The sequence below is a fragment of the Streptomyces chryseus genome (assembly GCF_014650755.1).
GTDB classification, from domain to species: Bacteria; Actinomycetota; Actinomycetes; order Streptomycetales; family Streptomycetaceae; genus Streptomyces; species Streptomyces chryseus.
This window is the reverse complement of the sequence record NZ_BMVO01000001.1, coordinates 850,968-908,638: the sequence shown is the minus strand read 5'-3', so window position 1 is coordinate 908,638 and position 57,671 is coordinate 850,968. Positions and strand designations below refer to the sequence as shown.

Annotated in this window: 45 protein-coding genes and 4 tRNA genes (2 of these 49 cut by a window edge); 41 read left to right on the top strand and 8 right to left on the bottom strand. The window is 70.5% G+C overall.

What is annotated here, in order from left to right:
* Positions 1–605, bottom strand: the start of a protein-coding gene (locus IE185_RS04205; RefSeq protein WP_189714606.1) for an acyltransferase family protein. The gene continues 631 nt to the left of window position 1, outside the view; only the first 605 of its 1,236 coding nucleotides appear in the window; its start codon is at positions 603–605; its stop codon lies beyond the left edge, outside the window.
* A gap of 516 nt (positions 606–1,121) precedes the next feature.
* Between IE185_RS04205 and IE185_RS04200 the strand changes: the two genes are divergently transcribed.
* Entirely contained in the window at positions 1,122–1,316 is a 195-nt protein-coding gene (locus IE185_RS04200) for a hypothetical protein (RefSeq protein WP_037649254.1), read from the top strand.
* Between the two features lie 85 nt (positions 1,317–1,401).
* On the opposite strand, the gene IE185_RS04195 is transcribed toward IE185_RS04200, so the two are convergent.
* Positions 1,402–1,475 (bottom strand) — tRNA-Gly (locus IE185_RS04195).
* Between the two features lie 137 nt (positions 1,476–1,612).
* Here IE185_RS04195 and IE185_RS04190 point away from each other — a divergent pair.
* From IE185_RS04190 to clpX, 5 genes are all read left to right on the top strand, one after another.
* A tRNA-Pro gene (locus tag IE185_RS04190) sits at positions 1,613–1,689 on the top strand.
* A 178-nt stretch (positions 1,690–1,867) separates the two neighbouring features.
* Positions 1,868–3,247 carry a trigger factor gene (gene tig / locus IE185_RS04185; RefSeq protein WP_138894506.1) on the top strand — a complete coding sequence of 460 codons (1,380 nt, stop codon included), beginning with the start codon at positions 1,868–1,870 and terminating at the stop codon, positions 3,245–3,247.
* Between the two features lie 249 nt (positions 3,248–3,496).
* Positions 3,497–4,102, top strand: coding sequence for an ATP-dependent Clp protease proteolytic subunit (locus IE185_RS04180; protein ID WP_138894507.1), 606 nt, complete (start codon positions 3,497–3,499; stop codon positions 4,100–4,102).
* Between the two features lie 42 nt (positions 4,103–4,144).
* Positions 4,145–4,816 (top strand): ATP-dependent Clp protease proteolytic subunit, encoded by a 672-nt coding sequence (locus IE185_RS04175; RefSeq protein ID WP_138894505.1) that lies wholly within the window; start codon positions 4,145–4,147, stop codon positions 4,814–4,816.
* A 148-nt stretch (positions 4,817–4,964) separates the two neighbouring features.
* The gene (gene clpX / locus IE185_RS04170; RefSeq protein ID WP_138894504.1) at positions 4,965–6,260 is read left to right on the top strand and encodes an ATP-dependent Clp protease ATP-binding subunit ClpX; all 1,296 of its coding nucleotides are present in this window, start codon (positions 4,965–4,967) and stop codon (positions 6,258–6,260) included.
* A gap of 85 nt (positions 6,261–6,345) precedes the next feature.
* Here the strand turns inward: clpX and IE185_RS04165 are convergent, their stop codons facing one another.
* A complete protein-coding gene (locus IE185_RS04165; protein ID WP_138894503.1) occupies positions 6,346–7,329 on the bottom strand; it encodes a hypothetical protein in 984 nt (327 codons plus the stop codon).
* Positions 7,330–7,465: 136 nt separating this feature from the next.
* Between IE185_RS04165 and IE185_RS04160 the strand changes: the two genes are divergently transcribed.
* A complete protein-coding gene (locus IE185_RS04160; protein ID WP_138894502.1) occupies positions 7,466–10,090 on the top strand; it encodes a valine--tRNA ligase in 2,625 nt (874 codons plus the stop codon).
* 69 nt (positions 10,091–10,159) lie between these two features.
* On the opposite strand, the gene IE185_RS04155 is transcribed toward IE185_RS04160, so the two are convergent.
* Positions 10,160–11,185: a rod shape-determining protein gene (locus IE185_RS04155; RefSeq protein WP_138894501.1), complete on the bottom strand. Its 1,026-nt coding sequence runs from the start codon at positions 11,183–11,185 to the stop codon at positions 10,160–10,162.
* A gap of 206 nt (positions 11,186–11,391) precedes the next feature.
* Between IE185_RS04155 and folC the strand changes: the two genes are divergently transcribed.
* The 24 genes from folC (at position 11,392) to IE185_RS04035 (ending at position 43,594) form a co-directional block, all read left to right on the top strand.
* The gene (folC, locus tag IE185_RS04150; protein WP_138894500.1) at positions 11,392–12,906 is read left to right on the top strand and encodes a bifunctional tetrahydrofolate synthase/dihydrofolate synthase; all 1,515 of its coding nucleotides are present in this window, start codon (positions 11,392–11,394) and stop codon (positions 12,904–12,906) included.
* 5 nt (positions 12,907–12,911) lie between these two features.
* Positions 12,912–13,274, top strand: coding sequence for a DUF4233 domain-containing protein (locus IE185_RS04145; RefSeq protein ID WP_138894499.1), 363 nt, complete (start codon positions 12,912–12,914; stop codon positions 13,272–13,274).
* A gap of 94 nt (positions 13,275–13,368) precedes the next feature.
* Positions 13,369–13,782, top strand: a complete 414-nt coding sequence (gene ndk, locus IE185_RS04140) for a nucleoside-diphosphate kinase (RefSeq protein ID WP_138894498.1) — start codon at positions 13,369–13,371, stop codon at positions 13,780–13,782.
* Between the two features lie 289 nt (positions 13,783–14,071).
* Positions 14,072–15,091 carry a rod shape-determining protein gene (locus IE185_RS04135; protein WP_028813452.1) on the top strand — a complete coding sequence of 340 codons (1,020 nt, stop codon included), beginning with the start codon at positions 14,072–14,074 and terminating at the stop codon, positions 15,089–15,091.
* Between the two features lie 101 nt (positions 15,092–15,192).
* The gene (gene mreC / locus IE185_RS04130; protein WP_138894497.1) at positions 15,193–16,146 is read left to right on the top strand and encodes a rod shape-determining protein MreC; all 954 of its coding nucleotides are present in this window, start codon (positions 15,193–15,195) and stop codon (positions 16,144–16,146) included.
* Between the two features lie 12 nt (positions 16,147–16,158).
* Positions 16,159–16,830: a rod shape-determining protein MreD gene (gene mreD, locus IE185_RS04125; protein WP_138894496.1), complete on the top strand. Its 672-nt coding sequence runs from the start codon at positions 16,159–16,161 to the stop codon at positions 16,828–16,830.
* A gap of 37 nt (positions 16,831–16,867) precedes the next feature.
* Positions 16,868–19,036, top strand: coding sequence for a penicillin-binding protein 2 (gene mrdA, locus IE185_RS04120; RefSeq protein WP_138894495.1), 2,169 nt, complete (start codon positions 16,868–16,870; stop codon positions 19,034–19,036).
* On the top strand, positions 19,036–20,235 hold the full coding sequence (gene rodA / locus IE185_RS04115) for a rod shape-determining protein RodA (RefSeq protein ID WP_138894494.1): 1,200 nt from the start codon (positions 19,036–19,038) through the stop codon (positions 20,233–20,235). The genes mrdA and rodA overlap by 1 nt, the downstream gene beginning before the upstream one ends.
* A 134-nt stretch (positions 20,236–20,369) precedes the next feature.
* Positions 20,370–21,905, top strand: coding sequence for a CYTH and CHAD domain-containing protein (locus tag IE185_RS04110; RefSeq protein ID WP_138894493.1), 1,536 nt, complete (start codon positions 20,370–20,372; stop codon positions 21,903–21,905).
* Positions 21,906–21,956: 51 nt separating this feature from the next.
* Positions 21,957–23,882 carry a TIGR03960 family B12-binding radical SAM protein gene (locus IE185_RS04105; protein WP_138894492.1) on the top strand — a complete coding sequence of 642 codons (1,926 nt, stop codon included), beginning with the start codon at positions 21,957–21,959 and terminating at the stop codon, positions 23,880–23,882.
* 132 nt (positions 23,883–24,014) lie between these two features.
* A complete protein-coding gene (locus tag IE185_RS04100) occupies positions 24,015–25,208 on the top strand; it encodes a hypothetical protein (RefSeq protein ID WP_229843336.1) in 1,194 nt (397 codons plus the stop codon).
* A gap of 129 nt (positions 25,209–25,337) precedes the next feature.
* The gene (locus IE185_RS04095; protein WP_138894836.1) at positions 25,338–26,120 is read left to right on the top strand and encodes a TIGR03936 family radical SAM-associated protein; all 783 of its coding nucleotides are present in this window, start codon (positions 25,338–25,340) and stop codon (positions 26,118–26,120) included.
* Positions 26,121–26,350: 230 nt separating this feature from the next.
* Positions 26,351–30,427 carry an Rne/Rng family ribonuclease gene (locus IE185_RS04090; protein ID WP_138894837.1) on the top strand — a complete coding sequence of 1,359 codons (4,077 nt, stop codon included), beginning with the start codon at positions 26,351–26,353 and terminating at the stop codon, positions 30,425–30,427.
* A gap of 305 nt (positions 30,428–30,732) precedes the next feature.
* The gene (gene rplU, locus IE185_RS04085; RefSeq protein WP_028813461.1) at positions 30,733–31,053 is read left to right on the top strand and encodes a 50S ribosomal protein L21; all 321 of its coding nucleotides are present in this window, start codon (positions 30,733–30,735) and stop codon (positions 31,051–31,053) included.
* 11 nt (positions 31,054–31,064) lie between these two features.
* On the top strand, positions 31,065–31,322 hold the full coding sequence (gene rpmA, locus IE185_RS04080) for a 50S ribosomal protein L27 (RefSeq protein WP_093800874.1): 258 nt from the start codon (positions 31,065–31,067) through the stop codon (positions 31,320–31,322).
* Between the two features lie 133 nt (positions 31,323–31,455).
* The gene (obgE, locus tag IE185_RS04075; protein ID WP_138894838.1) at positions 31,456–32,889 is read left to right on the top strand and encodes a GTPase ObgE; all 1,434 of its coding nucleotides are present in this window, start codon (positions 31,456–31,458) and stop codon (positions 32,887–32,889) included.
* A gap of 230 nt (positions 32,890–33,119) precedes the next feature.
* Positions 33,120–34,619 (top strand): bifunctional cytidylyltransferase/SDR family oxidoreductase, encoded by a 1,500-nt coding sequence (locus IE185_RS04070; RefSeq protein WP_138894839.1) that lies wholly within the window; start codon positions 33,120–33,122, stop codon positions 34,617–34,619.
* A gap of 135 nt (positions 34,620–34,754) precedes the next feature.
* Positions 34,755–36,878 carry a hypothetical protein gene (locus tag IE185_RS04065; protein ID WP_229843335.1) on the top strand — a complete coding sequence of 708 codons (2,124 nt, stop codon included), beginning with the start codon at positions 34,755–34,757 and terminating at the stop codon, positions 36,876–36,878.
* Positions 36,879–37,061: 183 nt separating this feature from the next.
* Positions 37,062–38,291: a glycosyltransferase family 2 protein gene (locus IE185_RS04060; protein ID WP_138894840.1), complete on the top strand. Its 1,230-nt coding sequence runs from the start codon at positions 37,062–37,064 to the stop codon at positions 38,289–38,291.
* A 185-nt stretch (positions 38,292–38,476) separates the two neighbouring features.
* The gene (proB, locus tag IE185_RS04055) at positions 38,477–39,604 is read left to right on the top strand and encodes a glutamate 5-kinase (RefSeq protein WP_138894841.1); all 1,128 of its coding nucleotides are present in this window, start codon (positions 38,477–38,479) and stop codon (positions 39,602–39,604) included.
* A 133-nt stretch (positions 39,605–39,737) separates the two neighbouring features.
* A complete protein-coding gene (locus IE185_RS04050; protein WP_138894842.1) occupies positions 39,738–40,223 on the top strand; it encodes a DUF8830 family protein in 486 nt (161 codons plus the stop codon).
* Positions 40,224–40,344: 121 nt separating this feature from the next.
* A complete protein-coding gene (locus IE185_RS04045; RefSeq protein ID WP_138894843.1) occupies positions 40,345–41,649 on the top strand; it encodes a glutamate-5-semialdehyde dehydrogenase in 1,305 nt (434 codons plus the stop codon).
* A 75-nt stretch (positions 41,650–41,724) separates the two neighbouring features.
* A complete protein-coding gene (locus IE185_RS04040; RefSeq protein WP_138894844.1) occupies positions 41,725–42,342 on the top strand; it encodes an SCO2584 family spore wall biosynthesis protein in 618 nt (205 codons plus the stop codon).
* A 124-nt stretch (positions 42,343–42,466) separates the two neighbouring features.
* Entirely contained in the window at positions 42,467–43,594 is a 1,128-nt protein-coding gene (locus tag IE185_RS04035) for an SCO2583 family membrane protein (RefSeq protein ID WP_138894845.1), read from the top strand.
* On the opposite strand, the gene IE185_RS04030 is transcribed toward IE185_RS04035, so the two are convergent.
* Complete coding sequence (locus IE185_RS04030) at positions 43,591–44,640, bottom strand: M48 family metallopeptidase (protein WP_138894846.1); 1,050 nt, start codon at positions 44,638–44,640, stop codon at positions 43,591–43,593. The genes IE185_RS04035 and IE185_RS04030 overlap by 4 nt on opposite strands.
* A gap of 192 nt (positions 44,641–44,832) precedes the next feature.
* Here IE185_RS04030 and IE185_RS04025 point away from each other — a divergent pair, with 192 nt between their 5' ends.
* The 7 genes from IE185_RS04025 to IE185_RS03995 all read left to right on the top strand — a co-directional run bounded on the left by IE185_RS04025 (position 44,833) and on the right by IE185_RS03995 (position 49,603).
* The gene (locus IE185_RS04025) at positions 44,833–45,000 is read left to right on the top strand and encodes a hypothetical protein (RefSeq protein ID WP_167518260.1); all 168 of its coding nucleotides are present in this window, start codon (positions 44,833–44,835) and stop codon (positions 44,998–45,000) included.
* Between the two features lie 38 nt (positions 45,001–45,038).
* A complete protein-coding gene (gene nadD / locus IE185_RS04020) occupies positions 45,039–45,653 on the top strand; it encodes a nicotinate-nucleotide adenylyltransferase (RefSeq protein WP_138894847.1) in 615 nt (204 codons plus the stop codon).
* Between the two features lie 52 nt (positions 45,654–45,705).
* The gene (locus IE185_RS04015) at positions 45,706–47,355 is read left to right on the top strand and encodes an LCP family protein (protein WP_189714602.1); all 1,650 of its coding nucleotides are present in this window, start codon (positions 45,706–45,708) and stop codon (positions 47,353–47,355) included.
* 68 nt (positions 47,356–47,423) lie between these two features.
* Positions 47,424–47,861, top strand: a complete 438-nt coding sequence (gene rsfS, locus IE185_RS04010; protein ID WP_138897753.1) for a ribosome silencing factor — start codon at positions 47,424–47,426, stop codon at positions 47,859–47,861.
* Entirely contained in the window at positions 47,858–48,526 is a 669-nt protein-coding gene (locus tag IE185_RS04005) for a histidine phosphatase family protein (RefSeq protein ID WP_138897754.1), read from the top strand. Before rsfS ends, IE185_RS04005 begins: the two co-directional genes overlap by 4 nt.
* Positions 48,527–48,596: 70 nt before the next feature.
* Positions 48,597–48,669 (top strand) — tRNA-Ala (locus tag IE185_RS04000).
* Between the two features lie 700 nt (positions 48,670–49,369).
* Positions 49,370–49,603, top strand: coding sequence for a hypothetical protein (locus IE185_RS03995; RefSeq protein WP_138897755.1), 234 nt, complete (start codon positions 49,370–49,372; stop codon positions 49,601–49,603).
* On the opposite strand, the gene IE185_RS03990 is transcribed toward IE185_RS03995, so the two are convergent.
* Positions 49,572–50,792: a glycosyltransferase 87 family protein gene (locus IE185_RS03990; protein WP_229843334.1), complete on the bottom strand. Its 1,221-nt coding sequence runs from the start codon at positions 50,790–50,792 to the stop codon at positions 49,572–49,574. The genes IE185_RS03995 and IE185_RS03990 overlap by 32 nt on opposite strands.
* A gap of 127 nt (positions 50,793–50,919) precedes the next feature.
* Between IE185_RS03990 and IE185_RS03985 the strand changes: the two genes are divergently transcribed.
* Positions 50,920–50,992, top strand: a tRNA-Ala gene (locus IE185_RS03985).
* A 57-nt stretch (positions 50,993–51,049) separates the two neighbouring features.
* Here the strand turns inward: IE185_RS03985 and IE185_RS03980 are convergent.
* On the bottom strand, positions 51,050–52,627 hold the full coding sequence (locus tag IE185_RS03980) for an NADH-quinone oxidoreductase subunit NuoF family protein (RefSeq protein WP_138897756.1): 1,578 nt from the start codon (positions 52,625–52,627) through the stop codon (positions 51,050–51,052).
* Positions 52,624–54,090: a hypothetical protein gene (locus IE185_RS03975; RefSeq protein WP_308432716.1), complete on the bottom strand. Its 1,467-nt coding sequence runs from the start codon at positions 54,088–54,090 to the stop codon at positions 52,624–52,626. The genes IE185_RS03980 and IE185_RS03975 overlap by 4 nt, the downstream gene beginning before the upstream one ends.
* A gap of 510 nt (positions 54,091–54,600) precedes the next feature.
* Here IE185_RS03975 and leuS point away from each other — a divergent pair.
* Both leuS and IE185_RS03965 read left to right on the top strand, forming a co-directional pair.
* Positions 54,601–57,465: a leucine--tRNA ligase gene (gene leuS, locus IE185_RS03970; RefSeq protein WP_138897685.1), complete on the top strand. Its 2,865-nt coding sequence runs from the start codon at positions 54,601–54,603 to the stop codon at positions 57,463–57,465.
* Positions 57,466–57,626: 161 nt separating this feature from the next.
* Positions 57,627–57,671 carry the start of a hypothetical protein gene (locus IE185_RS03965; RefSeq protein WP_138897684.1) on the top strand. It continues 726 nt past the right edge of the window, so the window shows 45 of its 771 coding nt (coding positions 1–45); the start codon lies at positions 57,627–57,629; the stop codon falls past the right edge of the window.

The window sequence follows — 57,671 nt, the reverse complement described above, 5'->3', positions numbered from 1 at the left end:
AGTACGGCGATGGCGAGCGCGACCGGCAGCGGGTGGCGGAGCGACTGCCACAGCGGAGTGGTCAGCCGCCAGACGAACAGGGCGATCAGGAACCAGGTCAGGTACCAGGGGTCGAGCAGGCTGATGGACTGGTCGGGATCGTCCGCCCACCGCTTGAACAGCGTGTAGGCGGTCTCGAAGATCACGTACGGGACGGCGACACCGGTGACCAGGCGCTGGATCTTCTTGCGGCTCATGTCGAAGCCGCGCGAGAAGTAGCCGGAGATGATGATGAACGCCGGCATGTGGAAGCTGTAGACGACGATGTACAGCGCGCGCGTGGCGCGACTGCCGTCCATCACCGGTTCCCACATGTGGGCCATCGCGACGAAGACGATCGCCAGGTACTTCGCGTTGTCGAAGAACGCGTCGCGGTGCTTCGGGGCGGGAGTGGCGCCCGGGGTGGGGACGGGGGTGGCGGCACGGGCCGGGGTGGCGGGCGTGGGGACTGCGCCGGCCCCGGACCGGGGGGTGGCGGTGGCGGTCCGTGCAAGGGGTGTTTCGGGCTCCTGCTCCCGGGCCGGGGGGAGCGGGGCCCTCTGATATCCGTGCGGAGCGTGAAACATCTGAGGCACCCTAGCGTCGCGCGATGGATTTCGTAAAACCTCGTTCGCAGCTCACTCCTATTCGCCGTCTACCCCGTGCGCGGAGAAGTCGACATGAAGATCGCCTTTTATGGCGAGGCTCACATCATCACGCCCGCATGGGGTAACTCATCCTGATTAAATGGTGCATACCGCCAGCGGGTGACTCTGGCGATATGTCCTGTTCATTGCGCCTTTGTCGACCGTTGTTGTGTGGGCGTTCACCCAATTCGAATTTCCTGCGAACATGATGTGTGGATGGCGAAACGATCACGTCTATTAACTCCCGCAGGGGGCAGAACAATTCAGCGTCGCGCATATGCGGCGCCCGCGCCCCGGGGTGTGCGCCGGACCTCCCGGCAGCGTGAGCCGGCCGTCGACGTTGCGTCACCCGGCAGCCGCCAGTGGTGAGTTGGTGGCACGATGGTGCCTGCGGGAGTGCGCTGGGCCGTGCGCTCCCGGGCCGGCAAGGCGGACCGACCGAGGGTGTGATCAGTTGTGGCCATTTCACTGTCTGTGGTGCTTCTGTTGGCGATCGTCCTGGTGGTGTTGATCCGCGGGGGGTCGATCAAGGCGGGACCGGCGGTGGTGGCCGTGCTCTTCGGCTTCTTCCTCGCGTCCACCGGGATGGCGCCGTCGATCAACCGCTTCCTGAACTCGATAGCGGAGACCATCAACCAGATCAGCTTCTGAAGGAGTCGCGGCGGGCGGGCGGCGCGGCTCCGGAAACGCCACCGGCCCGGCTCGGTGACGTATCACCGAGCCGGGCCGGAAGCAGTGGAGCGGGCGACGGGAATCGAACCCGCGTAGCTAGTTTGGAAGACTAGGGCTCTACCATTGAGCTACGCCCGCACAGTGCGCCGCAGGTCACGTGACCGCGGCACGAAGAGCATCGTAGCGGGTCCCCGGGCTTTGATGCACACCCGATACGACGCCCGTAAAGCGGCCGCCGTTCTGTCCCCGGGCATGTACCCTACGTGTCGCACCGACGGGGTGTGGCGCAGCTTGGTAGCGCGTCCGCTTTGGGAGCGGAAGGTCGTCGGTTCGAATCCGGCCACCCCGACCATCACCCGACATGATCCCGCGCGATCACCGGAACAAGATCGCGTTGTGGGAGTCTTCCTGCTTGCCGTTACTATGCAAACTCGTGCCCGTGTGTCTGATGTGCCGGGCTCGAAACGGCGAAGCCGCCTCCCGCGCGGCCCAGCAGAACCCCAGAAGTCAGCCCCCAAGGAGACCGAACCGTGAAGAGCGCCGTGGAGACCCTGAACCCGACCCGGGTTCGGCTCAGCATCGAGGTGCCCTTCGAGGAGCTCAAGGACAGCCTCGACGCGGCGTACAAGAAGATCAACCAGCAGGTCACGGTGAAGGGCTTCCGCAAGGGCAAGATCCCGAACCGAGTCATCGACCAGCGGTTCGGCCGTGGTGCTGTGCTGGAGGAGGCCGTCAACGACGCCCTTCCGAAGTTCTACACCGAGGCTGTCAACGAGGGTGAGCTGAACGTTCTCGGCCAGCCCGAGGTCGACATCACCGAGCTGAAGGACGGCGAGCTGCTCTCCTTCACCGCCGAGGTCGACATCCGCCCGACGATCGAGATCCCGGACTACTCCGGCATCGAGGTCGAGGTCGACGCGGTCGAGGTCAACGACGAGGACGTCGACAAGGCCGTGGAGGACCTGCGCACGCGCTTCGCCTCCACCAACGCGGTCGAGCGCCCCGCCGCCGACGGTGACGTCGTCACGATCGACCTGCAGGCCAAGGTCGAGGGCGAGGTCCTGGAGGACGGCGTCGCCGAGGGTGTCTCGTACACCATCGGTTCCGGCGAGCTCCTCGACGGCATCGACGAGGCCGTGACCGGCCTGGAGGCCGGTGGCGAGGCCACCTTCACCTCCTCGCTCAAGGGCGGCAGCGCCGAGGGCAAGGAGGCCGAGGTCACCGTCAAGGTCACCGCGGTCGCCGCCCGTGAGCTGCCCGAGCTGGACGACGACTTCGCGCAGATGGCGAGCGAGTTCGACACCCTCGACGAGCTCAAGGCCGACAGCCGCAAGCGCCTCGAGAACATGAAGCAGTACGACCAGGCCACGCAGGCCCAGGAGCGCGTCCTGGAGAAGCTGCTGGAGCTGGTCGAGGTCCCGATCCCCGAGAAGCTCCTCGAGGACGAGGTCAAGACCCGCAAGCACAACCTGGAGCACCACCAGCTCGGCCAGATGGGCCTGGACATCGAGAAGTACCTCGAGATCCAGGGCAAGACGGCCGAGGAGTTCGACGCCGAGCTGCGCGAGCAGGCGGTCAAGGGCATCAAGACGCAGTTCGTCCTCGACGAGCTCGTCAACAAGGAGAAGCTGAACGTCAACCAGGAGGAGCTCGCCGAGCACCTCATGCGGCGCGCGCAGTCCTCCGGCATGAGCCCCGACCAGTTCGCCCAGGCCGTCGTCGAGGGTGGCCAGGTGCCGATGCTCGTCGGCGAGGTCGCCCGCGGCAAGGCGCTCGCCGTCGTCGTCGAGGCCGCCAAGGTCACCGACACCAACGGTGAGGCCGTCGAGCTGGAGGACGAGGAAGAGGAGGCCGCCGAGGCCGCCGACGCCGCCGAGGCTCCCTCCGAGGAGAAGACGACCGAGGCCTGAGCCTCGATCCGATCTGCTTGATCTGCGACGACGGGCCCGGACGCATCACGCGTCCGGGCCCGTCGCCGTACGCGGGCGCCGGCCCGGAGCTTGCGCTCCCAGCGAACAGTTCGGGAAGCGGGATGGCGTTGTCCTACCTGCGCGTTAGGGTCCATGAAGAGGAGAGTGGGGAGTCCCCGCTCTCCGGTACGAAGACGCTGAGACGGCCGAAGCCGTCAGAGACGAGCAGGTGTATACGTGACGAATCTGATGCCGTACGCCGCGGGTGAGCCGTCCATCGGTGGAGGCCTCGGCGACCAGGTCTACAACCGGCTGCTCGGCGAGCGGATCATCTTCCTCGGCCAGCAGGTCGACGATGACATCGCCAACAAGATCACAGCGCAGTTGCTCCTCCTTGCCGCCGATCCGGACAAGGACATCTACCTCTACATCAACAGCCCCGGCGGCTCGGTGACGGCCGGCATGGCGGTCTACGACACCATGCAGTACATCCCGAACGACGTGGTGACCATCGGCATGGGCCTCGCGGCCTCGATGGGCCAGTTCCTGCTGACCGGTGGCACCGCGGGCAAGCGTTTCGCGCTTCCCAACACCGACATCCTGATGCACCAGGGCTCGGCCGGCCTCGGCGGCACCGCCTCGGACATCAAGATCCAGGCCGAGCAGCTGCTGCGTACGAAGAAGCGCATGGCGGAGATCACCGCCCGGCACTCCGGCCAGACCGTCGAGACGATCATCCGTGACGGTGACCGCGACCGCTGGTACTCGGCGGAAGAGGCCGTGGAGTACGGCCTCATCGACGAGATCATCAGCTCCGCCTCGGGCGTTCCGGGCGGCGGCGGCACCGGGGCCTGATCCCCGCAGCCGAGCCACCCCAGCCCACCGAACGCCACCAGGATGGTGAATACCCACATGAACGAATTCTCCGCGAGCGGCCTCTACACCGGCCCGCAGGTGGACAACCGCTACATCGTGCCGCGCTTCGTCGAGCGCACCTCGCAGGGCGTGCGTGAGTACGACCCGTACGCGAAGCTCTTCGAGGAGCGCGTGATCTTCCTCGGTGTGCAGATCGACGACGCCTCCGCCAACGACGTCATGGCGCAGCTGCTGTGCCTGGAGTCGATGGACCCGGACCGCGACATCTCGATCTACATCAACAGCCCCGGCGGCTCGTTCACGGCCCTCACGGCCATCTACGACACGATGCAGTTCGTGAAGCCGGACATCCAGACGGTCTGCATGGGCCAGGCGGCCTCCGCCGCCGCCGTCCTGCTCGCCGCCGGTACGCCGGGCAAGCGCATGGCCCTGCCGAACGCGCGGGTGCTGATCCACCAGCCGTCCTCGCAGACGGGCCGTGAGCAGCTCTCCGACCTGGAGATCGCGGCGCAGGAGATCCTGCGGATGCGCTCGCAGCTGGAGGAGATGCTCGCGAAGCACTCCACCACGCCGATCGAGAAGATCCGCGACGACATCGAGCGCGACAAGATCCTGACCGCTGAGGACTCTCTTGCGTACGGTCTGATCGACCAGATCGTGTCCACCCGCAAGAACGCGCCAGTGGGCGCCTGACGCGTGGCAGCCGACCCCTTGGCACCGGGCACGTCGATGTGAACCGTGCCAAGGGGGGCCCGAACGGGGGGCCAGGCAAGGTACCGTCGGATATGAGGCACCAGGAGACGCTGAACGTGGCGTCTCCCAGGCGAAGGGGAAGCACCTCGTGGCACGCATCGGTGATGGCGGCGACCTGCTCAAGTGCTCGTTCTGCGGCAAGAGCCAGAAGCAGGTGAAGAAGCTCATCGCAGGACCCGGTGTGTACATCTGCGACGAGTGCATCGACCTCTGCAACGAGATCATCGAGGAGGAGCTCGCAGAGACCTCCGAGGTGCGGTGGGAGGAACTCCCCAAGCCGCGGGAGATCTACGAGTTCCTCGAGGGGTACGTAGTCGGTCAGGAGCCCGCCAAGAAGGCGCTCTCGGTGGCGGTCTACAACCACTACAAGCGCGTACAGGCGGGTGAGAACGCGGGCGCCGGCTCGGGCCGTGACGACGCGATCGAACTGGCCAAGTCCAACATCCTCCTGCTGGGCCCCACGGGCTCCGGCAAGACACTGCTGGCGCAGACCCTCGCGCGCATGCTCAACGTCCCGTTCGCCATCGCCGACGCGACGGCGCTGACGGAGGCCGGGTATGTCGGCGAGGACGTCGAGAACATCCTGCTGAAGCTGATCCAGGCGGCCGACTACGACGTCAAGAAGGCCGAGACCGGGATCATCTACATCGACGAGATCGACAAGGTCGCCCGGAAGAGCGAGAACCCGTCGATCACGCGCGACGTATCGGGTGAAGGTGTCCAGCAGGCCCTCCTCAAGATCCTTGAGGGCACGACGGCCTCGGTCCCGCCGCAGGGCGGCCGCAAGCACCCGCACCAGGAGTTCATCCAGATCGACACGACGAACGTGCTCTTCATCGTGGGCGGCGCGTTCGCCGGCCTCGAGAAGATCATCGAGTCGCGGGCGGGCGCCAAGGGCATCGGCTTCGGCGCGACGATCCGCTCGAAGCGGGAGATCGAGGCGAGCGACCAGTTCCAGGAGGTCATGCCGGAGGACCTGGTGAAGTTCGGGATGATCCCCGAGTTCATCGGCCGCCTCCCCGTCCTGACCTCGGTCCACAACCTGGACCGCGAGGCGCTCCTCCAGATCCTGGTCGAGCCGCGCAACGCGCTGGTGAAGCAGTACGAGCGGCTCTTCGAACTCGACGGCGTGGAGCTGGAGTTCGAGCGCGAGGCGCTGGAGGCGATCGCGGACCAGGCGATCCTCCGCCAGACGGGCGCGCGGGGCTTGCGCGCCATCATGGAGGAGGTCCTGATGTCGGTGATGTACGAGGTCCCGTCCCGCAAGGACGTGGCCCGGGTCGTCATCACGGCGGACGTGGTCCACAACAACGTGAACCCGACGCTGGTCCCGCGCGAGCCGCGCATCATCAAGAACGACGGCCGCCACGAGAAGTCCGCGTAGCGGTCCGGGCCCGTACGCGAAGGGGCGCCCCGCCAGTCGAACTGGCCGGGCGCCCCTTCGCGTTCGTACCCGTGGTGCGGGACGACTACTTGATCTCGACGCGCACTTCGTCGCGGACCTTGGCCGCCGTGGCGGCCGCCTCGTCGATCGTCTGGCCCTTACCGCTGAGGAAGGACGCCGGGTCGGCCTGGCTCGCGGTGCCCAGGGTGCTGTGGTCGGCCCAGATGCACGACGGAATGGTGATGGCGGAGGGGGCGCCCGAGGACGAAGCGCCGCTCATGCCGGACATCTTCATCATCCGGCACTTCATCACGCCGTTCTCGAACCCGTCGGGAGTGACCGCCTCCGGTTCGCCGACGAGCTCGATCTTCATACCCGGGCCCGTGCTCTTGTCGAGGCTCTCCTTCTGCTTCGCGAACATCGCGTCCAGCACGGCTTCGGGGTCCTTGATCTCGCCCCAGACGCCGCTGAAGTTCAGCTGCTTGGCGGTCGGTCCCTCTCCGACCTTGTAGGCGGCGCCCTCCTGCTGGGGATTGGCGATGCCCACGGCTTCCAGCTCCGCCGCGTCCTTGGCGGGCAGGCCGCCGCTCGTGCCACTGGCATTGGCGGTGTTCTTCTTGTACTCGCCCAGCATCGTCTCCGGCGCCGTCAGCTTGTACTGCTTGCCGTCGTCGGCGACGTCACCGCTGCCCCCGCCCGACGTCAGGAAGTACGCGCCGCCCGCGATCACCGCGAGCACCACGACGACCACGCCCACGATCAGGCCCGTCTTCTTCTTCGGCGCGCCCGGCGGGGGCGGGACCATGCCGCCGGGGTACGGGGGCTGCTGGCCGTAGGGACCCGGCTGCTGGGGCTGGCCGTACGGAGGCTGCTGACCGTACGGGGGCTGCTGCTGGCCCTGCTGGGGGTATCCGTAACCCTGCGGAGGCGGGGCCTGCTGGGGGTATCCGTAGCCGGGCTGGCCCTGCGGGGGCTGCTGTCCGTACGGGTTCGGCTGGCCTTGCGGCGGCTGCTGGCCGTAAGGACCGGGCTGCTGCCCGCCGTACGGGCCCGGCTGGTTGTAGCTCATGGACTGGGTTCCCCTCCAGATGCTTGTGCGTTGCGAACATCCTGGCGGAACCGCCGCCGTCCCGGGGCGGCGGGGCCCTCACCGTTACCAAGAATCCGGTTTCGGTACGGGGCTGTGACGCCCGTAAACTGAGCCCGTGACCGAGAACTCATCGCAGCAGCCAGCAGCCCCCGCCCCCGAACTGCCGACCCAGTACGCGCCGGCCGAGGTAGAGGGGAAGCTGTACGAGCGCTGGGTGGAACGCGGTTACTTCGAGGCGGACGAGAAGAGCGACAAAGAGCCGTACACCGTCGTCATCCCGCCGCCGAACGTCACGGGATCGCTCCACCTCGGGCACGCCTTCGAGCACACGCTGATCGACGCCCTCACCCGCCGCAAGCGCATGCAGGGTTACGAGACCCTGTGGCAGCCCGGCATGGACCACGCCGGCATCGCGACCCAGAACGTCGTCGAGCGCGAGCTCGCCAAGGAGGGCAAGTCCCGTCACGACCTGGGCCGCGAGGCGTTCGTCGAGCGCGTCTGGCAGTGGAAGGACGAGTCCGGTGGCCAGATCTCCGGGCAGATGAAGCGCCTCGGCGACGGCGTCGCGTGGTCGCGCGAGCGCTTCACCATGGACGAGGGCCTGTCCAAGGCCGTCCAGACGATCTTCAAGAAGCTGTACGACGACGAGCTGATCTACCGGGCCGAGCGCATCATCAACTGGTGCCCCCGCTGTCTGACGGCCATCTCCGACATCGAGGTCGAGTACCAGGAGGACGACGGCGAGCTCGTCTCCATCCGGTACGGCTCCTCAGACGCCGAGATCGTCGTCGCCACGACCCGCGCCGAGACGATGCTCGGTGACACCGCCGTCGCCGTCCACCCCGACGACGAGCGGTACGCGCACCTCGTCGGCACCGAGATCGAGCTGCCGCTCACCGGCCGCCGCATCCCGGTCGTCGCCGACGAGCACGTCGACCCGGAGTTCGGCACCGGCGCCGTCAAGGTGACGCCCGCCCACGACCCGAACGACTTCGAGATCGGCCAGCGCCACGGCCTGCCCAACCTGGCCGTCATGGACGAGCGCGCGGTCATCACCGCGCACGGTCCCTTCCAGGGCCTCGACCGCCTGGAGGCCCGCAGCGCCATCGTCGCCGCGCTGCGCGCCGAGGGCCGGATCGTCGCCGAGAAGCGCCCGTACGTCCACTCCGTCGGGCACTGCTCGCGCTGCAAGACGACCATCGAGCCGCGCCTGTCCCTCCAGTGGTGGGTCAAGGTCGGCCCGCTGGCCAAGGAGGCCGGCGACGCGGTCCGCGACGGCCGGGTCGAGATTCACCCGAAGGAGATGGAGCCCCGCTACTTCGGCTGGGTCGACAACCTCCACGACTGGTGCATCTCGCGCCAGCTGTGGTGGGGCCACCGGATCCCCGTCTGGTACGGCCCGAACGGCGAGGTCGTCTGCGTCGGCCCCGACGACGAGGCGCCCACCGGCGAGGGCTGGCACCAGGACACGGACGTCCTGGACACCTGGTTCTCCTCCGGCCTGTGGCCGTTCTCCACGCTCGGCTGGCCCGAACAGACCCCGAGCGTCGAGAAGTTCTACCCGAACTCGGTCCTGGTCACCGGCTACGACATCCTCTTCTTCTGGGTCGCCCGGATGATGATGTTCGGCATCTACGCGATGGACGGCACCCCGCCGTTCCACACCATCGCCCTGCACGGCATGGTCCGCGACCAGTTCGGCAAGAAGATGTCGAAGTCCTTCGGCAACGCGGTCAACCCGCTGGACTGGATGGACGAGTACGGCTCCGACGCCGTCCGCTTCACCCTCGCGCGCGGCGCCAACCCGGGCGTCGACGTCCCGATCGGCGAGGACTGGGTCCAGGGCTCCCGCAACTTCGCCAACAAGATCTGGAACGCCACCCGCTTCGCGCTGATGAACGGCGCGACGGTCGAGGGCGAACTGCCGCCCGCCGAGCAGATGTCGGCGACCGACCGGTGGATCCTGTCCCGGCTGAACGCCACGGTGGCCGAGGTCGACGCGTACTACGAGGACTACCAGTTCGCGAAGCTCTCGGACGCGCTCTTCCACTTCGCGTGGGACGAGGTCTTCGACTGGTACGTCGAGCTGTCCAAGACCACCTTCTTCGCGGGCGGCGAGCCGGCCAAGGTCTCGGCCCGCGTCCTCGGTGAAGTCCTCGACGTGATGCTGCGCCTGCTCCACCCGGTCGTCCCCTTCGTCACCGAGACGCTGTGGACCACGCTCACCGGCAGGGAGTCGCTCGTCATCGCCGACTGGCCCAGCGACTCGGGCTTCCGCGACGCCGGGGCCGAGCAGGAGATCGGACTCGTCCAGCAGGTCGTCACCGAGGTCCGCCGCTTCCGTTCCGACCAGGGCCTGCAGTCCGGCCAGAAGGTCCCGGCCCGGCTGACCCTGGACGGTACGGCGCTCGCCCCGCACGAGGCGGCCATCCGCCAGGTGCTGCGCCTCCAGCCGGCCGAGGAGGGCTTCCACGCCACGGCGTCCCTGCCGGTCGCGGGCGCCCGCGTCGAGCTCGACCTCTCGGGCACGATCGACGTCGAGGCGGAGCGCAAGCGCCTGGCGAAGGACCTCGCGGCGGCCGAGAAGGAGAAGGCCCAGGCGCACGGCAAGCTCGGGAACGAGGCCTTCCTGGCCAAGGCCCCGGACAACGTGGTCGACAAGATCCGCGGGCGGCTCTCCAAGGCCGAGGCGGACATCGAGCGCATCACCGCCCAGCTCGCGGCGCTGCCGCAGAAGTAGAGGCGCGTACGACGTGTGACGAGGGCCCCCGCGCCGACGCGCGGGGGCCCTCGGGCATGTTCCGGGGAGCTACCAGTCGGCCAGGAAGTCCTCCAGCGCGTCGAAGTTCTCGACGCACTTGCCCGTTCCCAGCGCCACACAGTCCATCGGGTCGTCCGCCACGAACACCGGGATCCCGGCGCCCGCCGCGATACGCAGGTCCAGCCCCGGCAGCAGCGCCCCGCCGCCCGTGAGCACGATGCCGTGCTCCATGACGTCGTCGGCCAGCTCCGGCGGGCACTCCTCCAGCGTCGACTTCACCGCCGTCACGACCGCTTCGCACGATTCGTCGAGCGCCGCCCGCACCTCGGCCGCGCTCAGCTCCAGCGTGTGCGGCAGACCGCCGGGGATCTTCTCCCGCCCGCCCACGGCGAAGGTGCGGTGCTCCAGGTCGGGGTCCTCCGGCACCGGGCACGCCGATCCGATCGCCAGCTTCACGGCCTCCGCCGTCCGCTCGCCGATGAGCAGCCCGTGCTCCTTGCGCACATGGTCGGCGATCGCCTCGTCCAGCCGGTCGCCGCCGACCCGCAGCGACCACGCCGCGACGATGCCGCCGAGCGATATCACGGCCACCTCGGTGGTGCCGCCGCCGATGTCGACCACCATCGAACCGTGCGCCTTGGACACCGGCAGTCCGGCTCCCATCGCCGCCGCCAGCGGTTCGTCGACCAGATGTACGGTACGGGCGCCGACGCGCTCGGCCGCCTGGACGATCGCGCGCTGCTCGACCGGAGTAATACCGCTCGGTACGCACAGGACCATGCGGGTGCGGGGGTTGCGGCCGGGCACAGCCTTGCGCACGAAGTGCCGGATCATCTCCTCGGCGGCCCGGTAGTCGCTGATCGCCCCGCCCTTGAGCGGGCGGATCGCCGTGATCGAACCCGGCGTCCGGCCGATGGTGTCCCTGGCCTCCCGGCCGACCGCCAGGGCGGTGCCGGAGCCGGCCTGCACCGCCACTACGGAAGGCTCGTTGAGGACGATGCCCTTGCCCCGGGCATAGACGACGGTGTTCGCCGTCCCCAGGTCTATACCGATGTCCTTGGCCGTGTCACCCATCTGGAGAAACCTCCGATCGTGGTGTCCCCAGGCTGGCACGACATCGCCGGATCCGCCGCCGCAGAGCGGCCGAAGGCGGCGCGGAGGCGGTCCGCAGCCGTTCCGCAGACGGTGCGCAGGCGGTCCCGGGGCGCTCCCGGCGGGGTCCGGAGGCGGCGCGCAGGTCCTGGCGGGGCGCTGTCACCGGTGCTCCGTAGACTGGTCCCGTGAGCCAGCTCCCCCCGCACGATGACAGCGACACTCCCGACGCCTTCGAAGAGATCGTCGAGGCCGAGACCGGCCGCGACCCCGACCTGGCGGTGATCGAGGCAGGCAGCCGCACGCTGCGCACCCAGGGCGCCCCGCGCCAGGGTGACGACGCCGCCGGACGCCCGCAGGACCCGGAGGTGGACAAGGCGCTGCGTGCCGTCGAGCAGGAGCTCCTGGGCCGCTGGCCGGAGACCAAGCTGGACCCGTCGCTGGTCCGGATGGCGGCGCTGATGGACGTCCTGGGCGAGCCCCAGCGCGCGTACCCCTCGGTCCACATCACCGGCACCAACGGCAAGACCAGCACCGCCCGCATGATCGAGGCACTGTTCGGCGCCTTCGAGCTGCGTACCGGGCGGTACACCAGCCCCCACGTGCAGTCGATCACCGAGCGCATCAGCCTGGACGGCTCCCCGATCGAACCCGAGCGCTTCATCGAGACGTACCGGGACATCGAGCCGTACGTCGAGATGACCGACGGCATGCAGGAGCACCGCCTGTCGTTCTTCGAGACGCTGACGGGCATGGCGTACGCCGCGTTCGCCGACGCGCCGGTGGACGTGGCGGTCGTCGAGGTCGGCATGGGCGGCAGCTGGGACGCCACGAACGTGATCGACGCGTCCGTCGCCGTCATCACGCCCATCGACCTGGACCACACCGACCGCCTCGGCGCCACGCCCGGCGAGATCGCGGTCGAGAAGTCCGGGATCATCAAGCAGGGCGCCACGGTCGTCCTGGCCCAGCAGCCGGTCGACGCGGCCCAGGTGATGCTGAAGAAGGCCGTCGAGGTCGACGCCACGGTGGCCCGCGAGGGCATGGAGTTCGGCGTCGTCTCCCGCGAGATCGCGGTCGGCGGCCAGCTGGTCACCCTGCGCGGACTCGGCGGCGAGTACGAAGAGGTCTTCCTGCCGCTGCACGGCGCGCACCAGGCGCACAACGCGGCGGTGGCCCTGGCGGCCGTCGAGGCGTTCTTCGGCATCGGCGCCGAGCACGCGCGCACGCTGGACATCGACACGGTCCGCAAGGCCTTCGCCTCGGTCACCTCGCCGGGCCGCCTGGAGGTCGTACGCCGCAGCCCGACCGTCGTGCTGGACGCGGCGCACAACCCGGCGGGCGCGCGGGCGGCGGCCGAGGCCGTCACGGAGGCGTTCAGCTTCAGCCGCCTGATCGGCGTCGTCGGCACGAGCGGCGACAAGGACGTGCGCGGTGTGCTCGAAGCCTTCGAGCCGGTCTTCGCCGAGGTCGTCGTCACCCGTAACTCCACGCCGCGCGCGATGGACGTCGACGAGCTGGCCGCGATCGCCGTCGAGGTCTTCGGCGACGACCGCGTCCAGGTCGAGCCGCGCCTCGACGACGCGCTGGAGGCCGCCATCACGCTCGCCGAGGAAGAGGGCGAGTTCGCCGGCGGCGGCGTTCTGGTGACCGGTTCCGTGATCACGGTCGGCGAAGCCCGACTGCTCCTGGGGAGGGGCTGAATCCTGTGCGTATGCTCTGCGCGTCCACGCTGATCAGCGAGTTCTTCGTGGTGGCCTTCGCCGGCCTCGTCGCGATGAAGTCCGACGACCTGTCGGTGACGGCGGTCTGGACGGTCTGCGGCGTCGCGATGCTGCTGTCCGTCGTGCTGTGCGGCATGCTCGGCCGGCCGGGCGGGGTGCAGCTCGGCTGGGCGCTCCAGATCGGCCTGATCGTGAGCGGCTTCGTCGTCCCGGCGATGTTCTTCCTCGGCGTGGTCTTCGCGGGCCTGTGGTGGGCGTCGATCCACTACGGCCGCAAGATCGACGAGGCCAAGGCGCGGTGGGCCGCGCAGGCGGAGGCCGACGAGGCCGGGGCCCCGGCCTCGTAGGGGCCGCCGCCACCAGTGCCGGGTGCGGCCCCCGCCGCGTGCCCTTGTAGCCTCAGGGCATCGCATCCGCTATGCCCTGCAAGGAGCCCCGTACATGTCTCAGCGCACTCTCGTCCTTCTCAAGCCGGACGCGGTCCGACGTGGGCTGATCGGCGAGGTCGTCGGCCGCATCGAGCGCAAGGCCGGCTGGAAGATCACCGCGCTGGAGATGCGCGCGCTCGACCACGAGACGCTGGAGCAGCACTACGGCGAGCACAAGGGCCGCCCCTTCTACGAGCCGCTGGTCGAGTTCATGTCGTCCGGCCCCGTCGTCGCGCTGGTCGTCGAGGGCGAGCGCGTCATCGAGGGTGTACGCCAGTTGGCGGGTCCCACTGACCCGATCGCGGCGGCTCCTGGCTCCATCCGTGGGGATTTCGGCACCATCGTCCGGGAGAACCTCATCCACGCCTCGGACTCCGAAGGGTCCGCGGAGCGGGAACTGAAGCTTTTCTTCCCCGGTCTTTCCTGACGCGGCATCAGCCAAACAGAGGTCATGGCCTGGGGCGACCGAAGTAATTCGGCCGCCCCCCGGCATATGCGGGAAGATGTGGGGAACGGATCCCCCCGACACGACGTCACCATGACTGGGACGGGTACGTGTTCCGCTCACAATGGCGAAGGACCCTCGCGCCGCTTCCGTGCAGGCGGCACTACGATGGAAACCTCCACGCCCGCACCACCCACTTCGTCGTCCTAAAAAGCCAACCGCTCCACTTGGGAAGGCCCGACGCATCCTCATGGGGAACAAGGGGAACTCAATGTCGTTCATCGGCCGTGACATGGCTGTCGACCTCGGGACCGCCAACACGCTGGTGTACGTCAGGGGCAAAGGGATCGTGCTCAACGAGCCCTCCGTCGTCGCCATCAACACCAACACCGGCGGGATCCTCGCCGTTGGTGCCGAGGCCAAGAAGATGATCGGCCGGACGCCGGGCAACATCGTTGCCGTCCGGCCGCTGAAGGACGGCGTCATCGCCGACTTCGAGATCACGGAGCGGATGCTCCGTTACTTCATCCTGAAGATCCACAAGCGGCGCTACCTGGCCCGCCCCCGTGTCGTCGTCTGCGTACCCTCCGGTATCACCGGGGTCGAGCGCCGCGCCGTCATCGAGGCGTCCACCCAGGCCGGCGCCCGCCAGGTGCACATCATCGAGGAGCCCATGGCCGCGGCCATCGGCTCGGGCCTGCCCGTCCACGAGGCCACCGGCAACATGGTGGTGGACATCGGTGGCGGCACCACCGAGGTCGCCGTCATCTCCCTCGGAGGAATCGTCACGGCACAGTCGATCCGGGTCGCCGGCGACGAGCTGGACAGCTCGATCATCCAGCACATCAAGAAGGAGTACTCCCTCCTGCTCGGCGAGCGCACCGCCGAACAGATCAAGATCACGATCGGCTCGGCGTTCGACCTGGAGAAGGACGAGCACACCGAGATCCGCGGCCGTGACCTCGTCTCCGGTCTGCCCAAGACCGTCGTCATCTCGGCGGCCGAGGTCCGCAAGGCCATCGAGGAGCCGGTCAACGCCATCGTCGACGCCGTGAAGACGACGCTCGACAAGTGCCCGCCCGAGCTCTCCGGCGACGTCATGGACCGCGGCATCGTCCTCACCGGCGGCGGCGCCCTGCTGCGCGGTCTCGACGAGCGCCTGCGCCGCGAGACCGGCATGCCGATCCACATCGCCGAGGACCCGCTCGACTCCGTCGCGCTCGGAGCGGGAAAGTGCGTCGAGGAGTTCGAAGCGCTCCAGCAGGTACTGGACGCCCAGCCCCGACGATGAGCCGCCCTGACGAATCCGCCGTACGAGGCCTTCCCTCTCGTGCGGCGGATCGTTGATATACAGACACCAGAATTCCGACGAGGAAGGCACGGCCGCCGCACGTGAGGGACACACGAGAGAGTCGGCTGCTCCTGGTGCTGCTGATCGCCATCGCATTCGCGTTGATCACGGTGGACATCCGTGGCGGCGAGGATTCGCCGGTCGACGGTGCCAGGCGGGCCGCCGCCACCGTCTTCGGACCGGTGGAGAACGGGGTCGCCGCAGCCGTCGACCCGATCGGCAACGCCGTGGGAGCCGTTCGGGACTCCGGTGAGCGGCACGACCGCCTCACCGTCCTCGAACGCGAGAACGCCGCACTCAAGCAGAAGCTCGGCAGCGACGACCGCAACCGCAGCGGCGTACGCCAGCTCGACAAGATGCTCAAGCGGGCCGGAGCCGGCCAGTACGGCATCAAGGGCGCCGAAGTCATCGCGATAGGAGCGGCCCAGGGCTTCTCCTGGACCGTCACCATCGACGCCGGCGGCAACGACGGCATCAAGCGCGACATGACGGTGCTCAACGGCGACGGACTCGTCGGCCGCGTCACCACCGTCGGCCCGGACACCGCGACCGTCCTGCTCGCCAACGACCCCGACTTCACCGTCGGCACCCGCCTGGAGAAGACCGACGAGCTCGGCTTCGCCACCGGCCAGGGCGACCGCCCGCTGCGCGTCCAGATGCTCAACGGCAAGGCCAAGGTCAAGGCGGGCGACCGGCTCGTCACCTTCGGATCACAGGCCGCGAAGCCGTTCGTCCCGGGCGTCCCGGTCGGACGGGTCGTCCGCGTCGATCCGGCGGGCGGCGACCTCACCCGTACCGTCTACGTCCGCCCGTACGTCGGCTTCACCAAGCTCGACATCGTCGGCGTGGTCGTCCAGGCGCCGCGCAAGGACCCGCGCGACACCGTCCTGCCGCCGAAGCCCGCGGGCCCCAGGCCCATCCCCACGGTCACCGTCACGGTCACGCCCTCGGGGCCGCCCGCCGACGGCACCGATCCCGCCGCCGGCACCGAGTAGGAGCTGAACCCCATGCGCTTCAACCGGATGCTGCTCTCCACCACCCTGGTGGTCGTCGCCCTCGTCGTCCAGGTCACCGTGCTCGCCAGGCTGCAACTGCCCGGGGCCGTACCCGACCTCATGCTCCTGACCGTCCTCGGCCTCGCCTTCGTGTACGGACCCATGAGCGGCGCCCTCATCGGGTTCGGCGCGGGCCTCCTCGCCGACTTCGCGCCGCCCGCCGACCACGCGGCCGGCCGCTACGCGCTGGTCCTGTGCGTCATCGGCTACCTCGCCGGACTCGCGAAGCCGGAGAACGGCCAGATCAGGTCCGCGACCGCCCCGATGGTCGCGGTCGTCGTCGCCGCCATCGGCTCCACCCTCCTGTACGCCGGAGTGGGCGCGCTGGTCGGTGACACGGCCGCCCGTCACGTGGGCATCGTGAACCTGCTGCTCACCTCCGCGCTGTACGACCTGCTGCTCGCCCCGTTCGTCGTGCCGGCCGTCATGGCCCTGGCCAGACGCGCTGAGAACGACCCGCTCGCCGACAGCCAGAGCGGCACCAACGGCGCCGACGTGGCCAGCGGCTGGCTCGCCTCCGGCACCGGACTGCGCATCGGCAGCCGGCGCGCGGGACTGAGGGTCAAGGCCGCCCGCTCCCGGGCGGCACGGGCAGGACGCATCAAGGGAGTCAAGCGGCTGTGACCACCGCCCGCACCACGGACTTCGAGGAGGGGACGGCGTGAGCAACATTCCCGAGACCGGGCGGACCCCCAGGGTCCAGATCCGGCTCATCATCATCCAGGTCCTCGTCTTCTCGCTGCTGCTCACGCTCGGCGGCCGCCTCTGGTACCTCCAGATCCGCAACGGCGACGAGTACACCGCCGAAGCGGCCGGCAACGGCGTGCAGCAGGTCGTCCAGCCCGCCGTCCGCGGCTCGATCCTCGACGCCCGCGGCGTGCCGCTCGCCGACAACGAGACCCGCCTCGTCGTCTCCGCCAGCCGCACCGAGCTGATGAAGATGAAGGACGACGGCAAGGGCGTACTGGCCCGCCTCGCCGGCGTACTCGGCCTGAAGCCGAAGGAAGTCGCCGACAAGGTCAGGCTCTGCGACTCCGAGACCCCGCAGCCCTGCTGGAACGGCTCGCCGTACCAGCCGATCCCCGTCACCGACGAGGCCACCACCAAGCAGGCCCTCCAGATCCGCGAGCGCGCCGAGGACTTCCCCGGCATCACCGCCGAACCGACGGCCGTGCGCCGCTACACCGCGCCGGGCAAGGCCAGGACCTCCCAGGTCCTCGGCTACCTCTCGCCCGTCACCGACGAGGAGATCGAGAAGGCCAAGGACGGCCCGTCGCCGTACCTGCGCTCCGACATGGTCGGACGCTCCGGTCTCGAGCGCACCTACGACAAGGAGCTGCGCGGCAAGGCCGGCGTCACCCGCTACGAGGTCGACAACCTCGGCCGCGTCATGGGCGAGGCGGAGAACGACCCGACGGTGCCCGGCTCCAACGTCGTCACGTCCCTCGACGCGCGCGTGCAGGCCGTCGCCGAGTACGAGCTCCACCAGGCGATGAAGACCGTGCGCAAGGAGACCGACAAGATCACCGGCCGCCCGTACGAGGCCGACTCGGGCGCCGTCGTCGTCATGGAGTCCAAGACCGGCCGCGTCATCTCGATGGCCTCCCAGCCCGACTACGACCCCAACGCCTGGGTCGGCGGCATCTCCGGCAAGGAGTACGCCAGGCTCACCGGCAAGAACTCCAACTACCCGCTGCTCAACCGCGCCATCCAGGGCCAGGCACCCGCCGGCTCCGTCTTCAAGGTGGTGTCGGCCAGCGCGGCCGTGCGCGGCGGCCACCCCTTCGACGGCCGCTACAACTGCAGCAGCTCCTACAGCATGGGCGGCCGCAGCTTCGCGAACTTCGAGTCCAAGGGGCACGGCCCCATCACCCTCGGCGACGCGCTCAAGTTCTCCTGCAACACCGTCTTCTACCGTCTCGGCCATGAGGAGTGGCAGCGTGACGGCGGAATAAAGCCCAAGAAGGGCGCTCACGACTGGTTCTACCGGACCGCCCGTGACTTCGGGTTCGGCGGCGAGACCGGAATCGACCTGCCGAACGAGGTCAAGGGCCGCATCCCCGACCGCCGGTGGAAGCAGGACTTCTGGAAGGCCAACAAGGACGCGTGGTGCAAGCAGGGCAAGAAGGGCGGCACCTACGTCGAGCAGATCGCCTACGAGAGCTGCCTCGAAGGCAACCAGCTGAAGGCCTTCGACAGCATCAACTTCGCCATCGGCCAGGGTGACGTCCTCATCACCCCCGTCCAACTGGCCACCGCCTACGCCGCCATCAGCAACGGCGGCACCCTCTTCAAGCCCACCGTCGGCAAGGCCGTGATCAGCCCCGACGGCAAGAGGATCGAGGAGATCGAGCCCCGGGCCGACGGCAAGCTGCCGGTCGACGCCGAGACCATCAGCGATCTCGACAAGGGCCTGCGCTCCGTCGTCGAGCCCGGCGGCACCGCCGCCTGGCGGTTCGGCGGCTGGCCGCAGGACAAGATCCCGATGCGCGCCAAGACCGGCACCGCCCAGGTCTACGGCAAGCAGACCACCTCGTGGTTCGCGACCTACACCGACGACTACACGATCGTCATGACGATCTCCCAGGGTGGTACGGGCTCCGGCGCCTCCGGCCCCGCCGTACGCAACATCTACGACGCCCTCTACGGCGTCAGTGACGACGGCGACATCAACCCGAAGAAGGCCCTGCTCCCCAAGCCGCAGAAAGACCTCCCGAAGATCAGCCGGGACGGCTCCATCGAAGCCCCGGAGATCAGGCCGTACGTACCCGAGAAGCCCAAGGACCCGGCTGCCGACCAGCAGATCGCAATCGGCAGGAGTGGCGACTGATGTCCGGCCCGCACGGTTTCTCCGTCCAGCGCTACGCCCCCGAGCGCGGCACCCTGGCCAAGCTCACCGCCCGCGACTCGGTGCTGCGCCGGCTCGACTGGCCGCTGCTCTGGTCGTCGCTCGCGCTGTCCGTCATCGGCGCGCTTCTCGTCTGGTCCGCGACCCGTACGCGCGACCAGCTCAACCAGGGCGACCCGGAGTACTTCCTCTGGCGCCACATCCTCAACACCGGCATCGGGCTGGCCCTGATGATCGGCACGATCTGGCTCGGCCACCGGACCCTGCGCGGCGCGGTGCCGGTGCTGTACGGGCTGTCGGTCGTGCTGGTCCTGCTCGTCCTCACGCCGCTCGGCGCGACCATCAACGGCGCCCACGCGTGGATCGTGATCGGCGGCGGGTTCTCCCTCCAGCCCTCCGAGTTCACCAAGATCACCATCATCCTGATCATGGCGGTGCTGCTCGCCGCCCGCGTCGACGCGGGCGACCAGGAACATCCCGACCACAGCACCGTCGTCAAGGCCCTGTGCCTCGCCGTCGTACCGATCGTCGTCATCATGCTGATGCCCGACCTCGGCTCCGTCATGGTCATAGCGGTGATCATCCTCGGGGTGCTGCTCACCTCCGGGGCCTCCAACCGCTGGGTCCTCGGCCTCATCGGCACCGGGGCCGTCGGCGCCGTCGTCGTCTGGCAGCTCGGCGTGCTCGACGAGTACCAGATCAACCGCTTCGCCGCGTTCGCCAACCCCGAACTCGACCCGGCGGGCGTCGGCTACAACACCAACCAGGCACGCATCGCCATCGGCTCCGGCGGCCTCACCGGCACCGGCCTGTTCAAGGGCAGCCAGACCACCGGACAGTTCGTACCCGAGCAGCAGACCGACTTCGTCTTCACCGTCGCCGGTGAGGAGCTCGGCTTCCTCGGCGCCGGCCTGATCCTGCTGCTGCTCGGCGTGGTGCTGTGGCGTGCCTGCCGCATCGCCCGCGAGACGACCGAGCTGTACGGCACGATCGTCGCCGGCGGCATCATCGCCTGGTTCGCCTTCCAGTCGTTCGAGAACATCGGGATGACCCTCGGCATCATGCCGGTGGCGGGACTGCCGCTGCCGTTCGTCTCGTACGGCGGATCGTCGATGTTCGCGGTGTGGGTCGCGATCGGACTGCTCCAGTCGATCAGGGTGCAGCGACCCATGTCGGCGTAAGGCGCTCACCCGGGGCCCACGTCCGGTCACTTCGGGTGATCGGACGTGGAAATCACGTGGGAGGGGAGTGAGCGCGGGGTGTGTTTGCGCTACGAGGGCTGACCTTCCGGCCTCCGAAGCACTAAATTTGGTGCATGGCGGACACCAAGCGCGAGATCGAGCGGAAGTACGAAGCCACCGACGAGACCCGGCTGCCCGACCTGACCAAGGTGCCCGGGGTGTCGTCCGTACGGGACGAGGGCGTCGCGGAACTCGACGCCGTCTACTACGACACTGCCGACCTGCGGCTCGCCGCGGACTCCCTCACCCTGCGCCGCCGCACCGGCGGCGCCGACGCCGGCTGGCACCTCAAACTCCCGGTCTCCCCGGGCGTACGCGACGAGATCGGGGCGCCACTCACCGACGGCCCGCCGCCCGGCCTGATCGCCCTGACCCGTTCGCGGACCCGCGCGGAGCCAATTCTTCCGGTCGTCCGGCTGCACAGCGTGCGCGACGTACGCCACCTCCTGGACGCCGGCGGCGAACCGCTCGCCGAAGTCAGCGTCGACACCGTCACCGCCCAACGGGTCGGCGTCACCGCCGACGGCGCCACCACCCGCTGGACCGAGGTCGAGGTCGAACTGTCCGACGGCGGCGACCCCGCCTTCCTCGACGCCGTCGACAAGCGGCTGCGCAAAGCCGGCCTGCGCGCCGCCACGTCCGAGTCCAAACTGGCCAGGGCGCTGGAGGACACCGCCCCGTCGTGGAAGAAGCCCCGGCGGGCCGAGCCGGGAGCGAGCACGGCCGGGACCGCGGGCGACCACGTCCTCGCGTACCTGCGCGAGCAGTACGCGGCACTGGTCGCGTACGACCCGGCCGTACGGCGCGACCTGCCCGACTCCGTCCACCAGATGCGCGTCGCCACCCGCCGCCTGCGCAGCACCCTGCGGACCTACCGCAAGGTCCTCGACCGGGCGGCCACCGACCCGGTCGCCGAGGAACTGAAGTGGCTCGCCCGGGAACTGGGCGCCGACCGCGACCAGGAGGTGCTGGACGACCGGCTCCACACCCGCGTCGACGACGTCCCCGAGACGCTGCTGCTCGGCCCGGTACGCGGACGACTGCGCATCTGGTCCGTGACCGGCCGCCAGAACGTACGCGCACAGACCCTCGCGGCACTCGACAGCCCGCGCTACCTGGACCTCCTCACCACCCTCGACGCCCTCCTCACCGACCCGCCACTGCGCGGGGCCGCGTCGAAACCGGCCGCCGAGGTCCTGCCCAAGGCGCTCCTCAAGGACTACGGCCGGCTCGCCCACCGCATGGAAACGGCGCTCACCCTGCCGCACGGACAGGAGCGGGACCGCGCGCTGCACAACGCGCGCAAGGCCGCCAAGCGCACCCGGTACGCCGCCGACGCCGCCCGGCCCGCCCTCGGGAAGCCCGCCAAGCGGTTCTCCAAGCGCATGAAGGCCGTGCAGTCCGTCCTGGGCACGCACCAGGACGGCGTCGTGATGCGCGAGACGCTGCGGACCCTGGCCGCCCGGGCCCACGCGGCGGGCGAGACGGCGTTCACCTGGGGCCTGCTGCACGGGCGGGAGGAAGCCGCCGCCGACGCCGGTGAGCAGGAGATCGCGCACCTCTGGAAGCGGGCCACGGCCGGGAAACTCCGGACGGATCTGGGCGGCTGATGCCCGGGGTACGCTTGATGGTCACCCCTGCCAGCTCATGAGAGACACACGATGCCTGTCGAGTCGGTCTTCCCACGCCTGGAAGCGCTTCTCCCGCACGTCCAGAAGCCGATCCAGTACGTCGGCGGCGAACTCAACTCCACCGTCAAGGACTGGGACGCCACGGACGTCAGGTGGGCGCTCATGTACCCCGACGCGTACGAGGTCGGGCTGCCCAACCAGGGCGTCATGATCCTTTACGAGGTGCTGAACGAGCGCGAGGGGGTCCTGGCCGAGCGCACGTACAGCGTGTGGCCCGACCTCGAAGCCCTCATGCGCGAGCACGACGTCCCGCAGTTCACGGTGGACGCGCACCGGCCCGTCAAGGCGTTCGACGTCTTCGGCCTGAGCTTCTCCACCGAGCTGGGCTACACCAACATGCTCACCGCCCTCGACCTCGCGGGCATCCCGCTGGAGTCCAGGGACCGCACGCTCGACGACCCGATCGTCCTCGCGGGCGGCCACGCCGCCTTCAACCCCGAGCCGATCGCGGACTTCATCGACTGCGCGGTCATCGGTGACGGCGAGCAGGCGGTGCTGGAGATCACCGAAATCGTCCGCGCCTGGAAGGCCGAAGGCCGGCCCGGCGGACGCGACGAGGTGCTCTTCCGGCTGAGCAAGACCGGTGGGGTGTACGTTCCGCGCTTCTACGACGTCGAGTACCTGCCCGACGGCCGCATCGCCCGCGTCGTACCCAACCGCTCCGGCGTGCCGTGGCGGGTGTCCAAGCACACCGTCATGGACCTCGACGAGTGGCCCTACCCGAAGCAGCCGCTGGTCCCGCTCGCCGAGACCGTCCACGAGCGGATGTCCGTCGAGATCTTCCGCGGCTGCACCCGCGGCTGCCGTTTCTGCCAGGCCGGCATGATCACGCGCCCCGTGCGGGAGCGAAGCATCACCGGCATCGGCGACATGGTGGAGAAGGGCCTCAAGGCGACCGGGTTCGAGGAGGTCGGTCTGCTGTCGCTGTCCTCGGCCGACCACACCGAGATCGCGGACGTCGCCAAGGGCCTCGCGGACCGGTACGAAGAGGACAAGATCGGCCTCTCGCTGCCGTCGACCCGCGTGGACGCGTTCAACATCGACCTCGCCAACGAGCTGACCAGGAACGGCCGCAGGTCCGGCCTGACCTTCGCCCCCGAGGGCGGTTCGGAGCGCATCCGCAAGGTCATCAACAAGATGGTCTCGGAAGAGGACCTCATTCGGACGGTCTCGACGGCGTACGGCAACGGCTGGCGTCAGGTGAAGCTGTACTTCATGTGCGGCCTGCCCACCGAGACCGACGAGGACGTCCTGCAGATCGGCGACATGGCCGTCAAGGTCATCGCCGAGGGCCGCAAGGTCTCCGGCCAGAACGACATCCGCTGCACCGTCTCCATCGGCGGTTTCGTGCCCAAGCCGCACACCCCGTTCCAGTGGGCGCCGCAGCTCTCCGCCGAGGAGACGGACGCCCGCCTGGAGAAGCTGCGCGACAAGATCCGCGGCGACAAGAAGTACGGCCGCTCCATCGGTTTCCGCTACCACGACGGCAAGCCCGGCATCGTCGAGGGCCTCCTCTCGCGCGGCGACCGGCGCATCGGCTCCGTCATCCGCGCGGTCTACGAGGGCGGCGGCCGCTTCGACGGCTGGCGCGAGTACTTCAGCTACGACCGCTGGATGCAGGCCGCGGCGAAGACGCTGCCCGACTTCGGCGTGGACGTCGACTGGTACACCACGCGTGAGCGCACGTACGAGGAGGTCCTGCCCTGGGACCACCTGGACTCCGGTCTCGACAAGGACTGGCTCTGGGAGGACTGGCAGGACTCGCTCGACGAGACCGAGGTCGAGGACTGCCGCTGGACGCCGTGCTTCGACTGCGGGGTGTGTCCTCAGATGGACACGCAGATCCAGATCGGGCCGACGGGCAAGAAGCTGCTGCCGCTGACGGTCGTCAAGTAGCGCGCCCAGCAGGGGAACACGAACGGCGAAGGCCCGGTCGGGGAAGCTCCCGGCCGGGCTTTGGCGTGGGAAGGGCCAAGATCGGGGGCGCGGCCGTGGATCCGGACGGCGGGTGGCTGCGTCTCTTGCGGTATGGACTTCGAGAAACACCCGGCGCAGCCGCTTCAGCCGCAGCCGCCCGCGTCGCGGCGTGAGGGGCCGCAGGCAGAGGGCTGTCTGACCGCCGCCATCAGGATTCCGGTGCGCATCGTGGTGCTGGTCCTGGTCGTGCCCGTGCGGATGGTGTGGGACCTGCTCGCCGTCTGTGCGAAGGCGGTCGGCCGCGCGCTCGGCGCGGTCGTGCGCGTCCTGGTCGTGACACCGCTGGCCTGGCTGTACCGGACCGTACTCGTCCCCGTCGCGAAGGTGCTCGGGTACGTCGCTCACGCCGTGTTCGTGTTGCCCTGGGTGCTGCTGTGGCGGTACGTCGTGGTGCCTCTCGTCCGGTACGGGATCGTCGCGCCGGCGGTGTGGCTGCACCGCCGGGTGCTGACCCCGCTCGGCCACGGCCTGGCCTGGCTGGGCCGCACGGTCGGCAACGCGCTCGCCGCCGCAGGGCGCGCCGTGGGCACGGCGGTGGGGTGGCTGGCCCGGACGCTCGTGCTGGTGCCGGCGCGGTGGCTGTACGCGTACCTCCTCGCACCCCTCGGGCACGCGCTCGCCTGGGTGGGACGGGCGCTGTTCGTGTGGCCGTGGGTGGCCCTGGGGCGGTACGTGCTGGCTCCCGTGGGCCGGGGGATCGCGTGGCTGGCCGCCGGGCTGGGGCGCGGGGTGGGCTGGTGCGTGGCGACGTTCCTGGTGGCGCCCGCCGTCTGGGTGTGGCGCGCGGTCCTGGTCCCGGTCGGGCGGGAGGCCGGCGCCGCGTTCGGGCACGCCTGGCGTGTCGCCGGGTACATCTCGCGGGCCGTCGGGCGCGGGCTGAAGTGGCTCGGGTGGAACCTGGTGGGGCGGCCGGTGCGCTGGGTGTGGCTGGGGGTGTGCACGCCGGTGGGGCACTGGGTGCGGGACGTCCTCTGGGCGCCGGTGAAGCGGGCGGGCCTCGAAGCGGGCCGGGCGGCGCGCGGAGCGCTGCGCACGGCGCGGGAAACGGTGCGCCGGGCCCGGCGCGACGCGTGGCGCGCGCTGGTCGGCGGCCCCGCCGGCACCCGGCCCGCCCCGGGTGCGGCCGAGGCCGTGGAACCGGTGCGGGCTCCTGCGCGTACTCTGGGTAGTAAGACCACTGCCCCCAGCGCGGCACCCGCGTCCGAGATCTCCCTGCTTGGCGGAAGCACCGCCGGACAGGGGTGAGCCGGCCGCCGGGACGCGAAGGGGCCACCCCCACGCCGGAAGGGTGACGCGCGGACAGCGCGCCACCCCGCACGAGGAGAAGAACCACTGGGCAAGCGACAGCCCGAAGGCCCGCCGCCCGCACCGGCGGTGCAGCGCATCCGACTGCGCTACACCAAGCGCGGCCGCCTCCGGTTCACCAGCCACCGTGACTTCCAGCGCGCTTTCGAGCGGGCGCTGCGACGCGCCGACGTACCCATGGCGTACTCGGCAGGCTTCACCCCGCACCCGAAGGTCTCGTACGCCAATGCCGCACCCACCGGCACGGGCAGCGAGGCCGAGTACCTGGAGATCGCACTGACCGCCCCGCGCGCCGCGGACGAGCTGCGCGAGCTGCTCGACGCGTCGCTTCCGGACGGGCTCGACATCACGGACGCGGTCGAGGCGCGTACGTCGGGCCTGGCCGACCGGCTCCAGGCCTCCGTCTGGGAGATGCGCCTCGACGGCGTGTCGCCCGAGGACGCGCGGAAGGCGGTCGACGCCTTCCTCGCCGCCGAGAGCGTCGAGGTCCAGCGGCGTACCAAGAACGGCATGCGGTCCTTCGACGCCCGCGGTGCCGTCGCCGGCCTGGAGGCTGTTCGTCCGCCGTCCGATAGGCCGCAGGACAAGCCTTGTGCGATACTGCGGCTGGTTGTTCGGCATGAAACACCCGCCGTACGACCCGACGACGTCCTGTCCGGTCTCCGAGCTGTGGCCGACCTGGCGCCGCCGGTCCCCGCAGCGGTGACCAGGCTGGCGCAGGGGCTCTTCGACGAGGAGTCCGGCACGGTGACCGACCCGCTCGCGCCCGACCGCGAGGCAGTCACGGCCGCCCCACCCACGGCCGCCGGACTGACCGCCGCGAAGGCGCCGGAAGGTGCAGGTTCCGCGTAGGGCGGTCGTTGTAGCGCAGCCCTGGCACTCGGGAGCCACCTGGGTCGGGCGGCGCACTGACCAGAAGACTTTCGCCAGGCCGTGCGCACTCCGCGTACGGAACCGGCGAGCTAGACAACAGCTCCCGTGCGGCGCCCGCGCCCCGGACGGCGGTACCGCGCTGATCGCGCGGACCGGACCGGACCGGAACCAGGTGTGGCGCCCGGGAGCGTGACGGGAGAACCGCCCGCATGCTTGAGCCGAACGATTCCACCGAGCCCTCGGCAGGTACCGCGCGTACCGCCGGGGACCCCGACGACAACCACTCGCCCAGCGACACGCTGCCGCCGCGCCGCCGGCGCCGCGCGGCCTCGCGGCCCGCCGGCCCGCCGGCCGGTGACGCGAAGAACGCAGCCCAGTCCGCCGCCAGCACAGAGGCCGCGGCTCCGGCCATACCGGCCGGAGAGGGCACCGTGAGCGAGCCCGTAGAGAGCACACCGTCCGCAGAGGCCGCGCAGGGCGGCGAGGCCGCAGCGCCGGCCCGTACGCGTCGCCGTGCCACGCGTAAGGCGACGGCGCCCGCCGGTGCGCCGAAGGCCGAGGAGACGCCCGCGGCCCCCGCTGAGGAGCCCGCCGCGCCCGCCGCTGCGGAGGCCGTGGAGGAGTCCGCCGCGCCGGCCCGTACGCGCCGCCGTGCCACGCGTAAGGCGACCGCGCCCGCCGGTGCGCCCAAGAGCGACGAGCCCGCCGCCGAGGCGCCCGCCGTGGAAGCCCCGGCCGCGCCCGCCGCTGCCGAGGCCGTGGAGGAGTCCGCCGCGCCGGCCCGTACGCGCCGCCGTGCGACCCGTAAGGCGACCGCGCCCGCCGGTGCGCCGAAGTCCGCCGAGGCCGAGTCCGCCGAGGCGGAGCCCGTGGTGGAGGCGCCTGCCGCAGCCGCCGCGGTGGAGGCCCCTGCTGAGCCCGCCGCCGAAGAGGCCGCCGCCGAGGAAGCGCCGCGTGGGCGTGGCCGCCGCCGCGCCACCCGCAAGGCGACGGCGCCCGCCGGTGCGCCGAAGCCGGCCGAGGCGGACGCCGCAGCCGAAGAGGCGCCCGCCGCCGCCGAGCCCGCGCCGGCGGAGCCCGTGGCGGAGCAGGCAGAAGAGGCGCCGCGTGCCCGTACGCCGCGCCGTCGCGCCGGCCGCAAGGCCGCCGACGAGGCCGCTGCCGCCGAGGCTCCCGCCACCGAGGCCGCAGAGGTCGCCGAGCCGAAGGCCGCCGAGGAGCCGACGCGTTCGCGCCGCCGTGCGACCCGGCCCGCCGTGGCCGTCTTCCAGGCACCGGTCTTCACCGAGCCGATGTTCCAGACCCCCGAGACGGCTGCCGCCGCGGCCGCCGCCCGGGTGACGGAGCCGGACTACATCGAGGACGTGGAAGAGGACGAGGAGGCGGAGGAGACCGTCACCGTCGAGACTCCTCCCGTACAGCAGGCCGCCCCGCGCGGCCGCCGTCGCCGTCGCCGGGGTGAGCCGTCCGAGGACGAGCGTGCCGAGCGGTCGGAGCGTACGGAGCGCGCCGAGCGTCCCGAGCGGGCCGTCGAGGCCGCGCCGCAGCCCGCCGAGCCGGCCGAGGCCGTGGAGGAGGAGCGCGACGAGGAGGCGCACGACGAGTCCGACGAGGCCGAGGACCGCAGGGCGCGTCGCCGTCGTCGCGGCGGCCGCCGCCGCCGCCGTGGCGAGCTCGCCGACGCCGAGGATGCCGAGGAGCAGGAGACGTCCGAGGAGGCCGCCGCCGAGCGGACCGAGGACGAGGAAGCGCGCGCCGAGGACGAGGACGACGAGTCGGGTGCGGGTTCCGCGTCCAGCCGCCGTCGCCGCCGTCGTCGCCGTCGCAGTGGTGACGCGGGTCCGGAGGCCGAGGCCAACGGCGTCGACGACCCGGAGCGCACGGTCGTCAAGGTGCGCGAGCCACGGGAACGGCGTGGGAAGGAAGCAGCCGAGCGCGAGCCCGGCACCGGCTTCGACGAGGTCCAGTCCATCAAGGGCTCGACCCGCATGGAGGCGAAGAAGCAGCGCCGCCGCGAGGGCCGTGAGCAGGGCCGCCGCCGCGTCCCGATCATCACCGAGGCCGAGTTCCTGGCGCGCCGTGAGGCCGTCGAGCGCGTGATGGTCGTACGGCAGAACGGTGACCGCACCCAGATCGGCGTGCTCGAGGACAACATCCTCGTCGAGCACTACGTCAACAAGGAGCAGTCGACCTCGTACGTCGGCAACGTCTACCTGGGCAAGGTCCAGAACGTACTGCCGTCGATGGAGGCCGCGTTCGTCGACATCGGCAAGGGCCGCAACGCCGTCCTGTACGCCGGTGAGGTGAACTTCGACGCGCTCGGCATGGGCCACGGCCCCCGCCGCATCGAGACCGCCCTCAAGTCCGGCCAGTCGGTGCTCGTGCAGGTCACGAAGGACCCGATCGGCCACAAGGGCGCCCGCCTCACCAGCCAGGTCTCGCTGCCCGGCCGCTACCTGGTCTACGTGCCCGAGGGCTCGATGACCGGCATCAGCCGCAAGCTGCCCGACACCGAGCGCGCGCGTCTGAAGACCATCCTCAAGAAGATCGTTCCCGAGGACGCGGGCGTCATCGTGCGCACCGCCGCCGAGGGCGCGAGCGAGGACGAGCTGCGCCGTGACGTCGAGCGTCTGCAGCAGCAGTGGGAGGACATCCAGAAGAAGTCGAAGAGCAGCGGCGCGACCAGCGGTCCGACGCTTCTCTACGGCGAGCCGGACATGACCGTCCGGGTCGTGCGCGACATCTTCAACGAGGACTTCTCGAAGGTCATCGTCAGCGGTGACGAGGCGTGGCAGACCATCCACGGTTACGTCAGCCACGTCGCCCCGGACCTGACGGACCGGCTCTCGCGCTGGACGTCGGAGGTCGACGTCTTCGCGACGTACCGGATCGACGAGCAGCTGATGAAGGCGCTGGACCGCAAGGTCTACCTGCCGAGCGGCGGTTCGCTGGTCATCGACAAGACCGAGGCGATGATCGTCGTCGACGTCAACACCGGCAAGTTCACCGGTCAGGGCGGCAACCTCGAGGAGACCGTCACCAGGAACAACCTGGAGGCGGCCGAGGAGATCGTGCGCCAGCTGCGGCTGCGCGACCTGGGCGGCATCGTCGTCATCGACTTCATCGACATGGTCCTGGAGTCGAACCGGGACCTGGTGCTGCGGCGCCTGCTGGAGTGCCTGGGACGCGACCGTACGAAGCACCAGGTCGCCGAGGTCACCTCGCTGGGCCTGGTGCAGATGACGAGGAAGCGTGTCGGCCAGGGTCTCCTCGAGTCCTTCTCCGAGACCTGCGTCCACTGCAACGGGCGCGGCGTGATCGTGCACATGGAGCAGCCGACCGCGGCCGGTGGCGGCGGCAAGCGCGCGAAGAAGCGCGGCCGTGGTGCGGAGGCCGAGCACGAGCACGTGGAGCCGGTGGAGGCGGAGGCCGACACCGACACCGACATCGAGACCGAGGCGGAGGTCGCCGCCGAGGTGGCTGCCCCGGTGGCGCTGCCCGAGCCCGAGTTCGTGCCCGACGAGGAGCTGTACAGCAGCGCCGCGGAGGCCGAGGCGGCTGCGGGACGCGGCCGTTCGCGCCGTCGCGCCTCGCGCAAGGCGTCGGCCCCGGCCGGTGCGCCGAAGGCGGCGGAGCCGGTGCGCGCGCCGGAGCCCGTGGCCGTCGCGGAGCCCGAGCCGGTCGTCGTGGCCGAGCCCGAGCCCGTGGTGCAGGAGGCGGCCCCGGCCCGTACGCGCCGTCGTGCGACGCGCAAGGCGACGGCTCCGGCCGGTGCGCCGAAGACCGCCGAACCGATGGTCGCCGAGGAGGTCCAGGTAGTCGCCCCCGCCCCCGTGGCCGAGGCGCCGAAGGCCGAGGAGCCCGCGGCCGCCGAGCCGGTGACCGAGGCCCCGGCCGAGGAGCCCGCGGCGGCTGCTCCGCCGCGTGCGCGCCGTCGTGCGACCCGTAAGGCGTCCGCGCCGGCCGGATCGCCCAGGGGCGCGGAGGAGGCGGCCGTACTGGTTGTCGAGGCTCCGGCGGCCGACAAGGGCGCCGAGGGCGAGGGCGGCGGCGAGCAGGCCGGTGCGGAGCCCGAGTCCGATGCCGCAGTCGCGGCTCCGGCCAAGAAGGCGGCGCGCAAGACGGCCGCCAAGAAGGCCCCCGCGAAGAAGGCGGCGGCCAAGAAGACGGCCGCGAAGAAGACGACGGCCAAGAAGACGACGGCCAAGAAGGCGTCCGCTGCGAAGAAGACCTCGGCCGCGGAGCAGCAGCCGCAGTCGTCGGTCTCGGCCACGACCGAGGACTGACCTCCGGGTCGTACGTCGCGCTCTACGGCTCTGTGGGCCGCCCCGGAAGGATCAGGGGCGGCCCACAGCGCTGTCCCCGCAGGGCCCAGGAGGGCGCCGCGGGACCCGGTTTGACCCTCCCCGCGGTGGACCGTACTCTTGACCGTCGGCGTGTTTCTGTGCACGCCATCTCCTGAGCACCTCCCTTCCGGCTCTCCTTCGGGGAGCCGTGAGAGGCCGCTCGTCCATTCGGACTTGTCGCGGGCCCACGGCCCGTGCGAGCGGCTGGCATCAGGGGTCCCGTCCCGAGCGAAAGAGAGATCAGCGTGTACGCCATCGTGCGCAGCGGTGGTCGCCAGCACAAGGTTGCTGTCGACGACATCGTTGAGGTTGACAAGATTCCCACGGCCAAGGTCGGCGACACGGTCGAGCTCTCGACCCTGCTCGTTGTCGACGGCGACTCCGTGACCAGCGACCCGTGGGTCCTGGCCGGCATCAAGGTCACCGCCGAGGTCGTGGACCACCACAAGGGTGCCAAGATCGACATCCTTCGGTACAAGAACAAGACCGGCTACCGCCGTCGCCAGGGTCACCGCCAGCAGTACACGGCGATCAAGGTCACCGGTATCCCCACGGCTGCGAAGTAAGGGACTGAGACATGGCACACAAGAAGGGCGCATCGTCCACTCGGAACGGTCGCGACTCCAATGCCCAGCGGCTTGGCGTGAAGCGCTTCGGCGGTCAGACCGTCCTCGCCGGTGAGATCCTCGTCCGCCAGCGCGGCACCCACTTCCACCCGGGCACGAGCGTCGGCCGTGGTGGCGACGACACGCTGTTCGCACTCGCCGCCGGTGCGGTCGAGTTCGGCACGCACCGTGGCCGCAAGGTTGTGAACATCGTTCCGATCGCCGAGTAATTCCGGCTCTCGTCGAGCGGTGACGCACAGCACTTTCCGAGGGCGGACGCTCTTTCCCGGACAACGGGGAAGCGCGGCCGCCCTTGGCGTGTTACGTATGTAGACATTTCCGTATGTACTGGAGGACCCACCCATGACCACCTTCGTGGACCGCGTCGAACTGCATGTCGCCGCGGGTAACGGAGGCCACGGCTGCGCCTCCGTACACCGTGAGAAGTTCAAGCCGCTCGGCGGCCCGGACGGCGGCAACGGCGGGCGTGGCGGCGACGTCACCCTCGTCGTCGACCAGTCCGTGACCACGTTGCTGGACTATCACCACAGCCCCCACCGCAAGGCCACCAACGGCCAGCCCGGCGCGGGCGACAACCGCTCGGGCAAGGACGGCCAGGACCTGATCCTGCCCGTGCCCGACGGCACCGTGGTCTACGACAAGGACGGCAACGTCCTGGCCGACATGGTCGGTCACGGCACGACGTTCGTCGCGGGTGAGGGCGGCCGCGGCGGCCTCGGCAACGCGGCGCTGGCCTCGGCCCGCCGCAAGGCGCCCGGTTTCGCGCTCCTCGGTGAGCCGGGCAAGGGCGGCGACATCGTCCTGGAGCTCAAGACCGTCGCCGACGTGGCGCTGGTCGGTTACCCGAGCGCCGGCAAGTCCTCGCTGATCTCGGTGCTGAGCGCGGCCAAGCCGAAGATCGCGGACTACCCGTTCACCACGCTGGTCCCCAACCTCGGTGTCGTCACGGCCGGTTCGACCGTCTACACCATCGCCGACGTTCCCGGCCTCATCCCCGGCGCCAGCCAGGGCCGCGGCCTGGGCCTGGAGTTCCTGCGGCACGTCGAACGCTGCTCGGTGCTGGTGCACGTCCTGGACACGGCGACGCTGGAGTCCGACCGCGACCCGCTGACCGACCTCGACGTGATCGAGGAGGAGCTGGCGCAGTACGGCGGTCTGGGCGACCGGCCGCGCGTCGTCGTCCTCAACAAGATCGACATCCCGGACGGCAAGGACCTCGCGGACATGATCCGCCCGGACCTGGAGGCGCGCGGCTACCGCGTCTTCGAGGTGTCGGCGGTCGCGCACCTGGGCCTGAAGGAGTTGTCCTTCGCGCTGGCCGAGGTCGTCTCCAAGGCGCGCGCCGCGAAGCCCAAGGAGGAGTCGACCCGCGTCGTCATCCGCCCGAAGGCCGTCGACGACGCCGGCTTCACCATCACCGAGGAGGACGGCGTCTACCGCGTGCGCGGCGAGAAGCCGGAGCGCTGGGTGCGGCAGACCGACTTCAACAACGACGAGGCCGTCGGTTACCTGGCGGACCGCCTCAACCGTCTCGGCGTCGAGGACCGGCTGATGAAGGCCGGCGCCCGCGCGGGCGACGCGGTCGCCATCGGCGCCGAGGACAACGCGGTCGTCTTCGACTGGGAGCCGACGGTGATGGCGGGCGCGGAGATGCTCGGCCGCCGTGGTGAGGACCACCGTCTGGACGCCCCGCGTCCGGCGGCCACCCGCCGCAAGGACCGCGACGCACAGCGCGACGACCCGCAGCGCGAGTACGACGAGTTCAACCCCTTCTAGGGGCGGGCCGCCACTCCCTGTGGCATCGATCACCCCCTGGGTGTGAACCGTGACGCCCTCCTGGACGTCTCACTGATCGCGGGGCGGACTCAACGCGACGAGTCCGCCCGGCGGTTGGCGAACGGTAGAGGTTTCGTACAGGTGTCGGCAGAGGGACGTCCACCTTGCGAGACGGTCACGGAGAGTGCGACCATCGCGTTGTCTCCCAGTCCCCGCAAGGTAGGTCGTCTGTGTCAGTGCAGCCCATAGCCAAGCCCCGAACCACAGCAGTCGTGCTCGCCGGTGGTACCGGTCAGCGTGTGGGTCTGTCGATCCCCAAGCAGCTGTTGAAGATCGCAGGCAAGGCGGTCATCGAGCACACACTGTCGATCTTCGAGCAGGCCGAAGGCATCGACGACATCATCGTTCTCATGGCGCCGGGTTACGTGCCCGACGTCGAGAAGATCGTCGCGAAGGCCGGCCTGACCAAGGTCACCAAGGTGATCGAGGGCGGCTCGACGCGCAACGAGACCACGGAGCGGGCCATCTCCGCGCTCGGCGAGGGTCTCGCCGAGGGCGAGGACCGCAACGTCCTCTTCCACGACGCGGTGCGCCCCCTGCTGTCACAGCGCGTGATCCAGGACTGCGTCGACGCGCTGGAGCGCTACGAGGCGGTCGACGTGGCCATCCCGTCCGCGGACACGATCATCGTGACGCGTACGCACGGCGGCGACGGCGAGTTCATCACCGAGGTCCCGGACCGGTCCCGGCTGCGCCGCGGCCAGACCCCGCAGGCCTTCAAGCTGTCGACGATCCGCAAGGCGTACGAGGTCGCGGCCGGCGACCCGAACTTCCAGGCCACCGACGACTGTTCGGTCGTGCTGAAGTACCTGCCGGACGTGCCGATCTACGTCGTCGCGGGCGACGAGTACAACATGAAGGTGACCCAGCCGGTCGACGTCTTCATCGCCGACAAGCTGTTCCAGCTCGCCTCCACGGCCGCTCCGCAGCAGGCCGACGAGGCCGCGTACCGCGAGCTGCTCGCCGGCAAGACGCTGGTCGTCTTCGGCGGCTCGTACGGCATCGGCGCGGACATCGCGACCCTCGCCGAGCAGTACGGCGCCAAGGTGTACGCGCTGGGCCGCTCGACCACCGGGACGCACGTCGAGAACCCCGAGCACGTCGACGACGCCCTGTCGAAGGCGTACGCGGAGACCGGCCGCGTCGACTACGTGATCAACACGGCGGGCGTGCTCCGCATCGGCAAGCTCGCCGAGACGGACAACACGACCATCCAGGAAGCGCTGAACGTCAACTACCTGGCCCCCGTGCAGATCGCCCGGGCCGCGCACAAGTACCTCGCCGAGACCAAGGGCCAGCTGCTGCTCTACACGTCCAGCAGCTACACCCGCGGCCGCGCCGAGTACAGCCTCTACTCCTCCACGAAGGCCGCCATGGTGAATCTCACCCAGGCCCTCGCCGACGAGTGGGCGGCCGACGGGGTGCGCGTCAACTGCGTGAACCCGGAGCGTACGGCGACCCCGATGCGCACCAAGGCGTTCGGCGAGGAGCCCGCGGGCTCGCTGCTGTCGTCCGAGGCCGTGGCGCGCACGTCGCTGGACGTGCTGCTGTCGGAGCTCACCGGTCACGTCATCGACGTACGGCAGGTGGACCCGACCCGTGGCGCGTCCGAGGCGTCGGGCTTCGAGCAGGCTCTCGCGGCCGTCCTTGACCGTCAGGAAGATGTGTAATATTGCTTGACAATTGAGAATTCGGGCCTCTGTAGTCGCCAAGACAGCGATTTGCAGAGGCCCGACTTCGTGAAACCGGACTTCACAATTCCATTGCACCGTAAATAACCGGCACCCCTCTGGAGCAGGTTCTTCGTGATTTCGACCGCCATCCGCCTGGCCCGCGTGGGCAGCGGGTCCGAACTGGCCGCCGCCGCCGTCATCGGCCTCGGGTATCCGTGCGTGATGCTCGCCGCGCTGATCCCGAACCTCTGGTTCTTCGCGGCCGCCGTCGCCGCGACGTACCTCGCGGACCGGCATCTGCACCGGCGCGGCAGCTACTTGATCAACCGCCTCGGCAAGGTCCGGGCCGGGCTCTCGATCCGCTTCCTGGTGCGCCAGCTGCTGCTGATCCTGCTGCTGGCCCGCATACACCTGGCCGAGCAGTCGATCTTCTACGTGACGATCGCGGCCCTCCTGCTCTTCTACGCGCTCCAGGCCCCGCACGGCGCCCTCGTCACGCTGATCCGCCTGCGCCGGCGGATGCCGGTCGTCACCCGCAACGTCGACCTCGGCATGCTGAGCATCCCGCCGGCCCCGCCCAAGCGGCTGCTGAACCGGTCCGCCGAGAAGATGCTGCACCTCGACGTCTTCGCCGTGGCGGGCGTGCTGATCGCCGTCCAGAGCGGCGAGTACGCCGTCGGCTACGCGGGTCTCGCGCTCACCCTGGCCCTGGCCGTCGCCTACGTCGTGGTGCTGCTGCCGTACCTGCGCCGCGGCCGCCGCGTGCCGCCGGTGGACACCGTCCTCGAAGGCGTCGACAGCTGGCTGCGCGACTACCGCCCCACCACGGTCCTGTACTTCTCCGGCTCCCGGGAGTCGGCGTACCAGGTCAACATGTGGCTCGACACGATGAAGCAGCTCGACGGCAGGCCGCTGATCGTCCTGCGCGAGCGCCACATCGTGCCGCAGCTCGGTCCGACCTCGGTCCCGGTGATCTGCGTCCCGAGCGCCACGCACCTGATGAACATGGACCTGTCCACGGTCCGCGTCGCGCTCTACGCCGCCAACGTCGGCAAGAACATCCACATGCTGCGCGTCCCCACCATGAAGCACGTCTTCATCGGTCACGGCGACAGCGACAAGGTCGCGAGCATCAACCCGTTCAGCAAGGTGTACGACGAGGTGTGGAGCGCGGGCCGGGCCGGCCGCGACCGCTACGCCCTCGCCGACGTCGGCGTCCGCGACGAGGACATCGTCGAGGTGGGCCGCCCGCAGCTCGCCCCGATCCAGCCCTGGAGCGGTACGCCGAAGCATCCCGTCCCCACCGTGCTGTACGCCCCCACGTGGGAGGGCTGGGACGACAACCCGGGCAACACCTCGATCCTGCTGGCCGGCGAGAACATCGTCAGGCGCCTTCTGGAGGCCGAGCAGCCGGTCCGGGTGCTCTACAAGCCCCACCCCTTCACCGGGACGCGCAGCCCCGCGGCCAAGGCCGTCCACGCCCGTATCACCGCGATGGTGGAGGAGGCGGCCGCCGCGCGCGCCACCGACGCCCGCTGGGCCGCGGACGCCGCCGCGCTCCAGGCGGAACGGAGCGCAGCGCAGGCCGAACTGGCCCGTATCGAGGCCCGTCTCGCTGAACTGGGCGCCAAGGGCAAGGGCGCGGCCAAGAACGGCAAGGACGAGGCGGAGATCTCCCGCGACGCCCTGCCGGACCCGGTGCGCGAGGCCGAGCTGGCGCAGCTCAGGGACGAGTGGAACGACGCGTACTGGCGCTCGTTCGGCTGGTGGGAGCACCGGGTCATCAGCGGCGCCGAGCCGCGCCTGTACGACTGCTTCAACGAGTCGGACGGCATGGTCTCCGACATCTCCAGCGTGGTGTCGGACTTCATCGCGAGCGGCAAGCCGTACGCCGTGACCGACTCCGCGGAGCTGGGCGTCGAGGAGTTCAAGCAGCAGAACACCGCCGTACGCGCCGCCGTGATCCTCGACAACAGTGCCGCGCAGCTCGGTGAGCTGCTCGCCGCCATCACGGGCGGCGAGGGCGCCGACCCGCTGGCGGAGGCCCGCCGCGAGCTGAAGGCGTACCTGCTGGGTCCCGACGAGCCGGCGTCCATCGTGCAGTTCAACGACGCCGTACGGACCCTCGCGGCCAAGTCCGAGGCCCGCAACCTGGGAGTGGCCCAGCGCACCGGCCCGGAGGTCGCCGTCGCCGCGGCGGACCCGAGCGACTCGGCGCCGGAGGCGAGCGGGATCGACTCGACCGTGCCGGGCTGATCCCGACAGTCGGTCGAAAGTTGGACAAAGATACAAAATCGGCCCGGCAGGGCGTCTTTCAAGACGATCTGCCGGGCCATTCGTGCGCGGTGTGGCGCGCGTCACGTGGAAAAGTAACGATGGTGAACAACCACACCCATGTGCCGACTGTCTTGGATGTCGATGAACGAGAATGAGACGGGCATGGCCGCAGTCGAGATTCCCGATGTAACCGTGATCATCGGTGCGTACGAGGCGATGCCCTACCTGATCCCCTGTTTGAAGTCGGTCGAGGCTCAGACGCTGGGCGCCGACCGCATAGAGATCGTCGCCGTCAACGACGGATCGACCGACGGGACCGGAGAGTATCTCGACGAGTTCGCCGCCAGGAGCAAGGTCTCCACCCGCGTCGTTCACCAGGAGAATTCCGGTGGACCCAGTGGCCCCCGCAACGTAGGTCTCGACATGGCCCGCGGCCGCTATGTCTTCTTCCTCGACGCCGACGACTACCTCGGCGACGAGGCGCTGGAGCGGATGGTCGCGATGGCCGACCGCAACGGCACGGATGTCGTGCTGGGCAAGATCGAGGGCATCGGGCGCGGTGCGCCGAAGTCCATGTTCGGGCGCACCTTGGAGCGTACGGACCTCTTCTCCTCCAACATCAAGTTCACGCTCAGCGCGGAGAAGCTCTTCCGGCGTGAGCTGTTGGAGAAGCACCGGATGCGCTTCGACCAGCAGCTGTATACAGGCGAGGACGCGCGCTTCACCCTTGAGGCGTATGTGCGAAGCAACGGGGTGTCGATCGTCGCCGACTACGTCTGCCTCTACATCGTGCGGCGCGACGACGGCAAACACATCACGCAGAGCGGCAGTTACGCGATGCGCTTCGACTCGGCGACGGCCCTCATGGACCTGATCGCCGACTTCTTCCCGCCCGGCGAGCAGCGGGACGAGCTGATGATCCGTCCCTTCGTGATCACGCTCCTGCCGCAGTTCGACCACCGCTGGCTCAAGGCGAAGACCGGCACCCGGCAGGACAAGCTGGAGCTCGCCCAGCCGCTCACCGACAAGTACTGGACGCCCGGCGTGGCCCGCCGGCTGAAGGTGCCCGAGCGGCTGCGGCTGCACTACGTGGCAGAGGGACGGGCCGATCTCCTGGAGGAGCATCTGAGGTTCCTTCAGGCGAAGGAGGTTCCGGAGGTGGTCCGCAAGGGCCGGGAGGGCAAGCCGTACCTGGCGTACCCGCACTTCGGCGACAAGGAGGCGGGCGTGCCCGACGAGATGTACGCCGTCACGGTCCCCGAGTGGGTCGACGGGGTGCGCGTGAGCGTGCCCAAGGCAGGCAAGCCGAAACCGTCCTTCGCCCGGCGCGTGGTGCGGAAGTTGCGCAGGATGGCGCGCGGGACGGCGGCAGGCCGTCCCGCGCGTTCCTGACGGTCCCTCACCGTCCGCCGGCCGTCTCCGCGTCCCCCCGGGGCCACGGAGACGGCCGGCGGCGTTCCCGGCCGTCGCGCCGGACGGGCCGTCGGCCGTCCCACGGGGCGAAATGCGCGAGCGGCGCCCGGAGCGGCTCACGTACATTGCGGGGAGAACCGGGCGAGCAAGAGTGGGGTCTGTACGTGTCAGGGGCAAGGCAGGGCGTTTCCGAGGCCCGCAGGATCGTTGTGAAGGTCGGCTCCTCCTCGCTCACCACCGCGTCGGGAGGGCTCGACGCCGACCGGGTCGACGCGCTCGTCGACGTCCTGGCCAAGACGCGCAGCGGCGGTGAGAAGGAGATCGTGCTCGTGTCGTCCGGCGCGATCGCCGCCGGGCTCGCACCGCTGGGACTGGCCCGCCGCCCCAAGGACCTCGCCCGCCAGCAGGCCGCCGCCAGCGTCGGCCAGGGCCTCCTCGTGGCCCGCTACACCGCCTCCTTCGCGCGGTACGGCGTACGCGTCGGCCAGGTGCTGCTCACCACCGACGACACCAGCCGCCGCGCCCACTACCGCAACGCCTACCGGACACTGGACCAGCTCCTGGCCATGGGCGCCGTCCCCGTCGTCAACGAGAACGACACCGTGGCCACGGACGAGATCCGCTTCGGCGACAACGACCGGCTAGCCGCCCTCGTCGCCCATCTCGTACGGGCCGACCTGCTGGTGCTCCTGTCCGACGTGGACGGACTGTACGACGGCGACCCGAGCCTCCCCGGCACCTCCCGCATCGACGAGGTGCGCGGCCCCGGTGACATCGCGCACGTCTCCATCGGCAGCGCGGGCAAGGCGGGTGTGGGCACCGGCGGCATGGTGACCAAGGTCGAGGCCGCCCGGATCGCCGCCGCGGCCGGCATCCCGGTCGTCCTCACCTCCGCCAGCCAAGCCGCCGACGCCCTCGCCGGCCGTGACACCGGCACGTACTTCCACGCGACCGGCCGCCGCAGCGCCGACCGGCTGCTGTGGCTCGCGCACGCCTCCACGCCACAGGGCGCGCTCCTGCTCGACGACGGGGCGGTACGGGCCGTGGTGGAGCGGCGTACGTCGCTGCTGCCGGCCGGAATCGCCGGTGTCGAGGGCGAGTTCAGCGCCGGCGACCCGGTGGAGCTGCGTGACGCGGCGGGCGTGGCGGTCGCCCGCGGGCTCGTGAACTACGACGCCAAGGAGATCCCGCAGCTGCTCGGCCGGTCCACGCGCGACCTGGCGAAGGAGCTCGGTCCCGCATATGAGCGAGAGGTCGTACACAGGGACGATCTGGTCCTTCTCCACCCCTGAAACGGCTGAAAGACCCGCCTCGCGGCAGAGACCTTCCGGAAAACCGCCCCGCGCCAGGCCCAGGACTGGTCAACTTTGTTGCGGGGGAAACAGCGCGGGGTACAGCAGAGCAACGCATTACAGGAGGCCGCCGGTGAGACGAGCGCGTCCGGGGGCGCTGCCCCGAGGGACGGCCGAACGAGCCCTGACCAGTGTCGGGGCCGGGGCGGACTTCGGCGACGCCCCGGAGCCGGCCCAGGGGTCCGCACCCGCCCAGGACGTCCACGGCACGCGGGAGGTGTCGAGGCTCTGGCACATCACCCTCAGCGTCTCGGGCGCCGAGGCACCGCTGCAGGAGGTACGGCGCGGGCTCGAACAGCTCGCCCACGACCACCCTTTCCTGCTGACCAGCAGGTACGCCAACGACCACGCGGAGATCCGGTACTGGGAAGAGGCACGCGACCTGCACGACGCGGCGGCCGTCGCCCTGCGCCTGTGGGGCGAGCACCGGTCGACGTCGAAGCTGCCGCCGTGGGAGATCGTGGGCCTGGAGGTCATCGACCGGGACACCTACCACCAGCGGGTGGCCGAGGGGTACGGCCCGCCGCCTGCGGCGCCGGTCGGGGTGCATCCGTACTGACCGCGGCGACGCCCCGTCGGGCGCACGCGGCGTCTCGCAGATGTCTCGCGGACGTCCGGCGGGCGTCTCGCGGAGCGGGATACCCGGTGAACCCCCGCGGAGCGCGCATTACCCTGCGGGTATGACCTCGCACTCTCCTCTCGCCGGCACCGGCACCACCGCGGCCGCCGGGTCCCCCGTCACGCTGACCGCCCGGCGGGCCCGCGCCGCCGCCGACGCGATCGCGCCACTCCCGCGCTCCGCCAAGGACGCCGCGCTGCTGGCGGTCGCCGACGCGCTGGAGGCCCGTACGGACGAGATCGTCGAGGCCAACGCCCAGGACGTCGCCAAGGCCCGGGCCGCCGGCACGAGCGAGACGGTCATCGACCGGCTGACGCTCACCGCCGAGCGGGTCGCCGCCATCGCGTCCGACGTCCGGGACGTGGCGGGCCTGCCCGACCCGGTCGGCGAGGTCGTACGCGGCTCCACCCTGCCCAACGGCATCGACCTGCGGCAGGTGCGCGTGCCGCTCGGCGTCGTCGGGATCATCTACGAGGCCCGGCCGAACGTGACCGTGGACGCCGCCGCGCTCTGCCTGAAGTCCGGCAACGCGGTGCTGCTGCGCGGCTCCTCGTCGGCGTACGCCTCCAACACGGCCCTCGTCGGCGTGCTGCGCGACGCGATCGCCGCCGCCGGCCTGCCCGCCGACGCCGTGCAGCTCGTGCCGGGGGAGTCCCGCGACTCCGTGCGCGAGCTGATGCGCGCCCGCGGCCTGGTCGACGTCCTGATCCCGCGCGGCGGCGCGTCCCTGATCCGTACGGTCGTCGAGGGGTCCACCGTCCCCGTCATCGAGACGGGCACCGGCAACTGCCACGTCTACGTGGACGCCGAGGCCGACATCGACATGGCCGTCGACATCCTCGTCAACTCCAAGGCCCAGCGGCCCAGCGTCTGCAACGCCGCCGAGACGCTCCTCGTCCACCAGGACATCGCGGACGTCTTCCTGCCGCGCGCGCTGGACGCGCTCGCCGAGGCGGGCGTCACGGTCCACGGCGACGAGCGGGTGCTCCCGTACGCCGAGGGGTCCAAGGCGGCCGTCGTGGCGGCCACGGAGGACGACTGGGAGGCGGAGTACCTCTCGTACGACATCGCCGCCGCCGTCGTCGACTCGCTGGACGGGGCCGTCACGCACATCCGCCGCTGGACCTCCGGGCACACCGAGGCGATCGTCACGACCTCGCAGGCCGCCGCGCGCCGGTTCACCCAGTTGGTGGACTCGACCACGGTCGCCGTGAACGCCTCCACCCGCTTCACGGACGGCGGTCAGTTCGGATTCGGCGCCGAGATCGGGATCTCCACGCAGAAGCTGCACGCCCGCGGCCCCATGGGTCTTCCCGAGCTGACGTCGACGAAGTACATCGTGACGGGCGACGGCCACACGCGCTGACGAACACTCCGGACCGCCCCCGCGGCGTTTGCGGTTTCCCTGTCCGAAGCGACCGTCCAGGTCTACGCTGAACGAGTGCCGGACGACGTGGGGGGCAAGCCGTTCCAGGACGGCTGGGAGCCCGACGACGACCGCGGAGGCGCGGACGAGGACTTCGCCTCCGTGGTGTTCGACGAGGACTTCGTACGGGCCGCCGAGATCCATGAACCGACCGCCGTCGAGCGGCTGCTGGCCACCGCCCAGGCGCGCGCCGAGGCCGAGGCGGCCGCCCGGGCGAGAGCCGGCAAGGTCCCCGCGGACGACGATCCGTACGACGACGCGTACGGCTCCGAGTACGGCGCCCGCGAAGGCCGCCACGACGGCGTGTACGGGCCGCTGCACGGCGACGAGGCGTACGAGGACGGCGCGGGCCCGTACGGGCGTCACGGCGGTGCCCTGCGCCCCTACCGGGGGCACACGCGCTGGCACCGGCCGGTGGCCTGGATACTGGCCCTGCTGATGGGCGTCGGGATGGTGGCGCTCGCCTTCACCGCCGTCTACCGGGGGGCGTCCGGCGGGCGTGAGGACCAGGTGCCGCCGCCCGCGACGAGTGACAACTCCCGCCCGGGAGGCCCCGGCGGGCCGGGCGGTCCCTCCACCTCGGCGGAGTACTCGCCGCCCGCCGCGCCCGCCGTTCCGCGCAGCACGCCCTGACCGCACCCGTCCGCCCGGGCCCGAACCACTCGACCTGGTGCGATCACGCTGTGTGGCTGCGGTGGTCGCCAACTGTGCCCCGGTAGGGCGTTTACCTTCCCTCCCGCCGACCTACTCTGAAGGTATGGCAGGGCGCGGAGAGCCACCTGAGGGGGTACCCGAGGGCCTCCCGGGTGGCAGCGACGACGAGTACCGGTCCGTCGTCTTCGACGAATCGTTCGTACGGGCTGCCCGCCTCCAGGAGTACTCCGCCCAGGAGCGCATGAGCGACCACGAGAAGGCCGTCCGCGACCGGCCCGGGTGGACGGGCCGGGACCGCGACGGTCGCGGGAGCGGCCGTGGCGGCGCGGGGGTCAAGCAGGCGCTGGTGCTCGTCCTGCTGGTCGCCGTCGCCTTCGGCGCCGCGGTGTACCTGGGCGTACGCCACCCCTACCAGCCGCCGCCGGCCACCCGCGCAGGGCTCATGCGGACCGCGGTGATACCGCTGGCCCCGGAGGGAGCGGTGCCGGGCGGTGAGCCCGCCGAGCTCTTCGAGCGCAGTCCGGCCGCGCAGTACCGCACGGGCGCCGAGGGCATCACCCTGCCGTCCGCGCGGCGCACCGCCCACTTCTCGGAGGGGCAGGTGATGTCCGCGCTGACCATCGCCAAGCACTACCTCACCGCGTCGTCCCTCGACCCGGACGTGCTGAAGGGCAGCACCGTGCGCCCGGTGCGGGCGCTGCTCGACCCGGACCAGCTGACCCAGTTCGACCGCAGCTTCGACGCCCCGGCCGACGACGGCAGGCACGCCGCCACGGGATGGCTCGTCCGCTTCGACCCGGCGCAGGTGACGCCCGCCGACGAGCCGGTACGCGTACAGGGCGTCCTGCGCGTCGAGGAGAGCGAGTCCGCCCGCCTCGAAGTGACCTCCGACCACACCTTCGTGTACGCGCTGCGCCCGGCGGCGGGCGCGGCCGGGGATCCCCGGGCGGACGGCGCTTCGCTGTTCACCGTCCGCCGTGAGCTGCGTCTGCGCTTCGACCGCGACGACCTGCGGACGCACCGGGCCGAGCTGGTCGTCTCGTACGCCCAGGTCGGACCCCAGGCGTGCTCGGCGGACGCGGCGGGCCATCTGCGGCCCGTGCCGGCCGGACAGCGCGCCCCGGCCGAGGGACCGGCCGGGACCGACCCGTACGCGACGGGTCCGGCCACGCCGGCCCTCTGCGGCGTGTTCGCCCCGAGCGCGATGCCCAGCCCGCGGGGCGGCGGCTAGCCCTTGGCGGTGCCGTTGCCGCTGCCGCCGCCGGTGAACTTGTCCCGCAGCTTCCCACCGAGGTCGCCCGCGCCGCCCGCGATGTCGCCGACCAGCTTCATCAGCGGGTCCTTGCTCGTGCGGACCGTGTCGGCGTAGTGGGACGCGGACTCGCGGAAGGAGTCCGTGACGGAGGTGTCGCCGTCCTGGTCGCGCTTCGGGTAGTGGCCGTCCATGATCCGCTGGTGGTCGCGGCTCTCCGCCCACTTCTTCAGCTCGGCGGCGCGGACCGTGGTGAAGGGGTGCGAGCGCGGCAGCACGTTGAGGATCTTCAGCACGGAGTCGCGCAGGTCGCCCCCGGCCTCGTACTCCTCGGCCTGCGCCAGGAACGCGTCCACGTTCATCTCGTGCAGGTGGTTGCCGCCGGCGATCTTCATCAGGCCGCGCATCGACGCCTGGAGGTCCTGGCCGACCAGCAGGCCCGCGCGGTCCGCCGAGAGCTCCGACTTGCGGAACCACTCGCGCAGCGCCGTCACGATCCCCATGATCGCGATGTTGCCGAGGGGGATCCACGCGACCTTCAGCGCCAGGTTCGTGAGGAAGAGGAGGATCGTCCGGTACACGGAGTGGCCGGACAGGGCGTGGCCCACCTCGTGGCCGACGACGGCCCGCATCTCCTCCTCGTCGAGCAGCTCCACCAGGCCGGTGGTGACCACGATGATCGGCTCGTCCAGGCCGATGCACATGGCGTTGGGCTTCGGGTCCTGCGCGACGTACATCGGCGGGACCTTCTTCAGGTCCAGGATGGAGCAGGCGTCCAGCAGCATCGTGTGCAGATGGGCGAACTGGGCCTCGCTCACCCGCACCGAGTCGGAGAGGAAGAGCAGCCGCAGGCTGCGCTCGGGAAGCAGCCCGCTCATCGCCTTGAACACGGTGTCGAAGCCGGTGAGCTTGCGCAGGGCCACCAGGGCCGAGCGGTCCGCCGGATGTTCGTACGCCCGGGAAGAGATGTCCGGGAAGCGCCGGCGGTTGCGGCCCGGTACGTTCTCGTGATTGCCGTCGGTCATGGGTGGCCCCCTGTCTACGAGTGTTTCCCGTCCCCCGGACCGCCTCAGCGTAAGTGCTCCCGCACGGCACGCTCGGCCGGTCCGTCGGGCCGGACATCGCGTGAACGACTGAGTCGGCGTGAGCGTGCCCGCACCGCCCGCATACGATGTCCGCGAAGTCTCCGCTCCGACTCCCGATAGGTCCTGCCGAAGATGAGCCTCCACAGCACCGCTGCCTCCCTCGTGACCCTCGCCTCCGGTGAGGGCGGCGAGCACGGCGGGAACCACGAATCCCTCAACCCCTACCTCACCGGCGGTGGCGCCCTGCTCGCGCTCCTGCTGCTGCTGTGGATCACCACGCGCTTCAACCGCGACCGCTGAGACGGGGCCGCGAGACGGGGCCAGTAGGCTCTGCACGCATGGGAGAGCAGCAGAGGCCGAGCGGTCCCGGCAAACGCCGACTCGGCGTGATGGGCGGGACGTTCGATCCGATCCATCACGGACACCTGGTGGCCGCCAGTGAGGTGGCCGCCCAGTTCCACCTCGACGAGGTGGTGTTCGTACCGACCGGGCAGCCGTGGCAGAAGAGCCACAAGCACGTCTCCCTCGCGGAGGACCGCTACCTGATGACGGTCATCGCGACGGCGTCCAACCCGCAGTTCTCGGTGAGCCGGATCGACATCGACCGCGGCGGTCCGACGTACACCATCGACACACTGCGTGATCTGCGCGATCTGAACAGCGACGCGGACCTCTTCTTCATCACCGGTGCCGACGCGCTCGCCCAGATCCTCACCTGGCGGGACGCGGAGGAGCTGTTCTCGCTCGCCCACTTCATCGGTGTGACCAGGCCCGGCCACGACCTGACGGACGACGGGCTGCCCAAGGGCGGTGTGTCGCTGGTGGAGGTGCCGGCCCTGGCGATCTCGTCGACCGACTGCCGGGCGCGGGTCGCGGTGGGCGAGCCTGTCTGGTACCTCGTCCCGGACGGTGTCGTCCGCTACATCGACAAGCGCGCGCTGTACCGCGAATGAGCGGTCGGCCCGGCCGTACGGGGAGCACAGACAAGCAGGGAGAGGGGCACCGGTGAACGACCGAAACTACCCGTACGACCCGTACGCGCAGGATCCGTACGCCCAGCAGCCGGAGATCATCGGCTACGACGCGTACGGGCAGCCGGTGTACCAGCAGGCCCAGCAGCAGACGCGGCAGCAGGACCAGCAGCAGTACGACCCGCACCAGCAGCAGGGGTACGGCTACGACCCGTACGCCCAGCAGCCGTCGTACGACCCCTACGGGCAGCAGCCGGAACACCAGCAGCAGCAGTACGGGTACGTCGACACCGCCCAGCAACAGCAGTGGATCCCGCAGCAGGCCGCGCCCGCCCAGGCCCCTCCTCCGGCCCCCGCCCCCGCCCCCGCGCCCGAGCCGGAGCCGGTCCGTGAGGCCGTCGCCGTTCCCGAGCAGCGCCGTCCCGAGAACGAGTACGCGACCGAGCAGTTCTCCTTCGTCGAAGAGCCGGACGAGAACTCCGAAGACGTCATCGACTGGCTGAAGTTCACCGAGAGCCGCACCGAGCGCCGCGAGGAGGCCAGGCGCCGCGGCCGCAACCGCGTCGTCGCCCTGGTCGTCGCCGTCGCGCTCGTCGTCGCCGGCGGTGTCGGCTACCTCTGGTACGCGGGCCTGCTGCCCGGCCTCTCCGGCAAGAAGGACGCTCCGCCCGCCGCGTCGGGTCCGCAGAAGCGCGACGTGATCGCCGTGCACCTGCACACCACCAAGGGCGCCACCTCGACCGCGCTGCTCGTGAACAACGCCACGACGGGACAGGGCACCACCGTCCTGCTCCCCAACTCGTTGTCCGTCGCGAACGACGACGGCACCACCACCACGCTCGCCAAGTCGGTCGACGACGACGGCACGGCGGGCACGCGCGAGGCGGTCGGCTCCGTACTCGGGACGAGGATCGGCGGCACCTGGCGGCTCGACACGCCGTACCTGGAGAACCTCGTCGAGCTGGTCGGCAACATCGAGATCGACACCGACACCGATGTGCCCGACACCAAGAAGGGCGCCACGCCCGTGGTGCGGCAGGGCGAGCAGCAGACGCTGAGCGGCCGGATGGCCGTCGCCTACGCCACCTACCGGGCGCCGGGCGAGGCGGAGACCGAGCAGCTCCAGCGTTTCGGGCGGGTCATGCAGGGCGTGCTGAAGAAGATCTCGGACGACCCGCAGGCGGCGACCACGACCGTCCGCTCACTGGCGCAGATCCTCGACCCGTCGCTGCCGGAGAAGGACCTCGGCGCCTCGCTGGCGAAGCTCGCCGAGCACGCCAAGGGCGGCGACTACAAGACGGCGCTGCTGCCGGTCCAGCCCGACGGCACGCTGAGCGATTCCGCCGCCGAGAGTGTGGTCAAGGACATCCTCGGCGGCTCGGCCAGCAGCCCGGAGCAGGGCGCGGCCGTGCGGGTCGGCGTACGCAACGCCAACGGGAACACGGACGCCAACGAGACCGCCAGGATCGCCCTGGTCAACGGCGGCTACACGTTCGTGGACTCCGGCAAGGCCACCTCGGTCGTCACGTCGTCGCAGGTCAGCTATGGCGACGCGGTCCAGAAGGAGACGGCCCGGGAGGTCGCCAAGACGTTGGGCCTGCCGCTGGGCGCGGTGCGCAAGGGCAAGGCGGCCGCGAACGCCGATGTGACGGTCGTGCTGGGCCAGGACTTCAAGGCGAAGTAATGCCGTCGGGGCTGTCGGCGGTCCGTGAGACCCTGGGGGTATCTCTGACCGCCGACGAAAGCCTGCTAGTGACCGCCACTGACCGTTCCATCGAGCTCATCAACGCCGCCGCTCAGGCGGCCGCCGACCGGCTCGCGCACGACATCATCGCCTACGACGTCAGCGATGTGCTGTCCATCACCGACGCTTTCCTGGTCGCCTCGGCGCCCAACGACCGCCAGGTCAAGTCGATCGTCGACGAGATCGAGGAGCGGCTGAACAAGGACCTCGGCGCCAAGCCCGTGCGCCGCGAGGGCGACCGCGAGGCCCGCTGGGTGCTTCTCGACTACGTCGACATCGTCGTCCACGTCCAGCACAGCGAGGAGCGCGTCTTCTACGCGCTGGAGCGCCTGTGGAAGGACTGCCCCGAGATCGCGCTGCCCGAGGACGCCGTGAAGACCCGGGGCCTGGCCGAGGAGCACGCCAAGCTGCGTGCGGCCGGTGAAGTGGACGGAGACCTGAGCTGAACAGCAGCGCCGCCGGTACGGGCAAGAAGAGCCGGGGCCGCCGCATCGTCCTGTGGCGGCACGGCCAGACCGCGTGGAACCTGGAGCGCCGCTTCCAGGGCAGCACCGACATCGAGCTGACCGGGACCGGCGTCGCCCAGGCGCGCCGGGCCGCCAGGTTGCTCGCCTCCCTGAAGCCGGATGTGATGATCTCGTCCGACCTCAAGCGGGCGGCGGCCACGGCCGGTGAGCTGGCCGCCCTGACCGGCCTCGACGTGACGCACGACGCCGCACTGCGCGAGACGTACGCGGGTGCCTGGCAGGGCCTGACGCACGACGAGATCATCGGGCAGTTCGGCGAGCAGTACGCGGCGTGGAAGCGCGGCGAGCCGGTGCGGCGCGGTGGTGGCGAGCTGGAGACCGAGGTCGCCGACCGGGCGGCTCCGGTCGTGCTGGAGCACGCCGACAAACTGGCCGACAACGGCACGCTGGTCGTCGTCAGCCACGGCGGCACCATCCGCACCACCATCGGCCGGCTCCTGGGTCTGGAGTCGTACCACTGGGAGGGTCTCGGCGGACTTTCCAACTGCTGCTGGTCGGTGCTGGGTGAAGGCGCGCGCGGCTGGCGGCTCCTGGAGCACAACGCCGGGACGCTTCCGGAACCGGTGCTCGGGGACGACGACTAGCGGATTTCACTTTCTGGCAGGTCGCAGGCTAAAGTTCTTCTTGTTCGCAGCGCACAGCGCACAGAACAGCGGGGCTATAGCTCAGTTGGTAGAGCGCCTGCATGGCATGCAGGAGGTCAGGAGTTCAATTCTCCTTAGCTCCACAATCAGGATCCCGGTCCCTCCTCCAGGAGGGACCGGGATTTCTTGCTATCTGCTGCGGACTCTCTTCACCGTCCGCGCAGGGACGGCATTCCGTCGGGGGAGAGCGACGCCGAAGTCATCCGTATCAACTCCACGTCTTCGGGAGCGGCTTGCCGACGTCTCCAACCTGCCGGGGCTGGTGCTGGGTCAGGTGGCCGCTGTGCCGCTGTTCACGGTGCTGCTGGCGCCTCGGACAGGATCAGTGGTGGCCGGTGGGGTTCTCGCCGCCCCTGGGGGCCTTCGCGGGGCTTTACGCGGCCTTCCTGGCGTACGTGTCACGGCCGGCCGCTCGCGGCGGTCTTCGCGGGCGCCGGTGAGGCGACGCGGGCGGTTGCTCGGCGCCGCGACATTCGGCACTCTCTTCCTCAACCGGCTGAATGCGCCGGGGTGCGTGCGTACGCCGATGTGCTGTGGGTATGCGCTCCTTGCGCCGGGCCGCCGCGTCGATCTTCGGAGCCGCGGCGGGCGTCCTGCGCTCACGCCACTGACCCCCTTGCGGAGCCATGGCAGAATCGGACCGCCGGAGGGGGACGACGGTCTGATGGGGAGGAGAGCGCGATGCCCGCGAGCATCCTCGATGCGGTCCGTGGCCTGCCCGGCAGCGACAACGGAGGTATCTCGTACGTGTGCACGGCCTGCCGCCGCAGCTGGAACTGAGTGATGGGCGCACACAGGAGGAAATGCGACTGGTGCGGCAGTGGCACGCCCATCGTCAGGGACATGGAGCCGGTCAACGCCGACTATCAGTACTGGTGCGAGGAATGCGCCAGGGCGCTGATCATAAAAGGCGACCCCATCGAGACGTACCGCGAACTCGAAGGGGAGCCGATCTACGGACGGCTGCTCGACGAGCACTGCACGCTCAAGCGCTTCTACTCGTTCGCCAGGGCCTGACCGGTCCGCACACGGTGCGCAGCACGGCGAGGGCCGCCAGCGGGTAGAGCGCCGACAGGGTCATCTGGCCGACGCCCTGGGCGAGTTCGAGCCGTCCGGGGCCGTGCGGGACCCACCACAGCGCGTACGAACAGAACACCGCCCCTGTCACCGCCGCTGCCCCGGCGCGGCTGCGTGCGGCCAGGAACAGCACCACGGGAACGCACCACACCCAGTGGTGCGACCAGGACACCGGGCTGACCAGCAGCGCCGTCACCGCGCAGGCGACCACCGCCCCGGCCCGCTCGCCGCGCAGTTCGGCCCGTACGGCGACGGTCACGCCCACCACCGCCGTCAGACCGGCCGCAACGGCCCACCACCCACCCGGATCGCCGGTGTGCAGCAGCCGGGCGAGCACGCCGCGCAGGGACTGGTTGGCGGTGTCCTCGGCATGGCCCACCCGGCCCGCCTCGAAGATCATCCGGGTCCAGTAGCGGTGCGAGTCGTACGGCAGCACGGCCGCCGAGGCGGCGGTCGCCGCGAGGAAGACGCCGGCGGCGGTCGCGGCCTGCCGCAGCCACGGGTTGCGGGTGCGGCCGCGCAGGGCGCCCCGTGCCCGTACGAGACCGGTGATCAGGAGGAAGAGCGCGAAGAGCGCCGGTGTGAGCTTCATCGCAGCGGCCAGTCCGATGCCGGCGCCCGCCCACCGGTGACCTTCGCGGCGGGTGAGGTCCCACAGCACGGCCGTCGCGAGCAGCAGGTTGACCTGCCCGTACCGCAGGGTCGTCCACACCGGTTCGCACCAGACCGCGAGCGCGGCTGCCAACAGGACAGCGGTCGCGCTCTCGCGGCCCACCAGGCGCAGGGACAGGCGCACGAGCGCGACGACCAGGAGGAGGTTCGCGACGGTGGCCAGCGCGCGCATCTCGGGAACGCCGAGCAGGGTCAGCGGGGTGAACAGCAGGGCGGCGAACGGGGGGTAGGTGGTCGGCAGGTTCGCCTCGGTGGCGCGCATCGCGTAGAGGTCCCCGCCGGCCCGTACGGTCTCGCCCTCGGCCCGGTAGACCATCAGGTCGATCATCGAGACGTCGGCGGCGCGCTGGGCCGCCCAGAAGGCCGCGAAGGAGAGCAGGCAGACCGAGGCGGCGACGAGTATCGGCCGCCGGGCGACGGCGGGGCGGGCGGCGGCGGTCTGCGCGGTCACGGTCACGCCGGCTGACAGTACCGGGCGTATGGGGACAGAACGGGTGTGCGGACAAAGGATTTGGTGGAGGGCCGGGGGGACCGTGTAATGTTGGCGGAGCCGCCGGGGAAACCCGCAGGGCGGCAGAACGCAAGGGGCTATAGCTCAGTTGGTAGAGCGCCTGCATGGCATGCAGGAGGTCAGGAGTTCAATTCTCCTTAGCTCCACAGAACGAAGGTCCCCCGGTCGATTCGACCGGGGGACCTTTTCGTGTCCCGGGCGGCTCAGCCCCTGCCGCTGCCCAGGGCCTTGCGGCCGCCGGGCGGCAGCGCGGGCCGCGCCGGCCGCTGCGGAGCCTCTTCCTCGATCCGCAGCGCCAGCGCGGGGCAGCGGCGTACGGCTCGCTGCGCGCGGCCGCGCAGGTGGACCGGAACCGACGCGTCCGCGAGGGCGGGGTAGCCGTCGGGGCCGAGCCGGATCAGCTCGGGGACGATGTCCGCGCACAGGCCGTGGCCCTTGCACAGCGTCCAGTCCACCGCGAACTTCTCGCCGGTCGGGATGCCCTCTTCCTCGTAACCGGGGCCCGGTAGCGGCAGTACGCCCATCGTCTCGCGGCCGCAGCCGCCGCCCAGGACGTGCGCCGCCAGGTCGTCGGTGAAGGCGCTGAGGGTGGAGACGAAGAAGCGCACCGAGCCGTCGGGGTGCTTGCACGCGCCGCGGCCCTTCACGGCCTGCGTCACCTCGCGCAGCGCCTCCAGGGCGGCCTGGCCGCCGCCGTTGAGTACGTCGGACAGGCCGCCGGCGGCGGCGGGCAGGCCCAGGCGGCAGGGGCCGCACTGGCCCGCCGTCTCGGCGGCCAGCCAGTTCGCGACGCGCAGCGACTCGCCCAGGGGGCAGGTTTCGGGGCCGATCGGCAGGATCGCGCCCGCGCCCAACGCGCCCCCGAACGAGGCGAGGGACTCGCGGGAGATCACGGCGTCGTGGGCTGCGACCGCGTCGATCCAGTTGCCGTGGTAGCCGCCGGTCAGCACGCCCTGGGGGAGCGGCGGGGCGCCGGCCATCTGCAGGACGTACCGCAGCGGGACGCCGGTGGGCACCTCGACGACCATGGGGCGCGAGACGGCGCCGGAGATGGTGAGCATGACCGTGCCCGGCTCGTTCTCCAGGCCGGTGTGGCCGTAGCGGCGGGCTCCTATGCGCGCGGCGACGGCGAGCTGCGCGAACGTCTCGGTGTTGGACAGCAGCGTCGGCGCGCCTCCCACGCCGGTCTCCGAGGCGCGCTCGCGGCGTCCGGGCGGGAGCGCGGGGCCGCCGTTCGCGGCACGGATCAGGGAGGACGCCTCGCCGGAGACCATGCGTTCCGGGGTGCGCACGATCCGCGCGCGCAGCTGCTGGCCGCGCCGGTCGGACAGGCCGCGCTCGGCGAAGGCCGTGCGTATGGACGCCTCGGTCGAGTTGCGGGTGACGCCGACGATCAGGGTGCGGGCTCCGAGTGCCTCGGCCGCCAGCAGGGCGCCGTCGAGCACCAGGTGGGGGGCCCGGTTGAGCAGGACGGTGTCCTTGCGGCAGGCGGGCTCGCCCTCGCTGCCGTTGATGACGACCACGGGGCGCACTCCGCGCCGGATGGAGGCGTTGGCGACCGCCCGCAGTTTCTTGCCGAAGGGGAAGCCGGCGCCGCCGCGCCCGCGCAGCGAGATGTAGTCGGCGAGTTCGGCCAGGCGCTCTCCGCCCATCGGCTCCAGCGGGCCGTGGACCTTGAGATGCATGCCGAGGTCGAGGCGCTCGACCAGGTCGAAGCCGGTGGTCAGCTGGGGAAGGCCGACTACGCGTACTTCGGGGACGTCGGGAAGGGGGACGTTCAACTTCGGTCTCCTGCGGGTGCGTGCCAGGGCTCTCCGGCGGCGGGCCGGTAGAGCGGACCGGGCGCGGGCTCGGTGGTGTCGAGGGGGTGGGGGAGCGGTCCGGTGGGGGTGGCCGGGGCGTCCGGGGAGTACGCGGGAACGTCGGGTACGGCGTTCCGGCTGTTCCAGGGAGCGTCGGTTTCAGGGGCCGGGCTGTTCCAGGGAGCGTCGGTTCCCGGGTTCGAGCCGTGCCAGGGAACGTCGCTTTCTGCGTTCGAGCCGTTCCAGGGAACGTCGTTCTCCCGGTGCGGGCTGTTCCAGGGAACGTCGTTTTCCGGGCTCCGGTCGTGCCAGGGAACGTCGGTTCCGTGGTTCTGGTAGTTCCCGGGAACGTGCGCCGCGCCGTCGGGGCCGTACCCGGGAAGGTCCGGCGCGGGTACGGCTCCCGGGCCGTACGCCGCGCGGTCCGGGTCGTACGGCGGGCGTACGGCCTGCGCGGGGGGCGGCGGCGAGGGGGTGGGCCACCGCGACGGCGCCGGCGCCTCCTGGACGGGGATCTCCTCCGTCATGGGGATCTGTTCCGCGAGGGGGATGCGTTCGGTGGGCGCCGCGGACGAGGCCGACACGGCGCGGTACGCGGCGGATATGCCGGTGCCAGTCCCCGCGCGTAGACCGTCCTGGGAGGGCGCCGCCTCGTACAGCGGCGGGGCGGGAGCCGCGAGGCGCGGCGGCGGGGGCTGCTGGTCCTCGCGGAACAGCGGCTCCGGCTGCCGCTGCGGCCGCGGCGGCTCTGCCGGCGGGGCGAAACCGCCGCCCGGCAACGGGGAGAGCGAGGGGTCGCGGGGAGCCGCCTCGGACGCCGGGGCCAGCGAGCGGGAGATGACCAGTGCCACCACCCGGTCGGCGATGGTCCGCTTGAGCGGCGGGGGCAGCAGGCGCAGCGAGAGGGCCCCGACCACCGCCGTCAGGGCCAGGGAGTACATGGTGACGACCCACCCGGCGGCGGGCCGGCCCGTGAACAGGCCGTGGATGAGGGCCGACGCCCACGCCGGATAGGCGACCATGTGCAGCGACCGCCAGCGGCCCGCGACGCGTCCCGGTGTGGCGAACGCGCTGCGCAGGGCGCCGGTCGAGGCCGCGACGACCATCAGGATGCCGGCCAGCGAGCCGAATCCGATGAGGCCGGACGTACCGCTGACTCCGAGGCCGAAGGGGACGAGGGCGCCCAGAAGCGCGACGTGGCCCAGCGAGACCTTGACCGTCACGTGGAGCAGCAGGAAGCCGATGGAGGCGACCGCCGTGGCGCGGTGGACGCCCTGGGCGAGGAGCCGGTGACGCGGCCGCAGCAGCAGCCGGTCCCTCGCGATCAGGCCCCAGGCGACGGCGGCGGTCAGCGAGACCAGGGAGAGGACGCCGGTGGTGAAGTCGAGCGCGGCGCGCAGGCTGTCGCTGCCGAGGACGGCGAACAGCGGTATGAGGAGCAACGCGACGGCTGTGAGGCCTCCTTGTGCGGGGCGGCTCAATGAGGGGAAAGCCAGGGAGGTCGAAATTTTTCGATGGGGGTTCATGGGGGCGACTCCGAATGGTTCGGCAAAGTGGTCCCGTTGCCGCATGCTAGGTCGCTCCATACCAGGCAGTACGAGCTTTGGAGGTTTAGCGTTCAGGAAGGGCGAAAACTTGTCCGGCCGGTGCCCCGGATAGGGCCGATACGCGGAGTAACCCCTTTGGCAAGGGGGGATCGGTCCGTGGGGCGGATACGCGATGCGGCCCTCTCGGGCGCTGCGGTACCCTGACGCCATGCGTGCCGTACGCCTTCTGCTTAGCGAGCCGCGCTGATCAGTCCCGACGGATGAGAGATCCGGTCGGAATCGGCGCGGCGTCCCCTCCTGTGCGAGGGGATTTTTCATTGGCTGAACGTCACAGTTCATTCGCTGAACGTCACAGCCTGAATGTCGCAGCCGCTGGCAGAGACGATCGATGGAGCTTTGAGGATCATGAGCGAGACGAATTCTGCTGCCGAGGTGGCAGCACCGCACCGCTACACGGCCGCGATGGCCGCTGACATCGAGGCACGCTGGCAGGACTTCTGGGACGCGCAGGGCACGTACGAGGCACCGAACCCCAGCGGCGACCTGGCGGGCGACGCGGAGCTGGCCGCCAGGCCCAAGAAGTTCATCATGGACATGTTCCCGTACCCCTCGGGCGCGGGACTGCACGTCGGGCACCCGCTGGGCTACATCGCCACCGACGTCTACGCCCGTCACCAGCGCATGACCGGCCACAACGTCCTGCACACCCTGGGTTTCGACGCCTTCGGCCTGCCCGCCGAGCAGCACGCGGTCGCCACCGGCACGCACCCCCGGGTGTCGACCGAGGCCGCCATGGACAACATGAAGCAGCAGCTGCGCCGGCTGGGCCTGGGCCACGACAGGCGCCGCTCCGTCGCGACGATCGACCCGGACTACTACAAGTGGACCCAGTGGATCTTCCTGCAGATCTTCAACTCCTGGTACGACAAGGAGGCGGACCGCGCCCGGCCGATCGCGGAGCTGGTGGCGCAGTTCGAGAGCGGGGAGCGCGCGACGCCGGACGCGCGCCCCTGGAGTGAGCTGAGCGCCACCGAGCGCGCCGACGTCCTGGGTCAGTACCGCCTGGCGTACGCCTCCGACGCGCCCGTGAACTGGGCCCCGGGCCTGGGCACCGTACTGGCCAACGAGGAAGTCACCGCCGACGGCCGTTCCGAGCGCGGCAACTTCCCCGTCTTCAAGGCCAAGCTGCGCCAGTGGAACATGCGCATCACCGCCTACTCCGACCGCCTGCTGAGCGACCTGGACGGCCTGGACTGGCCCGAGGCGATCAAGCTGCAGCAGCGCAACTGGATCGGGCGCAGTGAGGGCGCGCGCGTCGATTTCGCCGTCGGCGACGACGCGATCACCGTCTTCACCACCCGTCAGGACACTCTGTTCGGCGCGACGTACATGGTGCTGGCGCCCGAGCACGACCTGGTCGAGAAGATCGTCCCGGCCGCCTGGCCCGAGGGCACGCACGACGTGTGGACCGGCGGCCACGCCACCCCGGCCGACGCCGTCGCGGCGTACCGCGCGCAGGCCGCCTCGAAGTCCGACGTGGAGCGGCAGGCCGAGGCGAAGGACAAGACCGGCGTCTTCACCGGCGCGTTCGCGGTCAACCCCGTCAGCGGCGAGCAGGTGCCCGTCTTCATCGCGGACTACGTGCTGATGGGCTACGGCACCGGCGCGATCATGGCCGTACCGGCGCACGACTCCCGCGACTTCGCCTTCGCGCGCGCCTTCGAGCTGCCCATGCGCTGTGTCGTCGAGCCGTCGGACGGGCGGGGCACGGACCCGGCGGAGTGGGACGACGCGTTCGCCTCGTACGACGCGAAGATCGTGAACTCCTCCGGCGAGGGCATCTCGCTGGACGGCCTGGGTGTCGTCGAGGCCAAGGCGAAGATCACCGAGTGGCTGGCCGCGCGCGGCATCGGCGAGGGCACTGTCAACTACCGGCTGCGTGACTGGCTGTTCAGCCGCCAGCGGTACTGGGGCGAGCCCTTCCCGATCGTCTACGACGAGGACGGCATCGCCCACTCGCTGCCCGAGTCGATGCTGCCGCTGGAGCTGCCGGAGGTCGAGGACTACTCGCCGCGCACCTTCGACCCGGACGACGCGAACACCGTTCCGGAGACGCCGTTGTCGCGCAACGAGGACTGGGTGAACGTGACCCTGGACCTGGGCGACGGCCCGAAGAAGTACCGCCGCGAGACCAACACCATGCCCAACTGGGCGGGGTCCTGCTGGTACGAGCTGCGCTACCTGGACCCGCACAACGGCGAGAAGCTGGTCGATCCCGCGATCGAGCAGTACTGGATGGGGCCGCGCGAGGGCATGCCGCACGGCGGCGTCGACCTGTACGTCGGCGGCGCCGAGCACGCCGTACTGCACCTGCTGTACGCGCGGTTCTGGTCGAAGGTGCTGTTCGACCTGGGGCACGTCTCGTCGTCCGAGCCGTTCCACAAGCTGTACAACCAGGGCATGATCCAGGCGTTCGTCTACCGTGACGCGCGCGGGATCGCGGTGCCGGCGGCCGAGGTCGAGGAGCGCGACGGCGCGTTCTGGTACCAGGGCGAGAAGGTCAGCCGCGTCCTGGGCAAGATGGGCAAGTCCCTGAAGAACGCCGTCACCCCGGACGAGATCTCCGCCGAGTACGGCGCGGACACGCTGCGTCTGTACGAGATGGCGATGGGCCCGCTGGACGTGTCGCGGCCGTGGGACACGCGCGCGGTGGTCGGCCAGTACCGGCTGCTGCAGCGGCTGTGGCGCAACATCGTCGACGAGACGACGGGCGAGGCCACGGTCGTCGACACGGAGCCGGACGAGGACACGCTGCGTGCCCTGCACAAGGCGATCGACGGCGCCGGGCAGGACATGGCGGGGATGCGTTTCAACACCGCCATCGCCAAGGTCACCGAGCTGAACAACCACCTGACGAAGGCCGGCGGCCCACTGTCGCGGTCGATCGCCGAGCGGCTGGTGCTGCTGATCGCGCCGATGGCGCCGCACATCGCCGAGGAGCTGTGGCGCAAGCTGGGGCACACGGATTCCGTGGTGTACCAGGACTTCCCGGTCGCCGACCCCGCGTACGTCGTGGACGAGACCGTGACGTGCGTGGTGCAGGTCAAGGGCAAGGTCAGGGCGCGTCTGGAGGTCTCCCCGTCGATCGGTGACGAGGAGCTGGAGAAGCTGGCGCTGGCCGACCCGGCCGTGGTCGCGGCGCTGGGCGGCGCCGGGATCCGCAAGGTGATCGTGCGGGCGCCGAAGCTGGTCAACATCGTTCCTGCGTGATCGTTGAGGCGTGATCGCAAGGGCGTGATCGAGGGGCAGGGCTTCTGGGGCCTTTCCCCTACGGGCAGGTTGGGGGTTCCGATGGAACCCTCGGCCTGCCCGTTCCGTTTACGGTGGAGAGACCACGCGAGCCGAGTGGACCGACAACCGGAGGGGCGCTCATGGAAGCCGTCACCCTGATCCTCATCCTGGCGCTGCTCTGCGTG

Bases quoted from the DNA above. Each gene is read 5' to 3' on its own strand.
- mreD (WP_138894496.1), top strand. From the start codon at position 16,159: ATGCGCTTCAACCGGATGCTGCTCTCCACCACCCTGGTGGTCGTCGCC.
- IE185_RS04165 (WP_138894503.1), bottom strand. From the start codon at position 7,329: ATGAGCTACAACCAGCCGGGCCCGTACGGCGGGCAGCAGCCCGGTCCT.
- IE185_RS04180 (WP_138894507.1), top strand. From the start codon at position 3,497: ATGCCGTACGCCGCGGGTGAGCCGTCCATCGGTGGAGGCCTCGGCGAC.
- IE185_RS04135 (WP_028813452.1), top strand. From the start codon at position 14,072: ATGTCGTTCATCGGCCGTGACATGGCTGTCGACCTCGGGACCGCCAAC.
- IE185_RS03995 (WP_138897755.1), top strand. From the start codon at position 49,370: ATGGGCGCACACAGGAGGAAATGCGACTGGTGCGGCAGTGGCACGCCC.
- obgE (WP_138894838.1), top strand. From the start codon at position 31,456: ATGACCACCTTCGTGGACCGCGTCGAACTGCATGTCGCCGCGGGTAAC.
- IE185_RS04090 (WP_138894837.1), top strand. From the start codon at position 26,351: ATGCTTGAGCCGAACGATTCCACCGAGCCCTCGGCAGGTACCGCGCGT.
- rpmA (WP_093800874.1), top strand. From the start codon at position 31,065: ATGGCACACAAGAAGGGCGCATCGTCCACTCGGAACGGTCGCGACTCC.
- IE185_RS04100 (WP_229843336.1), top strand. From the start codon at position 24,015: ATGGACTTCGAGAAACACCCGGCGCAGCCGCTTCAGCCGCAGCCGCCC.
- IE185_RS04025 (WP_167518260.1), top strand. From the start codon at position 44,833: ATGAGCCTCCACAGCACCGCTGCCTCCCTCGTGACCCTCGCCTCCGGT.
- IE185_RS04035 (WP_138894845.1), top strand. From the start codon at position 42,467: ATGGCAGGGCGCGGAGAGCCACCTGAGGGGGTACCCGAGGGCCTCCCG.
- IE185_RS04110 (WP_138894493.1), top strand. From the start codon at position 20,370: ATGGCGGACACCAAGCGCGAGATCGAGCGGAAGTACGAAGCCACCGAC.
- IE185_RS04060 (WP_138894840.1), top strand. From the start codon at position 37,062: ATGGCCGCAGTCGAGATTCCCGATGTAACCGTGATCATCGGTGCGTAC.
- IE185_RS04175 (WP_138894505.1), top strand. From the start codon at position 4,145: ATGGTGAATACCCACATGAACGAATTCTCCGCGAGCGGCCTCTACACC.
- IE185_RS04045 (WP_138894843.1), top strand. From the start codon at position 40,345: ATGACCTCGCACTCTCCTCTCGCCGGCACCGGCACCACCGCGGCCGCC.
- ndk (WP_138894498.1), top strand. From the start codon at position 13,369: ATGTCTCAGCGCACTCTCGTCCTTCTCAAGCCGGACGCGGTCCGACGT.
- IE185_RS04105 (WP_138894492.1), top strand. From the start codon at position 21,957: ATGCCTGTCGAGTCGGTCTTCCCACGCCTGGAAGCGCTTCTCCCGCAC.
- nadD (WP_138894847.1), top strand. From the start codon at position 45,039: ATGGGAGAGCAGCAGAGGCCGAGCGGTCCCGGCAAACGCCGACTCGGC.
- leuS (WP_138897685.1), top strand. From the start codon at position 54,601: ATGAGCGAGACGAATTCTGCTGCCGAGGTGGCAGCACCGCACCGCTAC.
- IE185_RS04030 (WP_138894846.1), bottom strand. From the start codon at position 44,640: ATGACCGACGGCAATCACGAGAACGTACCGGGCCGCAACCGCCGGCGC.
- IE185_RS04155 (WP_138894501.1), bottom strand. From the start codon at position 11,185: ATGGGTGACACGGCCAAGGACATCGGTATAGACCTGGGGACGGCGAAC.
- rodA (WP_138894494.1), top strand. From the start codon at position 19,036: ATGTCCGGCCCGCACGGTTTCTCCGTCCAGCGCTACGCCCCCGAGCGC.